This is a genomic window from Streptomyces sp. AK010 (assembly GCF_014207295.1).
GTDB classification, from domain to species: domain Bacteria; phylum Actinomycetota; class Actinomycetes; order Streptomycetales; family Streptomycetaceae; genus Streptomyces; species Streptomyces massasporeus.
Map to the genome: position 1 here is coordinate 9,959 of NZ_JACHCX010000010.1, position 55,925 is coordinate 65,883.

General features: G+C 70.8%; 53 protein-coding genes and 5 pseudogenes (1 of these 58 cut by a window edge). 38 read left to right on the plus strand and 20 right to left on the minus strand.

Translation table 11 applies throughout. The features are described from left to right. Window positions 1-219: 219 nt before the first annotated feature. The 5 genes from HDC93_RS19885 to HDC93_RS19905 all read right to left on the minus strand — a co-directional run bounded on the left by HDC93_RS19885 (window position 220) and on the right by HDC93_RS19905 (window position 6,447). Window positions 220-1,749: a VCBS repeat-containing protein gene (locus tag HDC93_RS19885; protein ID WP_185012239.1), complete on the minus strand. Its 1,530-nt coding sequence runs from the start codon at window positions 1,747-1,749 to the stop codon at window positions 220-222. Between the two features lie 485 nt (window positions 1,750-2,234). Then, on the minus strand, window positions 2,235-2,480 hold the full coding sequence (locus HDC93_RS19890; RefSeq protein ID WP_185012240.1) for a CopG family transcriptional regulator: 246 nt from the start codon (window positions 2,478-2,480) through the stop codon (window positions 2,235-2,237). Window positions 2,481-2,529: 49 nt separating this feature from the next. After that, entirely contained in the window at window positions 2,530-3,312 is a 783-nt protein-coding gene (locus HDC93_RS19895) for a GntR family transcriptional regulator (protein ID WP_185012241.1), read from the minus strand. Beyond that, window positions 3,309-3,851, minus strand: a complete 543-nt coding sequence (locus HDC93_RS19900; RefSeq protein ID WP_185012242.1) for a GntR family transcriptional regulator — start codon at window positions 3,849-3,851, stop codon at window positions 3,309-3,311. Before HDC93_RS19900 ends, HDC93_RS19895 begins: the two co-directional genes overlap by 4 nt. Before the next feature lie 268 nt (window positions 3,852-4,119). Continuing rightward, entirely contained in the window at window positions 4,120-6,447 is a 2,328-nt protein-coding gene (locus HDC93_RS19905) for a (Fe-S)-binding protein (protein ID WP_185012243.1), read from the minus strand. Between the two features lie 304 nt (window positions 6,448-6,751). Between HDC93_RS19905 and HDC93_RS19910 the strand changes: the two genes are divergently transcribed. From HDC93_RS19910 to HDC93_RS19940, 7 genes are all read left to right on the plus strand, one after another. Then, window positions 6,752-7,771 (plus strand): undecaprenyl/decaprenyl-phosphate alpha-N-acetylglucosaminyl 1-phosphate transferase, encoded by a 1,020-nt coding sequence (locus tag HDC93_RS19910; protein WP_185012244.1) that lies wholly within the window; start codon window positions 6,752-6,754, stop codon window positions 7,769-7,771. A gap of 94 nt (window positions 7,772-7,865) precedes the next feature. Beyond that, window positions 7,866-9,722 carry a molecular chaperone DnaK gene (dnaK, locus tag HDC93_RS19915; protein ID WP_185012245.1) on the plus strand — a complete coding sequence of 619 codons (1,857 nt, stop codon included), beginning with the start codon at window positions 7,866-7,868 and terminating at the stop codon, window positions 9,720-9,722. After that, window positions 9,719-10,375 (plus strand): nucleotide exchange factor GrpE, encoded by a 657-nt coding sequence (gene grpE, locus HDC93_RS19920; RefSeq protein WP_185012246.1) that lies wholly within the window; start codon window positions 9,719-9,721, stop codon window positions 10,373-10,375. Before dnaK ends, grpE begins: the two co-directional genes overlap by 4 nt. Before the next feature lie 33 nt (window positions 10,376-10,408). After that, entirely contained in the window at window positions 10,409-11,596 is a 1,188-nt protein-coding gene (gene dnaJ, locus HDC93_RS19925) for a molecular chaperone DnaJ (RefSeq protein ID WP_185012247.1), read from the plus strand. 5 nt (window positions 11,597-11,601) lie between these two features. Then, window positions 11,602-12,054 (plus strand): heat shock protein transcriptional repressor HspR, encoded by a 453-nt coding sequence (locus tag HDC93_RS19930; RefSeq protein ID WP_033310108.1) that lies wholly within the window; start codon window positions 11,602-11,604, stop codon window positions 12,052-12,054. A 281-nt stretch (window positions 12,055-12,335) separates the two neighbouring features. Then, complete coding sequence (locus HDC93_RS19935) at window positions 12,336-13,445, plus strand: substrate-binding domain-containing protein (RefSeq protein ID WP_221516933.1); 1,110 nt, start codon at window positions 12,336-12,338, stop codon at window positions 13,443-13,445. 187 nt (window positions 13,446-13,632) lie between these two features. Beyond that, window positions 13,633-14,670, plus strand: a complete 1,038-nt coding sequence (locus tag HDC93_RS19940; RefSeq protein ID WP_185012249.1) for a helix-turn-helix transcriptional regulator — start codon at window positions 13,633-13,635, stop codon at window positions 14,668-14,670. Here HDC93_RS19940 and HDC93_RS19945 read toward each other — a convergent pair. Then, a complete protein-coding gene (locus HDC93_RS19945) occupies window positions 14,633-15,643 on the minus strand; it encodes a helix-turn-helix transcriptional regulator (RefSeq protein ID WP_185012250.1) in 1,011 nt (336 codons plus the stop codon). The genes HDC93_RS19940 and HDC93_RS19945 overlap by 38 nt on opposite strands. Window positions 15,644-15,947: 304 nt before the next feature. Here HDC93_RS19945 and HDC93_RS19950 point away from each other — a divergent pair, with 304 nt between their 5' ends. Beyond that, on the plus strand, window positions 15,948-16,283 hold the full coding sequence (locus tag HDC93_RS19950; RefSeq protein ID WP_030846386.1) for a hypothetical protein: 336 nt from the start codon (window positions 15,948-15,950) through the stop codon (window positions 16,281-16,283). 168 nt (window positions 16,284-16,451) lie between these two features. Here HDC93_RS19950 and HDC93_RS19955 read toward each other — a convergent pair whose 3' ends face one another. Then, a complete protein-coding gene (locus tag HDC93_RS19955) occupies window positions 16,452-16,868 on the minus strand; it encodes a TIGR03618 family F420-dependent PPOX class oxidoreductase (protein WP_185012251.1) in 417 nt (138 codons plus the stop codon). A 103-nt stretch (window positions 16,869-16,971) separates the two neighbouring features. Here HDC93_RS19955 and clpB point away from each other — a divergent pair, with 103 nt between their 5' ends. Then, window positions 16,972-19,569: an ATP-dependent chaperone ClpB gene (gene clpB, locus HDC93_RS19960; RefSeq protein ID WP_185012252.1), complete on the plus strand. Its 2,598-nt coding sequence runs from the start codon at window positions 16,972-16,974 to the stop codon at window positions 19,567-19,569. Between the two features lie 123 nt (window positions 19,570-19,692). Here clpB and HDC93_RS19965 read toward each other — a convergent pair whose 3' ends face one another. Next, window positions 19,693-20,181: a hypothetical protein gene (locus tag HDC93_RS19965; protein ID WP_185012253.1), complete on the minus strand. Its 489-nt coding sequence runs from the start codon at window positions 20,179-20,181 to the stop codon at window positions 19,693-19,695. Between the two features lie 165 nt (window positions 20,182-20,346). On the opposite strand from HDC93_RS19965, the gene HDC93_RS19970 reads away from it, so the two are divergent. Further along, window positions 20,347-20,874 carry a YbjN domain-containing protein gene (locus HDC93_RS19970; RefSeq protein ID WP_185012254.1) on the plus strand — a complete coding sequence of 176 codons (528 nt, stop codon included), beginning with the start codon at window positions 20,347-20,349 and terminating at the stop codon, window positions 20,872-20,874. A gap of 132 nt (window positions 20,875-21,006) precedes the next feature. On the opposite strand, the gene HDC93_RS19975 is transcribed toward HDC93_RS19970, so the two are convergent. Beyond that, window positions 21,007-21,462 carry an ATP-binding protein gene (locus tag HDC93_RS19975; protein WP_311774584.1) on the minus strand — a complete coding sequence of 152 codons (456 nt, stop codon included), beginning with the start codon at window positions 21,460-21,462 and terminating at the stop codon, window positions 21,007-21,009. Window positions 21,463-21,638: 176 nt separating this feature from the next. Here HDC93_RS19975 and HDC93_RS19980 point away from each other — a divergent pair, with 176 nt between their 5' ends. The 3 genes from HDC93_RS19980 to HDC93_RS19985 all read left to right on the plus strand — a co-directional run bounded on the left by HDC93_RS19980 (window position 21,639) and on the right by HDC93_RS19985 (window position 23,795). Beyond that, window positions 21,639-22,553, plus strand: coding sequence for a helix-turn-helix transcriptional regulator (locus HDC93_RS19980; protein ID WP_185012255.1), 915 nt, complete (start codon window positions 21,639-21,641; stop codon window positions 22,551-22,553). Further along, the gene (locus HDC93_RS38555; RefSeq protein WP_311774590.1) at window positions 22,516-22,647 is read left to right on the plus strand and encodes a DUF397 domain-containing protein; all 132 of its coding nucleotides are present in this window, start codon (window positions 22,516-22,518) and stop codon (window positions 22,645-22,647) included. Before HDC93_RS19980 ends, HDC93_RS38555 begins: the two co-directional genes overlap by 38 nt. Window positions 22,648-22,907: 260 nt before the next feature. After that, a complete protein-coding gene (locus tag HDC93_RS19985) occupies window positions 22,908-23,795 on the plus strand; it encodes a hypothetical protein (RefSeq protein WP_185012256.1) in 888 nt (295 codons plus the stop codon). A gap of 59 nt (window positions 23,796-23,854) precedes the next feature. On the opposite strand, the pseudogene HDC93_RS19990 reads toward HDC93_RS19985, so the two are convergent. From HDC93_RS19990 to HDC93_RS20005, 4 genes and pseudogenes are all read right to left on the minus strand, one after another. Next, window positions 23,855-24,304 (minus strand): annotated as a pseudogene (locus HDC93_RS19990) (aminotransferase class I/II-fold pyridoxal phosphate-dependent enzyme); the annotation flags it as partial. A 140-nt stretch (window positions 24,305-24,444) separates the two neighbouring features. After that, window positions 24,445-24,705, minus strand: coding sequence for a Txe/YoeB family addiction module toxin (locus HDC93_RS19995; protein ID WP_185012257.1), 261 nt, complete (start codon window positions 24,703-24,705; stop codon window positions 24,445-24,447). A gap of 10 nt (window positions 24,706-24,715) precedes the next feature. Further along, window positions 24,716-24,973 (minus strand): type II toxin-antitoxin system Phd/YefM family antitoxin, encoded by a 258-nt coding sequence (locus HDC93_RS20000; protein ID WP_185012258.1) that lies wholly within the window; start codon window positions 24,971-24,973, stop codon window positions 24,716-24,718. Between the two features lie 95 nt (window positions 24,974-25,068). Beyond that, a pseudogene (locus HDC93_RS20005) lies at window positions 25,069-25,509 on the minus strand (aminotransferase class I/II-fold pyridoxal phosphate-dependent enzyme); the annotation flags it as partial. Window positions 25,510-25,682: 173 nt separating this feature from the next. Between HDC93_RS20005 and HDC93_RS20010 the strand changes: the two are divergent. The 3 genes from HDC93_RS20010 (at window position 25,683) to HDC93_RS20020 (ending at window position 29,408) form a co-directional block, all read left to right on the plus strand. After that, window positions 25,683-26,237, plus strand: a complete 555-nt coding sequence (locus tag HDC93_RS20010; RefSeq protein ID WP_185012259.1) for a Uma2 family endonuclease — start codon at window positions 25,683-25,685, stop codon at window positions 26,235-26,237. Window positions 26,238-26,460: 223 nt separating this feature from the next. After that, a complete protein-coding gene (locus tag HDC93_RS20015) occupies window positions 26,461-28,554 on the plus strand; it encodes a hypothetical protein (RefSeq protein WP_260419669.1) in 2,094 nt (697 codons plus the stop codon). Between the two features lie 119 nt (window positions 28,555-28,673). Beyond that, window positions 28,674-29,408: a UPF0158 family protein gene (locus tag HDC93_RS20020; protein WP_311774585.1), complete on the plus strand. Its 735-nt coding sequence runs from the start codon at window positions 28,674-28,676 to the stop codon at window positions 29,406-29,408. A gap of 145 nt (window positions 29,409-29,553) precedes the next feature. Here the strand turns inward: HDC93_RS20020 and HDC93_RS20025 are convergent. Beyond that, a pseudogene (locus HDC93_RS20025) lies at window positions 29,554-29,991 on the minus strand (aminotransferase class I/II-fold pyridoxal phosphate-dependent enzyme); the annotation flags it as partial. 194 nt (window positions 29,992-30,185) lie between these two features. Between HDC93_RS20025 and HDC93_RS20030 the strand changes: the two are divergent. Together HDC93_RS20030 and HDC93_RS20035 are read left to right on the plus strand one after the other, a co-directional pair. Further along, window positions 30,186-30,671 carry a hypothetical protein gene (locus HDC93_RS20030; RefSeq protein WP_061927666.1) on the plus strand — a complete coding sequence of 162 codons (486 nt, stop codon included), beginning with the start codon at window positions 30,186-30,188 and terminating at the stop codon, window positions 30,669-30,671. Next, window positions 30,668-31,018 (plus strand): hypothetical protein, encoded by a 351-nt coding sequence (locus HDC93_RS20035; RefSeq protein ID WP_102913566.1) that lies wholly within the window; start codon window positions 30,668-30,670, stop codon window positions 31,016-31,018. The genes HDC93_RS20030 and HDC93_RS20035 overlap by 4 nt, the downstream gene beginning before the upstream one ends. Before the next feature lie 17 nt (window positions 31,019-31,035). Here the strand turns inward: HDC93_RS20035 and HDC93_RS38560 are convergent. Then, a pseudogene (locus HDC93_RS38560) lies at window positions 31,036-31,172 on the minus strand (aminotransferase); the annotation flags it as partial. A 153-nt stretch (window positions 31,173-31,325) separates the two neighbouring features. On the opposite strand from HDC93_RS38560, the gene HDC93_RS20040 reads away from it, so the two are divergent. Further along, complete coding sequence (locus HDC93_RS20040; protein WP_260419670.1) at window positions 31,326-31,757, plus strand: UPF0158 family protein; 432 nt, start codon at window positions 31,326-31,328, stop codon at window positions 31,755-31,757. A gap of 221 nt (window positions 31,758-31,978) precedes the next feature. Here HDC93_RS20040 and HDC93_RS20045 read toward each other — a convergent pair whose 3' ends face one another. Next, window positions 31,979-33,175: a pyridoxal phosphate-dependent aminotransferase gene (locus HDC93_RS20045; RefSeq protein WP_185012260.1), complete on the minus strand. Its 1,197-nt coding sequence runs from the start codon at window positions 33,173-33,175 to the stop codon at window positions 31,979-31,981. Between the two features lie 128 nt (window positions 33,176-33,303). On the opposite strand from HDC93_RS20045, the gene HDC93_RS20050 reads away from it, so the two are divergent. The 15 genes and pseudogenes from HDC93_RS20050 to HDC93_RS20120 all read left to right on the plus strand — a co-directional run bounded on the left by HDC93_RS20050 (window position 33,304) and on the right by HDC93_RS20120 (window position 47,979). After that, a complete protein-coding gene (locus HDC93_RS20050; RefSeq protein ID WP_185012261.1) occupies window positions 33,304-33,594 on the plus strand; it encodes a hypothetical protein in 291 nt (96 codons plus the stop codon). Window positions 33,595-34,263: 669 nt separating this feature from the next. Next, a complete protein-coding gene (locus tag HDC93_RS20055) occupies window positions 34,264-34,791 on the plus strand; it encodes a DUF2617 family protein (protein ID WP_185012262.1) in 528 nt (175 codons plus the stop codon). Between the two features lie 134 nt (window positions 34,792-34,925). Next, on the plus strand, window positions 34,926-36,581 hold the full coding sequence (locus HDC93_RS20060; RefSeq protein WP_185012263.1) for a polyamine aminopropyltransferase: 1,656 nt from the start codon (window positions 34,926-34,928) through the stop codon (window positions 36,579-36,581). Between the two features lie 169 nt (window positions 36,582-36,750). Beyond that, entirely contained in the window at window positions 36,751-37,572 is an 822-nt protein-coding gene (locus HDC93_RS20065; protein ID WP_185012264.1) for an SRPBCC domain-containing protein, read from the plus strand. Window positions 37,573-37,698: 126 nt separating this feature from the next. Continuing rightward, a complete protein-coding gene (locus HDC93_RS20070) occupies window positions 37,699-38,523 on the plus strand; it encodes an aldose 1-epimerase (RefSeq protein WP_185012265.1) in 825 nt (274 codons plus the stop codon). Window positions 38,524-38,533: 10 nt separating this feature from the next. Next, window positions 38,534-39,082 carry an orotate phosphoribosyltransferase gene (gene pyrE, locus HDC93_RS20075; RefSeq protein WP_185012266.1) on the plus strand — a complete coding sequence of 183 codons (549 nt, stop codon included), beginning with the start codon at window positions 38,534-38,536 and terminating at the stop codon, window positions 39,080-39,082. A 148-nt stretch (window positions 39,083-39,230) separates the two neighbouring features. Then, the gene (gene fbaA / locus HDC93_RS20080; protein WP_185012267.1) at window positions 39,231-40,253 is read left to right on the plus strand and encodes a class II fructose-bisphosphate aldolase; all 1,023 of its coding nucleotides are present in this window, start codon (window positions 39,231-39,233) and stop codon (window positions 40,251-40,253) included. A 147-nt stretch (window positions 40,254-40,400) separates the two neighbouring features. Further along, window positions 40,401-41,903 (plus strand): MFS transporter, encoded by a 1,503-nt coding sequence (locus tag HDC93_RS20085; protein WP_185012268.1) that lies wholly within the window; start codon window positions 40,401-40,403, stop codon window positions 41,901-41,903. Window positions 41,904-42,004: 101 nt separating this feature from the next. Further along, window positions 42,005-42,418, plus strand: a complete 414-nt coding sequence (locus HDC93_RS20090) for a DUF3151 domain-containing protein (protein ID WP_185012269.1) — start codon at window positions 42,005-42,007, stop codon at window positions 42,416-42,418. 150 nt (window positions 42,419-42,568) lie between these two features. Then, a complete protein-coding gene (locus HDC93_RS20095) occupies window positions 42,569-43,399 on the plus strand; it encodes a tryptophan 2,3-dioxygenase family protein (RefSeq protein WP_185012270.1) in 831 nt (276 codons plus the stop codon). Then, window positions 43,392-44,615 (plus strand): kynureninase, encoded by a 1,224-nt coding sequence (gene kynU / locus HDC93_RS20100; RefSeq protein ID WP_185012271.1) that lies wholly within the window; start codon window positions 43,392-43,394, stop codon window positions 44,613-44,615. The genes HDC93_RS20095 and kynU overlap by 8 nt, the downstream gene beginning before the upstream one ends. A 174-nt stretch (window positions 44,616-44,789) precedes the next feature. After that, on the plus strand, window positions 44,790-45,653 hold the full coding sequence (locus tag HDC93_RS20105; protein ID WP_185012272.1) for an alpha/beta hydrolase: 864 nt from the start codon (window positions 44,790-44,792) through the stop codon (window positions 45,651-45,653). After that, a pseudogene (locus tag HDC93_RS38565) lies at window positions 45,654-45,818 on the plus strand (alpha/beta hydrolase); the annotation flags it as partial. It abuts the gene before it with no gap. A gap of 158 nt (window positions 45,819-45,976) precedes the next feature. Then, window positions 45,977-47,317, plus strand: a complete 1,341-nt coding sequence (locus HDC93_RS20115; RefSeq protein ID WP_311774586.1) for a histidine kinase — start codon at window positions 45,977-45,979, stop codon at window positions 47,315-47,317. Next, complete coding sequence (locus HDC93_RS20120) at window positions 47,314-47,979, plus strand: response regulator transcription factor (RefSeq protein ID WP_030846299.1); 666 nt, start codon at window positions 47,314-47,316, stop codon at window positions 47,977-47,979. Before HDC93_RS20115 ends, HDC93_RS20120 begins: the two co-directional genes overlap by 4 nt. Window positions 47,980-48,103: 124 nt before the next feature. Here HDC93_RS20120 and HDC93_RS20125 read toward each other — a convergent pair whose 3' ends face one another. Then, a complete protein-coding gene (locus tag HDC93_RS20125; RefSeq protein ID WP_185012273.1) occupies window positions 48,104-48,481 on the minus strand; it encodes an SH3 domain-containing protein in 378 nt (125 codons plus the stop codon). A gap of 147 nt (window positions 48,482-48,628) precedes the next feature. On the opposite strand from HDC93_RS20125, the gene HDC93_RS20130 reads away from it, so the two are divergent. Further along, window positions 48,629-49,834 (plus strand): cytochrome P450, encoded by a 1,206-nt coding sequence (locus tag HDC93_RS20130; RefSeq protein ID WP_185012274.1) that lies wholly within the window; start codon window positions 48,629-48,631, stop codon window positions 49,832-49,834. Between the two features lie 160 nt (window positions 49,835-49,994). Here HDC93_RS20130 and HDC93_RS20135 read toward each other — a convergent pair whose 3' ends face one another. Together HDC93_RS20135 and HDC93_RS20140 are read right to left on the minus strand one after the other, a co-directional pair. Continuing rightward, window positions 49,995-51,623: an ABC transporter permease gene (locus tag HDC93_RS20135; RefSeq protein WP_185012275.1), complete on the minus strand. Its 1,629-nt coding sequence runs from the start codon at window positions 51,621-51,623 to the stop codon at window positions 49,995-49,997. Beyond that, a complete protein-coding gene (locus HDC93_RS20140; protein WP_185012276.1) occupies window positions 51,620-52,534 on the minus strand; it encodes an ABC transporter ATP-binding protein in 915 nt (304 codons plus the stop codon). The genes HDC93_RS20135 and HDC93_RS20140 overlap by 4 nt, the downstream gene beginning before the upstream one ends. A 73-nt stretch (window positions 52,535-52,607) precedes the next feature. Here HDC93_RS20140 and HDC93_RS20145 point away from each other — a divergent pair, with 73 nt between their 5' ends. Continuing rightward, window positions 52,608-53,111 carry a GbsR/MarR family transcriptional regulator gene (locus HDC93_RS20145; protein WP_185012277.1) on the plus strand — a complete coding sequence of 168 codons (504 nt, stop codon included), beginning with the start codon at window positions 52,608-52,610 and terminating at the stop codon, window positions 53,109-53,111. Between the two features lie 134 nt (window positions 53,112-53,245). Here HDC93_RS20145 and HDC93_RS20150 read toward each other — a convergent pair whose 3' ends face one another. Further along, entirely contained in the window at window positions 53,246-54,127 is an 882-nt protein-coding gene (locus tag HDC93_RS20150; RefSeq protein ID WP_185012278.1) for a diacylglycerol kinase family protein, read from the minus strand. Between the two features lie 185 nt (window positions 54,128-54,312). On the opposite strand from HDC93_RS20150, the gene HDC93_RS20155 reads away from it, so the two are divergent. Together HDC93_RS20155 and HDC93_RS20160 are read left to right on the plus strand one after the other, a co-directional pair. Then, window positions 54,313-55,596, plus strand: a complete 1,284-nt coding sequence (locus HDC93_RS20155) for an adenylosuccinate synthase (RefSeq protein WP_185012279.1) — start codon at window positions 54,313-54,315, stop codon at window positions 55,594-55,596. Between the two features lie 148 nt (window positions 55,597-55,744). Continuing rightward, window positions 55,745-55,925, plus strand: partial view of a hypothetical protein gene (locus tag HDC93_RS20160; protein ID WP_031109636.1) — the 5' portion only. It continues 113 nt past the right edge of the window; only the first 181 of its 294 coding nucleotides appear in the window; it begins with the start codon at window positions 55,745-55,747; its stop codon lies beyond the right edge, outside the window.

Here is a 55,925-nt window from a genome sequence, read left to right on the forward strand (position 1 = left end):
GGACGATCCGCAGGCCCGGGATGGGTGCCGGTCCTGGACGCCCGCCGGTCCGGGCCGGCCTGCCGGTGCAGGACCGCCCCGCCGACGCGGGTCACCCCTGCCCGGGACGATCCGCAGGCCCGGGATGGGTGCCGGTCCTGGACGCCCGCCGGTCCGGGCCGGCCTGCCGGTGCAGGACCGCCCCGCCGACGCGGGTCACCCCCACCCGTTCCGCACGGCTCAGTCGCCGAAGTTCGCGCCGAAGTTCGGGTAGCCCGTCGTCGAGACGCCCGAGTCGCTGGGGGAGACGGTGCGCGAACCCGTGGCGGTGATCTTCGTGCCGTTGGACGGCAGGTAGAGGACCGCGCCGTTGCCGTCGTTCTCGTACGAGCCGGCCACCACGTCGGCGCGGCCGTCGCCGGTGACGTCGTCGAGCTTCACGTCGGTGCCGAGGAAGTCGCCCTTCTCGTCCGAGCCGGGGACGCCCGCGGTGCTCTGCGCGAACGCCTGGGTGCCGGAGGAGGTGTTGATGCCGGAGGCCGAGCCGTACAGCACGACGAGCTGGCCGGCGTCGGTGACGGAGCCGATGTCCTCGCCCGCGACCCCGACCACGAGGTCCTGGTAGCCGTCGCCGTTGACGTCGCCGAGGTCGAGCTCGTAGCCGAAGTAGTCGTTCTTCTCCGAACTGCCCGGGACGTTGCCGGTGTTCTGGGTGATGCCGGTGGTGGAGCCGGCGCCGTCCGCGGTGCCGTAGGTGATCCACACCTTGCCGCCGTCGGAGGCCCCGGGGAAGGTCACGCCGTCGTCGGTCTTGTTCCAGTGCATGCCGGTGACGATGTCGCCGAAACCGTCGCCGTTGACGTCACCGATGCCGGTGATGACACCGGACTTCAGCGGCTGGGCGCCGGCCGCGGACAGGCCGGAACTCGTTCCCGGCAGCAGGTAGTTGGTGTTCCAGTACTGGCCGGTGGCGGTTTCAAAGCCGTCGACGACCAGGTCCGTGCGGTGGTCGCCGTTGACGTCGCCCGCGGTGATGTTGAGCGGGCCCGAGCCGTCGCCCGACGCCTGGACCGGGGCCTTGACGCCGTACCGGCCCTTGACCGCCGTGCCGGAGGCGCTGATGCCGCCCTTGAGCACGTAGACGGTGTTGGAGGTGTTGCCGACGGCCAGGTCCGCCTTGCCGTCGCCGTCGAAGTCGCCGGCAGCGAGGTTCCGGCCCCAGCGGTCGTGCTTGGTGGGGGCCGCGTCGGCGATCGAGACGCCCTTGCCGGTGATGCCCTGGGCCGAGCCCCACAGAACCGCGACGGCGCCGCCGTCCTTGTCGCTGCCGACGTCCTCCATCGGCGCGGAGACGGCGAGGTCGTCGTAGCCGTCGCCGTTGAAGTCGGCGTAGGCGCTGTCGGCGCCGAACACGTCGCCGGTCTCGGCCGTGCCCGGGTTGCCGGTGGTGTTCTGGCTGATCGCGGAGCGCTTCGCGGAGGACACTCCGGTCTTCGTGCCGTACAGCACGACGAGCTGGCCGGCGTCCTTCTTGCCGCTGACGTACGCGCCGGAGGCGGAGAACGCCACGTCGCCGATGCCGTCGCCGTTGAAGTCGGCCCGCGGGGCGTACGTGCCGTCCGCGGCGGTCGCCGGACCGGCCGTGGCCGAGAGCAGCGTGCCGGTCAGCGCGGCCGCGGCGGCGGTCGCCAGGGCGAGTCGCACGCGGGGGCGCCGGGACGGGAGTGCGGGTACGGACCGGCGCCCGGAGGGGCGCTCGTGCTGCTGCATGCGGGGTCTCCTGCTTGCATGCGGGGGATGCCTGGCGGACATCCACAGTCGATGGAGGGCCGGACTGTCCGTGTTCGCCGGGAGTTGTCCGGGCGTTCACGGGCGTTCGGCGATCAAGAGACCTGTGGAGAGACGTAAGGGTTGTACGTGAGTTCGGTTGATTTCCGGGGCTGATCGGAGGGGGCGGCGGCGCGAGCTACGGCCGCCTGCGGACCCGGTGGCGCGGGTGGAACACGCGGTCGCCGTGGATCACGACGCGTAGGTCGGGCCGTGCTCCAGCGCGCACGCGCGGTCTCCCGCCCTGTGGGGCGGGAGGTCATGGGCATGCGACTTGGTGTGGTCGAGATCGACAGAAGCAGACCAAGATCGGGCGGGCTGTGATGGAGGCCATAATTCCGCCCGCGGCTTCCCGTCATCATGGGGAAGCTGCCTGCGGATAGCCCTTTGATCCCAGGCGTGGCGCCAATGGAACCTTCAAAACGAAACTAGTGCTGCGCACACCGGACGGCATCGGCGACCGTGTCACCGACCTCCGGCTTGGACAGCGTGCGCCCCGACCCCTCGAAGGTGCGTGAGAACAGCGGCTCGTCCCAGACCCGGTTCATCGTGGCCACGAGGTGGATGCCCTGGCGGATGATCTCGGCCTCGCCGATCCCTCGACGCTTGGCGGCTTCCTTGATGATCGCCAGGTCCCCGGAGTCGGCGTGGACGTTGGTTCGTTTCATGGACATGTACCAAGAGTGGTCCATGTTGCACCGGATGCATGTGGCGATTGGGGCCTCAGGCCTTCAGGGGGCTGAACTCGTACTGCAACTCATAGAGATGCCCGGCCTTCACCATCGAGGTCGCTTCGATCGGGCGGCCGTCGGCGGCGTAGACGACCCGGAGCGTGCACAGGACCGGCAGGCTGCCGGGAAGACGCAGCGCCTCGAACTGTTCCTGCGAGGGGACCCGGGCCGAGACCCGGTCCACGCAGTGGTGGGGTGTGTGCCCCAGTTCCCTGAGCAGGGTCGTGGTGCCGCCCTTGATCCGGCGCCGCTCCATCAACGGCGTACTCCGGGCGATGTCCAACGGGTAGTAGGACCGCACGAGTTCCGCCGGCTCGTCGTCGATCAGCAGCAACTGGCTGCGCAGTACGACCGTGTCGTCCCTGAGGTCGAGAGCGGCTCTGATGTCCGCGGGCGCGCTCGTCTCCGACACGTCGAGGAGCGTGATGCGGGCGTCCCTGCCGTGCTCGGCCGCCTCGGCCAGCCAGGGGTAGGGCCCGCCGACTGCCGCCGGTGTGAGGGATGTGGCAGGGCGTATCGTCCGCTGCCTGTGCTCGCGTACCGTCACTGCCGCACCAGCCCGTCCCACCACCAGGCGCTCGTCCTTGAGGAGTTGTAGGGCCTTCTGAATCGTGGCGTTGGAGGCGTCGAAACGGCTTCTGAGCTGCGCGGTGGAGGGCAGGTTGGCACCCGGCGGCAGTCCGCCGGTCATGATGTCGTCGCGCAGGTCGGCCGCGATCCGTTCGTGCAGTGAGCGGCGGTCGTGGGCTTCGGGTTCTGCCTTGGGCACGGTCATCCGATTCTGATCTCGTAGCGCAACTGCTGGCGTTGGGCGGGCATCACCATACGGTCCACCTGGATCGGCCGGTCGTCGCGGTTCAGTGTGAGCCTGGTCAGACGCAGGACGGGGTCCGTCTCGGTGAGCCGCAGGGCCTCTTGTTCGTTTTCGTCCGGTAGACCGGCGGTCACGTCCTCCCTGACCAGGACGCCGACATGTCCCAACTCGGCGAGCAGGGTGACAGCTCCGCCCCGGATCTTGGCCGTTCCGGCGAGAGGAGAACCTCGGGCGATGGCGGTGGGGTAGTAGGTGTCGGTGAGTTCGTTCGGCTCGTCTTCGAGGAAGATCAGGCGGCGTCGTACGACGACCGGTTCTCCGTCATGAAGCCCGAGCAGCTGCGCGACTTCGGCCGGAGCGGGCACCTCTCCCGCGTGGGTGATGCGCTGGGAGCCGCGCCTGCCCCGGGCGGCCGTGTCCGCGCTCCAGGCGTCGCCCTGTCCCTGCTCGCGGGGCGTCAGATACGGCATAGACGTACTGATCCACCTGCTCGCGCTCACGATGTCCTCCACAACTGACGCTCGCTTGGACCTTGCCGCTTTACACGGTAAGCGACTTGGTGGCCAGGGGTTCGGAACGTAGCCGTTCGACCTTGCTGCATTTCGTGAATAGCGATACGGTTGTGCCATGACCGAGCTCCTGCGTCGTCTCGTCGCCCACGAACAGCAACAGTGGTGCCAACGGGGCGACACCAGAACGCCGACGCCCCCCGCCCGATGACTCGGGGCAGGGGGCGTCGAAACCGTCGGGACGGCCGGCTGGAACCGCCTACTTCACCGGCTCCGGCTCCGGCGCGGTCGGTGAGTCCGCCGTGCCCGCCGGCGGCTCGCCGCCGTCGTCGTCGCCGTCGTCCGTCTCGGCCTCCGCCGGGACCGGCGTCTTCACCGAGTCCAGCAGCAGCTGGGCGACGTCCACGACCTGGATGGACTCCTTCGCCTTGCCGTCGTTCTTCTTGCCGTTGACGGAGTCCGTGAGCATGACCAGGCAGAACGGGCAGGCCGTCGAGACGATGTCGGGGTTGACCGACAGGGCCTCGTCGACACGCTCGTTGTTGATGCGCTTGCCGATCCGCTCCTCCATCCACATCCGCGCACCACCGGCGCCGCAGCAGAAGCCGCGCTCCTTGTGGCGGTGCATCTCCTCGTTGCGGACACCGGGGACGGCGGCGATGATCTCGCGCGGCGGCGTGTAGATCTTGTTGTGGCGGCCCAGGTAGCACGGGTCGTGGTACGTGATGATGCCCTCGACCGGCGTGATGGGGATCAGCTTGCCCTCGTCGACGAGGTGCTGGAGCAGCTGCGTGTGGTGGATGACCTCGTAGTCGCCGCCGAGCTGCGGGTACTCGTTGCCGAGCGTGTTGAGGCAGTGCGGGCAGGTGGCGACGATCTTCTTGGCCGACTTGGGCTTCGCCGACTCGGCGACGACCTTGCCCTCGTCGTCCATCTCCTCGCCGAACGCCATGTTCAGCGCCATGACGTTCTCCATGCCGAGCTCCTGGAACAGGGGCTCGTTGCCGAGACGCCGGGCGGAGTCACCGGTGCACTTCTCGTCGCCGCCCATGATCGCGAACTTGACGCCCGCGATGTGCAGCAGCTCCGCGAAGGCCTTCGTGGTCTTCTTGGCGCGGTCCTCCAGGGCGCCGGCGCAGCCGACCCAGTACAGGTACTCGACCTCGGACAGGTCCTCGATGTCCTTGCCGACGACCGGGACCTCGAAGTCGACCTCCTTGAGCCACTCCAGGCGCTGCTTCTTCGCCAGGCCCCAGGGGTTGCCCTTCTTCTCCAGGTTCTTGAGCATCGTGCCCGCCTCGGACGGGAACGACGACTCGATCATCACCTGGTAGCGGCGCATGTCGACGATGTGGTCGACGTGCTCGATGTCCACCGGGCACTGCTCGACGCAGGCGCCGCAGGTGGTGCAGGACCACAGGACGTCCGGGTCGATGACGCCGTTCTCCTCCAGCGTGCCGACCAGGGGGCGCTCGGCCTCGGCCAGCGCCGCCGCGGGCACCGAGGCGAGCTGCTCCTCGGACGCCTTCTCCTCGCCCTCCATGGTCTTGCCGCCGCCGGCCAGCAGGTACGGCGCCTTGGCGTGCGCGTGGTCCCGCAGGGACATGATCAGCAGCTTGGGGGAGAGGGGCTTGCCCGTGTTCCAGGCGGGGCACTGCGACTGGCAGCGGCCGCACTCGGTGCAGGTGGAGAAGTCCAGCAGGCCCTTCCAGGAGTACTGCTCGACCTGGGAGACGCCGAAGACGTCGTCGTCACCGGGGTCGGTGAAGTCGATCGGCTTGCCGCCCGAGGTCATCGGCTGGAGCGCGCCGAGGGCCGTGCCGCCGCTCGCCTCGCGCTTGAACCAGATGTTCGGGAAGGCGAGGAAGCGGTGCCAGGCGACACCCATGTTGGTGTTGAGCGACACCACGATCATCCAGATGAACGAGGTGCCGATCTTGATCATCGCGACGAAGTAGACGAGGTTCTGCAGCGCCGTGACGCTCAGCCCCTTGAACGCGAGCACCAGCGGGTACGACGCGAAGTACGACGCCTCGTAGTGGTCGACGTGGTGGAGCGCGCCTTCCAGGCCCCGCAGGACGTAGATCGCGAGGCCGATGGTGAGGATGACGTACTCGACGAAGTACGCCTGGCCGGCCTTGGAGCCGGCGAAGCGGGACTTGCGGCCCGGGCGGCTCGGCAGATTCAGCAGGCGGATCGCGATGAGCACCGCGATGCCCAGGATCGTCATCACGCCGATGAACTCGATGTACAGCTCGAACGGCAGGAACTCACCGACGACCGGCAGCACCCAGTCGGCCTTGAACAGCTGGCCGAAGGCCTGGGCGAGGGTCGGCGGGAGCGTCAGGAAGCCGACGGCGACGAACCAGTGGGCGACACCGACGATGCCCCACCGGTTCATGCGCGTGTGGCCGAGGAACTCCTTCACCAGGGTCACGCTGCGCTGGTAGGGGTTGTCGGTCCGGGTGCCGGCCGGGACCGGCTGGCCCAGCTTGAAGTACCGGACGAACTGGCCGATCGCGCGCGCGAGCAGCGCGACGCCGACCACGGTCAGAACCAGCGACACGATGATCGCGGCGAGTTGCATGGGGGCTCCTCGGGCCTGCGAGGTTTTGTCAGGGGGACCTGTCGTTCTCCAGGCTTCCCCGAGATTACTAAGCGGTAACTTATGCAGTCCGTCTGAGACTACCCTCATCCTCCGCCGCACTGTAGCCGGGTGGGCAGTGATCTGAATCGCTGAGGGTTGCCTCAGAAACGGGCCGGATCCGGTCACCGTCTCGTCGCGATCCCACCGTGTCCCGTCGCGATCCCGCCGTGTCCCGTCGCGATCCCGACGCGATCTCGTCGTGTTATTCATACCGAAATGTCATAATCCCGCCTACCTTATATCCGTGCTCTACGGGATCACCGCCGCCGCCACCGCCCTTCTTCTCACCGCCCTGCTCGCCGCCGCCCTGCGAACCCCCGCGCTACGGCTGCGACTGGTCGAGCGGCGGCGGCAGCGGGACGTACCGCTGTCCGGGGGCGTGGCCGTCGTACTCGTCACCGGTCTGGTCGTCGGGGCCGGGGAGTGGCTGGGGGGCGCACCGCCCGCCGACGGCGCGCGCGGGGTGCTCGTCGCCGCGGGCGCCGTCGCCCTGCTCGGGCTCGCCGGTGACGTGTGGCGGCTGCGCCGACGGGTGCTGGCCGCCGGTACGGGCGTGGCGGCCGCGTGTGTCGTGCCGTACGGGGAGACGGGGGTGGGGACCGGGCTGCTGGCCGTCGCCTGGGTCGTGGCGGTGGTGTTCGGGTTCCGGGGGCTCGATCACGCCGACGGGCTGGCGGGCACGGTCGGGGTCGTCGCGGCCTTCGGGGTGGCGGCCTGTGCGGCCGTCGAGGTGAGGGACGGGATCGCGGGGCTGATGAGCGTGCTGGCCGCCGCGCTGACCGGGTTCCTGCTGCACAACTGGCACCCCGCGCGCGCGGCGCTGGGCAACTGCGGGTCCATGTCCGCGGGGTTCGTTATCGCCGTGGGGGCCGTGCATGTGCGGGCCGGGTGGGGAGTCGTGGAGAGCGCGGGGGTCCTGTTCGCGCTGACCGCGGTGGTGGCCGCCGACGCCGTACTCGTGCTGGGAGTACGGCGGTTGGCCGGGCGGGGCGTGGGGCGCGGCGGGCCCGGCCATCTGGCGCACCGGCTGCGGCGGCTCGGGCTGACCGCGCCGGGGGCGAGTCTGCTGCTGGGAGTCGGGGCGTTGTCCGCGATGCTCGTCGGGGTACTCACGCATGCGGGCCACATCGGGGCCGGCGCCCTGTGGTGGGTGGTGGGAGGGACCCTCGTCGTGGTGTTCACCCTCTCGCGTGTCCCTGTGCACGGCCCAAGACGCAGCGTATCACCGCAGGTCGGAGCCTCATTGCGTGTAAGGAGGGGATAAGAGTTGAGTCTGCCTGACTCAGCTCTGTTGACCGGTTGGGGGCCGTCGTGCACACTTGAGTCCGTTCCACTCAAGTCAGCTGGAGGAATCAACCATGGCACGTGCGGTCGGCATCGACCTGGGCACGACTAACTCCGTCGTCAGCGTTCTGGAGGGCGGCGAGCCCACCGTCATCACCAACGCCGAGGGCGCCAGGACCACGCCGTCCGTCGTCGCCTTCGCCAAGAACGGTGAGGTGCTCGTCGGAGAGGTGGCCAAGCGCCAGGCGGTCACGAACGTGGACCGGACCATCCGCTCCGTGAAGCGTCACATGGGCACGGACTGGAAGATCGAGCTGGACGGGAAGCCTTTCAACCCGCAGCAGATCAGCGCCTTCGTGCTCCAGAAGCTCAAGCGTGACGCCGAGTCCTACCTGGGCGAGAAGGTGACCGACGCGGTCATCACCGTCCCGGCGTACTTCAACGACTCCGAGCGTCAGGCCACGAAGGAGGCCGGCGAGATCGCCGGTCTGAACGTGCTGCGCATCGTCAACGAGCCCACCGCGGCCGCCCTGGCGTACGGCCTCGACAAGGACGACCAGACCATCCTGGTCTTCGACCTCGGTGGCGGTACGTTCGACGTCTCGCTGCTGGAGATCGGCGACGGCGTCGTCGAGGTGAAGGCCACCAACGGTGACAACCACCTCGGTGGTGACGACTGGGACCAGCGCATCGTCGACTACCTGGTCCAGCAGTTCCAGTCCGGCCACGGCGTGGACCTGGGCAAGGACAAGATGGCCCTGCAGCGTCTGCGCGAGGCCGCCGAGAAGGCGAAGATCGAGCTGTCCTCGTCCACCGAGACCTCGATCAATCTGCCCTACATCACCGCCTCCGCCGAGGGCCCCCTGCACCTCGACGAGAAGCTCACCCGCGCCCAGTTCCAGCAGCTGACCGCGGACCTCCTGGAGCGCTGCAAGACGCCGTTCCACAACGTCATCAAGGACGCCGGCATCTCCATCAGCGAGATCGACCACGTCGTCCTGGTCGGCGGCTCCACCCGTATGCCCGCCGTCGCCGAGCTCGTCAAGGAGCTGACCGGCGGCAAGGACGCCAACAAGGGCGTCAACCCGGACGAGGTCGTCGCCATCGGCGCCGCCCTGCAGGCCGGTGTCCTCAAGGGCGAGGTCAAGGACGTCCTGCTCCTCGACGTCACCCCGCTGTCCCTCGGTATCGAGACCAAGGGCGGCATCATGACCAAGCTCATCGAGCGGAACACGACGATCCCGACCAAGCGGTCCGAGATCTTCACCACCGCCGAGGACAACCAGCCCTCCGTGCAGATCCAGGTCTACCAGGGCGAGCGCGAGATCGCGGCGTACAACAAGAAGCTCGGGATGTTCGAGCTGACCGGTCTGCCGCCGGCGCCCCGCGGCGTCCCGCAGATCGAGGTGTCCTTCGACATCGACGCCAACGGCATCATGCACGTCACGGCGAAGGACCTCGGCACCGGCAAGGAGCAGAAGATGACCGTCACCGGCGGCTCCTCGCTGCCGAAGGACGAGGTCGACCGCATGCGCCAGGAGGCCGAGCAGTACGCGGAGGAGGACCACAAGCGCCGCGAGGCCGCCGAGTCCCGCAACCAGGGCGAGCAGCTCGTCTACCAGACCGAGAAGTTCCTCAAGGACAACGAGGACAAGGTCCCGGGCGAGATCAAGACCGAGGTCGAGCAGGCCGTCGCCGAGCTGAAGGAGAAGCTCAAGGGCGAGGACTCCGCCGAGATCCGCACCGCCACCGAGAAGGTCGCGGCCGTCTCGCAGAAGCTCGGCCAGGCCATGTACGCGGACGCGGGTGCGGCCCAGGCCGCCGGTGGTCCCGCCGGTGACGCGGGCGCGGCCGGTGGCGCCAAGGCCGCTGACGACGACGTCGTCGACGCCGAGATCGTCGACGAGGACCGGAAGGACGGTGCCGCGTGACGGAGGAGACCCCGGGCTTCGACGAGCAGCAGCCCGACGTCCCTTCCGGCGCCACCTCCGACGACGCCGAGCCGAAGGCCGCCTCCCCCTCCGCGGAGGAGGGGGAGGCCCCGGCCGGGGACACGGGCCAGGACGTGGCTCTGGTGGCCCAGCTGGACCAGGCCCGCACGGCGCTCGGTGAGCGCACGGCGGACCTCCAGCGCCTCCAGGCCGAGTTCCAGAACTACCGCCGCCGGGTCGAGCGCGACCGGATCGCGGTCAAGGAGATCGCCATCGCGAACCTCCTGACCGAGCTCCTGCCCGTGCTCGACGACATCGGCCGCGCGCGCGAACACGGCGAACTGGTCGGCGGCTTCAAGTCCGTCGCCGAGTCGCTGGAGAGCACCGCGGCGAAGATGGGCCTGCAGCAGTTCGGCAAGGAGGGCGAGCCCTTCGACCCGACGATCCACGAGGCCCTGATGCACAGCTACGCACCGGACGTCACCGAGACGACGTGCGTCGCGATCCTGCAGCCCGGGTACCGGATCGGCGAGCGCACCATCCGCCCCGCGCGCGTGGCGGTGGCCGAACCCCAGCCGGGGGCACAGACGGTCAAGGCGGAGGAGTCCGCCGACGCCGACGACAAGGAGAGCGGTGGCCCGGACGAGGGCTGACGTCATCAACGAAGGGAAGGAGGGGCGTCGAGGATGAGCACCAAGGACTTCATCGAGAAGGACTACTACAAGGTCCTCGGCGTCCCCAAGGACGCCACCGAGGCCGAGATCAAGAAGGCGTACCGGAAGCTCGCCCGCGAGAACCACCCGGACGCCAACAAGGGAAACGTCAAGGCGGAGGAGCGCTTCAAGGAGATCTCCGAGGCCAACGACATCCTCGGCGACCCCAAGAAGCGCAAGGAGTACGACGACGCGCGCGCCCTCTTCGGCAACGGCGGCTTCCGCCCGGGGCCGGGCGGCGCGGGCGGCTCCTTCAACTTCGACCTGGGCGACCTCTTCGGAGGCGGCGCCCAGGGCGGCGGCCAGGGAGCCGGCGGCTTCGGCGGCGGACTCGGTGACGTTTTCGGGGGCCTGTTCAACCGCGGCGGCGCGGGCGGGCCGGGGACGCGTACGCACCCCCGGCGCGGCCAGGACATCGAGTCCGAGGTCACGCTCAGCTTCACCGAGGCGATCGAGGGCGCGACCGTCCCGCTGCGGATGTCGTCGCAGTCTCCCTGCAAGGCCTGTTCGGGCACCGGCGACAAGAACGGCACGCCGCGCGTGTGCCCGACCTGCGTCGGCACCGGGCAGGTCGCCCGGGGCAGCGGCGGCGGCTTCTCCCTGACCGACCCCTGCCCGGACTGCAAGGGCCGCGGCCTGATCGCGGAGAACGCCTGCGAGGTCTGCAGGGGCAGCGGCCGGGCCAAGTCCTCACGCACCATGCAGGTGCGCATCCCCGCGGGCGTCAGCGACGGCCAGCGGATCCGGCTGCGCGGCAAGGGAGCGCCGGGCGAGCGCGGCGGGCCGGCGGGCGACCTCTACGTGGTCGTGCACGTCGACACCCACCCGGTGTTCGGCCGCAAGGAGGACAACCTCACGGTCACCGTCCCGGTGACCTTCACCGAGGCGGCCCTCGGCGGCGAGGTGCGGGTGCCCACCCTGGGCGGCCCGCCCGTCACGCTGAAGCTGCCCCCGGGCACGCCCAACGGGCGCACCATGCGCGCCCGGGGCAAGGGCGCGGTCCGCAAGGACGGCACCCGCGGCGACCTTCTGGTCACCGTGGAGGTGAGTGTTCCGAAGGACCTGACGGGGAAGGCTCGTGACGCACTCGAGGCGTACCGCGAGGCGACCGCGGGTGAGGATCCGCGGGCGGATCTGTTCCAGGCCGCGAAGGGAGCATGAGTCAGATGGACGGTCGTCGGCGCAATCCGTATGAACTGACCGAGGAAACCCCGGTCTACGTCATCTCGGTGGCGGCCCAGCTGTCCGGCCTGCACCCCCAGACCCTGCGCCAGTACGACCGGCTGGGCCTGGTGTCCCCGGACCGCACCGCGGGCCGGGGCCGGCGCTACTCGGCCCGCGACATCGAACTGCTGCGCACCGTCCAGCAGCTGTCGCAGGACGAGGGCATCAACCTGGCCGGTATCAAGCGCATCATCGAACTGGAGAACCAGGTCGCCGCGCTCCAGGCCCGGGTGGCCGAGATGCAGGACGCGCTCGACGGAGCGGCGGCGGCGATGCGCCAGCGCGAGGCCGCGGTGCACGCGTCGTACCGCCGCGATCTGGTGCCGTACCAGGAGGTGCAGCAGACCAGCGCGCTGGTGGTGTGGCGGCCGAAGCGGCAGCAGCAGTCCGACTGATCCATGCGCGTCCGTGACAGTGCATGAAAGGGGCCGGGAGCCAACTCCCGGCCCTTTTGCGTGCCTCGACCCGATTTCTCCAGGTCTCCTGTCAATGACTGACCGGTGCAGAGCACTTGAAGATGATTCCGCACCGTCTTCACAACCAGTGCGGAGCGTGGTGTTGTCATCTCGTTAAGTGGTTCGGCTTGACGCTGGGGGCGCATCCGCGTTGGCTTTTCAGTCACATGGGTCCCAAAAGAGGTGCCCACGTCCGAATCACACGCGAAGTGAGCTCCCGCATGCGTCGTCGCATCTCCATATCCGTGGCTGCCGCCACGATGTCCGTCACGCTCGCCGGCTGCGGCATGCTCAACGCGACGGGGAGCAGTGACGACGCGAGCCCGGCGAAGGGCAACGACATCACGGTGGGCCTCCTCCTGCCGGAGAAGGCGAACACGCGGTACGAGAACTTCGACTACCCGATCATCAAGCAGAAGGTCGAGTCGCTCACCAACGACAAGGGCCGCGTCGAGTACGCCAACGCCGATGCGAGCGCGGACAAGCAGGCGGGCCAGCTGCAGCAGATGATCGACGACCGGGTCGACGTGATCCTGCTGGACGCCGTCGACGCGAAGGCCATCGCGAGCGGCGTGAAGAAGGCCAAGGAGGCCGGCATCCCGGTCATCGCCTACGACCGGCTGGCCGAGGGCCCGATCGACGCGTACATCTCCTTCGACAACGAGCTGGTCGGCGAGGTCCAGGGCCGGACCCTGCTGGAGGCCATCGGCGAGAAGGCGAGCCTCTCCGACAAGATCGTCATGATGAACGGCTCGTCGACGGACCCGAACGCCAAGCAGTTCAAGGCGGGCGCGATGTCCGAGCTGAACGGCAAGGTGACGATCGCCGAGTCCTTCGACACCAAGGACTGGAAGCCGGAGAACGCCGAGGCCAACATGGCCGACGCGATCCGGAAGATCGGCAAGGGCAACATCGCGGCGGTGTACTCCGCCAACGACGGCATGGCCGGCGGCATCGTCAGGGCGCTGGAGGCCGCGGGCGTGTCCGACCTGCCCCCGATCACCGGGCAGGACGCGGAGCTCCCCGCCGTGCAGCGGATCCTCAGCGGCGAGCAGTACATGAGCGTGTACAAGTCCTACCCGCAGGAGGCGGAGAACGCCGCGGAGATGGCCGTCGCCAAGGTCCAGGGCCGCGACATCCAGTTCGCCGCCCTCACCCGCGACAAGGTCGACAGCCCCACGGACAAGGGCATCCCGGCGCAGCTCGTGCCCGTGGTCGCGCTCACCAAGGAGAACATCAAGGACACGGTGGTCGCGGACGACATCTACAAGCTGTCGGACATCTGCACCGCCGAGTACAAGGCGGCGTGCCAGGCCGCCGGTCTGAAGTAGCCGCACCCCGAGCCGGGTTCACCCACCCCGGCCGGCTGCCCACGACGTGACGGGCCGAGGCTCGGAAACACCGGTGTGTACCGGTGGTTTCCGGTGCTCGCCGCGCGGGGAGCCGTGTTGCGGAGCACGTCCCGTCCGCGCATAGTTGCGCTGCGGCAGGACGGCGAAACCGGGGGTGGGATGGGCGATGGCCGGGCACGGGGCGGAGGGGCATCCTCACGGTGCTGACCGACTGTGCGAGGCCGGGGATCGCTTGTATTCCCGGGCCGTACGGCGGGGCCGTGTGCCGCGCCACGACGCCGAGCCGGTGCCCTGCCTGCTGGAACTGGCCCTGCTGCACCCGGACCCCGACGACATGGACTGGCTGGTGCCGACCTCCCCGCAGGAGGTCATGACCCGGCTGCTGCGCGGGATGCACGACGAGGTCAGCGCGAGCCAGCGGCGGGTGGGCTCGGCCGTCGCGGCCGTCGAGTGGTACGCCGGTCTGGGCCGTCAGGTGCGGCCGGCCGCGTCGGGGGCGGAGGGCCCGGCGATCCGGGTCCTGGACGGACTCGCCCGGATCCAGGCCGCGATGGACGAGGCGACCCAGGCGTGCACCACCGAGGTGCTCACGGTCCAGCCCGGCGGCATCCGCCGCGAGGCGGAGCTCTCCGAGGGCTTGCACCGGGCGCTGGCCCTGCGGGGGCGCGGGGTGCGGATGCGGGACCTGTACACCCATGTCGCCCGGCACGGGCAGGGGTTGCTGACCTACCTGGAGCTGATGGGCGACGCGGTGGAGGCGCGCACGCTGGACGAGGTGATCGACCGGCTGATCCTCTTCGACCGCACGGTCGCCTTCATCCCCGCCAACTCCGACCGCACGATGGCCCTGGAGCTACGGCACCCCGCGATCGTCGAGTACCTCGTCACGGTCTTCGAACGCCTGTGGCGCCTCGCCATCCCCCTCACGGCCCCGCTCCCCGACACGGGCATCGAGGGCATCTCCCACCGGGAGCAGTCCATCGCCACGCTGCTGGCGGAGGGGCACCAGGACGCGGCGATCGCGGAGCGGCTGGGCATCAGCGTCCGCACCTGCCGGGCGCACATCGCCCGCCTCTCGGAAACCCTGGGCGCGGCGAGCCGCACACAGCTGGGCGTACGCATCGCCCAGGCGGGCCTGGACGGCGCTCAGCACGCCACGACGTCCCTCAGCGTTCCTGGTCGAGAATCCCGGACTGCGCGATGAGGTAGCCCAGTTGGGCTCGGCTCCCGCTGCCCAGGGCCGATGCCAGTTTGGCGATATGGGCCCGGCAGGTGCGGACGTTCATGCCGAGACGGCGGGCGATGGCCTCGTCGACATGGCCCTCGATCAGGAGCTTGGCGATGGAGTGCTGGATCTCCGTGATGCCGTCGCGAGCGGTCCCGTACGGTGTGCCGGTGCTGAGCGGGACCGACCGGTCCCACAGATACTCGAACAGTTTGATGAGGTAGCGGACCAGGCCGGGGTGACGCAGCTCCAGGGCGACCTGCTGGTCGTCCCGGGCGGGGATGAAGGCGACGGACTCGTCACAGATGATCAGGCGCTCGACCAGCTCGTCGATGGTGCGGTATTCAGCCTTGCCGTCGGAGAGCTGGGCGGCGTACGCCAGTTGCTCGGGGTTGTAATGGGCGGTGTGCTGGTAGAGGGTGCGGATCCTCACACCGCGTTCGATCAAGGGCCGGTCGCGCTCCAGCCCGCGCAGCAGGCTGCGCTCGGACATCCGGTCGCTCGGCTGGACGGTGAGCATCTCCGTCTGGCACTGGACGGTGGCCATGTTGAGCGCGGCGTTGATTCGTTCGCCGCCTTCCAGCACAGTAATGGCGTCACTGGTCGCCGCCAGCTGGGTACCCAGTGCGAGGAACGGCTGAAAGGTCTCCGCGAGTCCCGTCGCCAGGCGCCGGCGATCGGCTATCTCCTGTTCCAGCGGGTTGAGCTGCCGGGACAGGGCGACCGCCGGGGGCACCGGACGGAGCCAGGTGGGGTCGTCCGGATCGGGGTGGAGCAGGGCGAACTCCATCAGGCACGGGGCGGGCTCCGCATCCACGCGGGCGATCCGTCCGGCACGCAGAGCGGTGGCATAAAGACGGCTACCCTCATCGCACCACTCGGTCATCGCGTGGGGATGTGCCGTCTTAGTCCGATTCGATGCCAAATTTCCACCCCCCAGGGTCCTGAACATGCAGGAACATGATGCATCGATTGTGTGGCCATGACGTGCCCGAATGAGCCATCGTCGTACCTGACGGGGGAAAAGGGGACCTTCAAGTGAGGACGAAGCCGACTATGCGTAACAGAATGCTTCGCTCGGTGCTTGTCGCCGCCTTCTCCGCCGTTGTGGCCCTCGGTGTGCTGAGTGGCTTCTCCGATGTGAAGGACGATGTTCGGGCGAACAGCAGCTGGCCGTCCGTTGCCGTGAACAGTGCCGGTGCCGCGGACAACAGCAGTTGGCCGAGCCCTGGGGCAGACGGAGCCGGGAGCTGACCGTGACCACTCCACCCGACGACCGCTCCTTCCGTCGTGAAATGGCCACCGCCTACCGCTCCGGCTGGCACTTCATCGACCTGGTCACCGCCATCCCCCACAGCGGTGACTCGTTGATGGTGACTGTTTTCGGCGAGCCGGTGGTCGTGACGCGGGACGACGACGAGGACGTGCGGGCGTACCGGTGTCTGCGGCGGCCTCGGGGGGCGCCGCAGCCAGTGCGATGTGCCGTACGGTACGGAATGATCTTTGTGAACCTGGACCAACGGGACCATCAGCAGGTGGAGGCCGACTCTCCTGCCCCGAGGACCATCTCTGCCACCCCCCGCAGTGCCTGACGCGATTCCCCCGTCGTAACAGATCGCTCAGGTGCTTCCCCCCCGCAGCGGCGTCACCGTGACCTGAACACGGTGACGCCGCTGCAGTTTTCGGGGACATTTCCGGGTATCGACCCCATCCAGCGGTGGCCGGATCCAGTCGATCACCGGTGTGGATGTTCACTTCGCTCAACCTCGCCCCATCGCCCGCGTCAGCTGGATCTCGATCACCACGCGCGCCGGATTCGGCGAGGGCGTCCTGCCGTAGCGCTCCGCGTAGCGCCGCTCCGCCTCGGCCACCCGGTCCGGTTCGTCGTGGACGAAGGCCCGGCCCTCCAGCGTCGCCCAGCGGCGCCCCTCCAGCTGGCAGACGGCGACGGCCGCCCCCTCCTCGCCGGCGGCCCGCACGTACCGGACCTTCGCGCTCGCCCGATTCGTGATCACCCGAGCCAGACGGGCCTCGGGATCGTATGTGACCCCGACGGGTACCAGATGCGCGGTGCCGTCCGGGCGGGGAGTCGTCAGGGTGCACAGGTGCCGCTCCCGCCAGAAGTCGAGATACGACGGGTCCGGAGCGCCGGGGTCCACGGAGTACTTGGTCGCCATGCCCCGGAACTTAGACCCCCGAGACTCCCGGAACCGTCCTTGAGTGCACTAGACTCAACTTTGTGCAAGCCGTTCGGGTCAGTGCAAGGAGGAGAACGCGAACGTGGACGCCGAGCTGACCAACCGGAGCCGGGACGCGATCAACGCTGCCAGCAACCGGGCCGTGACCGAGGGACACGCCGACCTCACCCCTGCCCATCTGCTGCTCGCGCTGCTCCAGGGACAGGACAACGAGAACATCACCGACCTGCTCGCCGCGGTCGACGCCGACCAGGCCGCCGTACGCTCCGGAGCCGAGCGCGTGCTCGCCGGGCTGCCGAGCGTGACCGGGTCGACCGTCGCGCCGCCCCAGCCCAACCGCGAGATGCTCGCCGTCGTCGCCGACGCGCAGGCCCGCGCCAAGGACCTGGGCGACGAGTACCTCTCCACCGAGCACCTCCTCATCGCCCTCGCCGCGAAGGGCGGCGCGGCGGGCGAGGTGCTGTCCCGCCAGGGCGCCGACGCCAAGAAGCTCCAGGCCGCTTTCCAGAAGACACGAGGGCAACGACGCGTGACCACGGCCGACCCCGAGGGGCAGTACAAGGCACTGGAGAAGTTCGGGACCGACTTCACCGCCGCCGCGCGGGAGGGCAGGCTCGACCCCGTCATCGGGCGGGACCAGGAGATCCGGCGGGTCGTGCAGGTGCTGTCCCGGCGGACCAAGAACAACCCCGTGCTGATCGGCGAGCCCGGCGTCGGCAAGACCGCCGTCGTCGAGGGGCTCGCGCAGCGGATCGTGAAGGGCGACGTGCCCGAGTCGCTGAAGGACAAGCGGCTGGTCGCGCTCGACCTGGGAGCCATGGTCGCGGGCGCCAAGTACCGGGGTGAGTTCGAGGAGCGGCTGAAGACCGTCCTCGCCGAGATCAAGGACTCCGACGGGCGGATCATCACCTTCATCGACGAGCTGCACACCGTCGTCGGGGCCGGCGCGGGCGGCGACTCCGCCATGGACGCCGGGAACATGCTCAAGCCCATGCTCGCCCGCGGCGAGCTGCGCATGGTCGGCGCCACCACCCTCGACGAGTACCGCGAGCGCATCGAGAAGGACCCCGCCCTGGAGCGGCGCTTCCAGCAGGTGCTGGTCGCCGAGCCGACCGTCGAGGACTCGATCGCGATCCTGCGTGGACTCAAGGGCCGCTACGAGGCCCACCACAAGGTCCAGATCGCCGACAGCGCGCTCGTCGCCGCCGCGTCGCTCTCCGACCGGTACATCACCTCCCGCTTCCTGCCCGACAAGGCCATCGACCTCGTCGACGAGGCGGCCTCCCGCCTCCGCATGGAGATCGACTCCTCGCCCGTCGAGATCGACGAACTCCAGCGCGCCGTCGACCGGCTGAAGATGGAGGAGCTGGCGATCGGCAAGGAGACCGACGCCGCCTCCCGCGAGCGCCTGGAGAAGCTGCGCCGCGACCTCGCCGACAAGGAGGAGGAGCTGCGCGGCCTCACCGCCCGCTGGGAGAAGGAGAAGCAGTCCCTCAACCGCCTCGGTGAACTGAAGGAACGCCTCGACGAGGTCCGCGGCCAGGCCGAACGAGCCCAGCGCGACGGCGACTTCGACACCGCCTCCAAGCTCCTCTACGGCGAGATCCCCGCCCTGGAGAAGGAGTTGGAGGCCGCCTCCGAGGCCGAGGAAGAGGTCGCCAGGGACACCATGGTCAAGGAGGAGGTCGGCTCCGACGACATCGCCGACGTCGTCGCCTCCTGGACCGGCATCCCGGCCGGCCGCCTGCTGGAGGGCGAGACGCAGAAGCTGCTGCGCATGGAGGACGAGCTCGGCAAGCGGCTCATCGGCCAGACCGAGGCCGTACGCGCCGTCTCCGACGCCGTACGACGGTCCCGCGCCGGCATCGCGGACCCCGACCGCCCCACCGGCTCCTTCCTCTTCCTGGGCCCGACGGGCGTGGGCAAGACCGAGCTGGCCAAGGCCCTCGCCGACTTCCTCTTCGACGACGAGCGGGCGATGGTCCGCATCGACATGTCGGAGTACAGCGAGAAGCACAGCGTGGCCCGGCTGGTCGGCGCTCCGCCCGGATACGTCGGCTACGAGGAGGGCGGCCAGCTCACGGAGGCCGTGCGCCGCCGCCCGTACTCCGTCGTCCTGCTGGACGAGGTGGAGAAGGCCCACCCCGAGGTCTTCGACATCCTGCTGCAGGTGCTGGACGACGGCCGGCTCACCGACGGGCAGGGCCGCACGGTCGACTTCCGCAACACGATCCTCGTGCTGACGTCGAACCTGGGCAGCCAGTACCTGGTCGACCCGGTCACCAGCGAGCAGGAGAAGAAGGAGCAGGTCCTGGAGGTGGTGCGGACCTCCTTCAAGCCGGAGTTCCTCAACCGCCTGGACGACCTGGTCGTCTTCGCCGCGCTGACCAAGCCCGAGCTGGAGCGCATCGCGAAGCTCCAGCTGGACCGCCTGGCCAAGCGGCTCGCCGAGCGGCGCCTCACCCTGGACATCACGCCCGAGGCCCTGGCCTGGCTCGCGGAGGAGGGCATGGACCCGGCGTACGGCGCCCGGCCGCTGCGGCGGCTCGTCCAGTCCGCCATCGGCGACCGGCTCGCCAAGGAGATCCTGTCCGGCGAGATCAAGGACGGCGACACGGTCCGGGTGGACCGCTTCGAGGAGGGGCTGCTGGTCGGGCCCGCGACGGGCAAGACGCTGTAGGTCCGTCCCCGGTCACGGGACGGGCAAGATGCTGTAGGTCCGTCCCCGGTCACGGGACGGGCAAGATGCTGTAGGACCGTCCCCGGTCACGGGACGGGCAAGATGCTGTAGGTCCGTCCCCGGTCACATCGTGAACGCCGAGAAGCGCACCAGCGCCGTCTCGGCGTTCACGTACTCCACCCTCACCTGGACGACATGCGCCTCCGCCGTGCCGGGCAGGCCGTTCTCGTGGGTCACGTCGAGGCAGAGCGCTCCGCAGGCGCCACCGCCCGTGCGCGGCTCGGGGCCGTTCGGGTACGTTTCGCGCAGCCAGTCGCGGACGTCCCCGCGCCGCATCCGCAGTACCGCCGCGTACGACGTGTCGATGCCCCGCTGCACGGTGCAGTCGTGGGCGCGGGCGTTCGCGGGGCGCTCGGCGGCGCCGAAGACCAGGGCCTCGGTGCAGGGGATGGTCGCCGCCGCGCCCGTACGTTTGCCGCCGCGGGCCGCGTCGTCGTCCGACCAGGCCCACAGGAACAGGCCGGTGATCAGGACACCGAGCACCACCACCGGCAGTGCCAGAAACGGCAGGACGATCCCCCACCGGGTATGGCCCCTGTCCGCTGCCCGCATGTGCACCGCCCCCTCCGTCGGCTGCTCAGGAGGACGGTTGTGGGTACCCGGAGGTTGCAGTTGACCGGATCGTGTCAGCCCAGGGCTGACAGGGTCTGTCGGGGCTTGCCACCCCCCTCCCCGCATGGGGGAGGATGGCGGAATCCGTACGAAGGGAAATTCACGGTGACCATCGACCCGTCCTCGATTCCGAACTTCGGGGGCCAGCCCGAGCCGCAGCCCGGCGGCCCGGCCGGCCCCGTCGTCCCGGATCAGGACCTCGTGAAGCAGCTCCTCGACCAGATGGAGCTCAAGTACGTCGTCGACGACGAGGGAGACCTCGCGGCGCCGTGGGAGCAGTTCCGCACCTACTTCATGTTCCGGGGTGAGGGAGACCAGCAGGTCTTCTCCGTGCGGACGTTCTACGACCGGCCCCACGAGATCGAGGCCAAGCCGCAGATCCTGGAGTCGATCGACGACTGGAACCGCCGGACCCTGTGGCCCAAGGTCTACAGCCACACCCACGACGACGGCACGGTCCGCCTGATCGGCGAGGCCCAGATGCTGATCGGCATGGGCGTCAGCCTGGAGCACTTCGTCTCCTCGACGGTCAGCTGGGTGCGCGCGGCGATCGAGTTCGACAAGTGGCTCCTCGAGCAGCTCGGTATTGAAGAGGAGATCAACGAGGCGGAGAAGCCCGAGGACGAGGAGTAGATCCTCAGCCGGCCCCGCAGCGGCGCGTCGGCGCGTACGAGCAGGTACGCGCTGTACGCGCCGTACGCCTTTTCGGGCGCCGCTGCCTCCCCTTGGGCGCCGCTGCCTCCCCCTCGCCAAGGGGGCGGCTGATCAGATCTCAAGACGCAGCTCCGCCCATACCGTCTTGCCCACCGGGCTGCGAGGCGTCGACCCCCAGCGCTCGGCCAGGACGTCCACCAGGAGCAGCCCCCGCCCCGACTCGCCATCGGGAGACGACGAGGGCGCGGCCGTAGGGAGCCGCTTCGCCGAGGCGGCGTCCGCGACCTCGACACGCAGCACGCCCGCGGCCCGGTCCAGGGCGAGCCGGAGACCGCATTCCCGGCCGGGAACCCGGCCGTGCTGGACGGCGTTCGCCGCGAGTTCGCCGACGACGAGGGCGACCGCGCAGGAGACGTCCGACGCCGGCGGACAGCCGCGTTCCCCCATCCACCGGACGGCGTGATGCCGGGCGAGCTGCGCACCGCGCGGGGTGGAGGGGAACTGCACCGTGAACGACTGGAGTTCACGCTGCGGCATGTCTCCCGGGGTGGCGCTTTCTGTCAGCACGGCCTGTCCGTCCTTTTCCGTCTGGTCGAGGCGTTCCGTAACGCACACGAGTCATCACGTTCCGTGCTCAAGAGTCGGCCGATCGTCCTACGCTCGACAGGGGGCGCAGCCTTACTTGTGCAGCCGTAAGGAACGGAAGTGATGCCTTGGCCAACGGAATTGACCCCAGTGCGTCGATGGCCGCGCTGTTCGGTGCGCGGGTGCGCAGGCTCCGGACGGCGGCGGGGCTGACACAGGCCGAGCTGGGCGACCGGACGCATGTCGTGAGCACGCGGATCACGCAGATCGAGCGGGCGTCCGGAGCGAAGCCGACGCTGGAGCTGGCGCGTGCGCTGGACGCGGCACTCGGTGCGGAGGATCTGCTGGTGGAGCTGTGGCCGTATGTGTACCGGGAGGCGTTTCCGGACTGGTCGCGGAAGTTCATGGAGCACGCGGAGCGGGCGGTGACGGTCCGGCAGTATGCGGCTCATGTGGTGCCGGGCTTGTTGCAGACGGAGGACTACGCGCGTGCGGTGCTGAGAGTCGGTCGGACGCTCGGCAGCGAAGAGCAGTTGGAAGAACGGGTCACCTTTCGACTGGGACGACAGGAGCGGCTTGGCATGCCCGATCGGCCCGAGCTGTGGGTCGTTCTCGACGAGGCGGTGCTCCGGCGTCCCGTCGGTGGCCAGGGGGTGATGCATGAGCAGTTGGAGCGACTGCTCAGGACCAGGGCGGAACCTCACATCACCGTGCAGGTACTGCCGTTCGACCAGGGCGAGCACGAGGTCATGGGCGGTTCGCTCACGGTGCTCACCATGCCGGACGGCTCGGAGGTCGCCTACACGGAAGGCGCGCATTACGGCCAACTCATCGAGGATCCGGTCGAGGTCAGGAGTTTCGCGCTGACTTACGATCGGCTGCGGGCGGCAGCTCTGCCCCCGCTCATGTCCCTGGACATGATCCGATCCGTGAGGGAGGACAACCACCGTGGAGCGAAACTCCCGTCCCGATCTGAACGGCGCCGCCTGGCGCAGGAGCAGCTACAGCAATCAGGAGGGGGGCGACTGCGTGGAGGTGGCCGACGGGTTCCGGGCCGTCGTCCCGGTCCGTGACAGCAAGGCCCCGCAGAGCCCCGCGCTGTGCTTCGAAGCCGCCTCCTGGGCCGCCTTCATAGGCGAGTTGAAAGCCGGGCACCACCGTCCCTGAAGTGGCTTCCGGACGCACCGGGCCCTTGTCCGCGAGGGTCCGGCAGGCCACTGACCTCCTGAAAAGAACCGGGGAAAGAACTACCCGCCCACCCACCCTCCCCGCGCCGGAAGGCGGGCGTCACCCGTCCGAGTGACCGGCTTGCGGGGGCGGGTAACGGGCCGTTACGTTCGCCGCGACAACCGCAAACAGATACGGCCCCCGGCCGGGACGGCAATCCCGATCGAGGGCCTGACCGATCTGGAAGAGACGACTTCCCGATGGCTGACCCGCAGTCTAACGCGCGCCTGCGCGCCGACGCCGGAGCTCCGACTACCGGCGTGATCCACGTACGCACCCGCCTCACCGCCGACTTCACGGTGATCTCCAACGCCCTCGCCCAGCGACGGGGCAGCGCGGTCACGGTCGGCGTCGCGGCGTACATCGCCTCGATGCCCGACGGCTCCCCCGTGACCATCACCGCTCTGTGCGAGCACTTCAGCGAGGGCGAGATCCTCATCTCGCGGGCGCTCAGAGAACTCGAATCGGCCGGATACCTGGAACGCCGCCGCGAACGAACGCCCACCGGGCAGGTACGCACCCGGACGTACTTCTACGACGTACCGCGCGGCGAAGTCCCCGACGATCCGCCCGAGCCGCCGAAACCCCGGCCAAGGAAGCGGCCCGCCATCCCGGAAACCCGACGGGAGACGGCGCCCGCTCCCGTTCCTGCCCCCGCTCCCGAGGAGCCCGGCAGCCCGGCACCCGCCCTCGCCGACGCCGCCCCCGGGGCGGTCGCCGTACTGACCGCCCTGCGCCGGGTCGACCCCCGCCTGGTCCTGTCCGCGCAGGAGGCCGCCCGCCTGGCACCGGCCGTCGCCGAGGGGCTGGCAGCCGGAGTCGGGCAGCGGGAGATCACGGAGCTGCTGACCGTACGGCTCCCCGACCGTTTCCGGGCCCGCCCGGCAAGCGTCCTGGCCTTCCGCCTCCGGGAAACCCCGCTGCCGTTGCCCTCCCCCGCACCGCTCCCGCCGAGCATCGGGCGCCCGGCCGTACTGCCCTTCCAGACCTGCGACGGCTGCGAGCGCGCCTTCCGCGCCCCGGAGCCCGGACACTGCCGGACCTGCCGGAACCGACTCGCCGGGGAATGTCTGCGTGCGGCGGGCTGAGCCGGTGGGGCTCATGGATGAGTACTCGAGTGACCCCCGAGACCTGAACCCCGGCGTGCCTAGAGCGCCGCGCTGAGTCGCTTCGCCGTCTCCTCCAGCACCCCCGTCCGCTTGCAGAACGCGAACCGTACGAAGGGGGCGCCCTCCTCGCGGTGGTCGTAGAAGACCGCGTTGGGGATGGCGACGACCCCGGCGCGTTCCGGCAGGCCGCGGCAGAAGGCGAAGCCGTCGCCCTCTTGAGACAGCACAGCGCCGAGGGGGCGGATGTCGGTGGTGATGAAGTAGGTGCCCGAGGGACGGAAGACGCGGAAGCCCGCCTCCGCCAGGCCCGCCGCCAGCAGGTCCCGCTTGGCCAGCATGTCGGCGCGGAAGTCCGCGAAGTACGACTCGGGCAGTGAGAGGGCCTCGGCGACGGCGTACTGGAACGGGCCCGCCGAGACGTACGTCAGGTACTGCTTCGCCGAGCGCACCGCCGTGACCAGCTCCGCGGCCCCCGTCACCCAGCCGACTCCTCGTTGGTACACCCATTCACGCATGGCGCACGGGCTCACCAGGGTCAGCTGTCCCTGGACGAGAAGTCGGCCTCTCTGCGCCGCACGACCGAACACCGGGCGGCCGGGATGGGGCCGGTGGATCGCCGGGGCGCCGGTCAGTTCTCGTAGTGGTAGCGGCACTGCGCGATCAGGACGGCGTCCTCGGTGGCCTTGTAGATCAGCCGGTGCTCGTCGTTGATACGGCGCGACCAGTAGGCCTGGAATCCGTGCTTGAGCGGTTCCGGTTTGCCGATCCCCTCGTTGCCGTTCCGGGCGATGTCCGCGATGAGCGTGTTGATGCGCTTCAGGATCTTCCGGTCCTGAAGCTGCCACCACAGGTAGTCCTCCCAGGCACGGGAGGAGAAGGTGATCTTCAACTTGCGGCCCTTATTCGTCGGTCGCCAGCTCGCGTACGGTGCCGCCGCCGCTTTCCAACTCGTCGATGGACGCGAGCAGGCGCCGCGCGTTGGCCGGGCTCCGCAGCAGGTACGCCGTCTCCTTCAGGGACTCGTAGTCCTCAAGGGAGACGATGACGACCGGCTCGTGTCCGGCCCGGGTGATGACGACCTCTTCGCGGTCATCGGTGACTGCGTTGAGCACTTCGGCGTACCGTGCGCGCGACTCGGAATATGTCATGGTCTTCACGATTGACCCCCTTTCCACGTACAGGAAATTGTACGTGGGCTCTCTGTGGTGCGGCAAGCGTCGTAATGGCGGCGGTGGGCCCCACAGGGCAGCGGTCAGTGCGCGAACGCTTTGCGGAGCCGTTCCGCCGCGTCCGTCAGGACTTCCGTGCGCTTGCAGAACGCGAACCGTACGAACGGCGCCCCCTCCTCGCGGTGGTCGTAGAAGACCGCGTTCGGGATGGCGACGACGCCGGCGCGTTCGGGCAGGGCGCGGCAGAAGGCGAAGCCGTCGCTCTCGCCGAGGGGGCGGATGTCGGTGGTGATGAAGTAGGTGCCGGCCGGCTTGAAGACCGTGAAGCCCGCCTCCGCCAGCCCGCTCGCCAGCAGGTCCCGCTTGGCCAGCATGTTCGCGCGGAACGCGGTGAAGTAGCTCTCCGGCAGGGCGAGCGCCTCGGCGACCGCGTACTGGAACGGCCCCGAGGAGACGTACGTCAGGAACTGCTTCGCCGAGCGGACCGCGGAGACCAGGGCGGCCGTGGACGTGATCCAGCCGACACCTCGTTGGCCTACCTATTCCCCTGTCGTGCGACAGGCCCCGCTGCGGATCTCCGGAACCGGCGGTGAGCGGGCCGCACAACCTGTCCGGACCGGTCTGCCTGCCGTACCGACGGGCTCGGTGACGCGGCACTGTCCGTCGTATCCTGACCACACACGGGAAGGAGCCGTCCATGAGCGTCGACGCGATCGTGCACACCGAGTTCCCCAAGGGATACACGGTCCTGTTCGGGGCCGACGGAAAGGTGATCATGACGCCGCAGAGCTTCGAGCGCTCCAGCACGATCAAGTCGATGCAGTACGACACGATCGTGTCGCTCGGACGCCACGCGAAGACCGCCTCCGACGTCTACATCGACTTCCCCGCCGATGAGAATTCCGCCCCGGATCTGGCGATCCTCCGTGAGGACTCCCGCCGGGAGGGCAAGCGCTACAGCTTCGAGGACGTCCTGCTGATCTCCGAGGTCGTCTCGACCTCCTCAGCGCGCAAGGACTACGACGACTGCACCGCGAAGTACGGCCGCTACGGGATCCCGATCTACCTGGTCGTGGATCCCTACGCCCAGGAAGTCGTCCTTCACACCCAGCCGACCGCCACCGGTTACATCGCCGCACACACTCACAAGTACGGCACGGGCAAGCTCCCCATTCCCCTGGCCGATGGCCGCACCTTCACCCTCGACCTCGACGAACTCCCGCGCCCGGAACCCGAGGCAGACGCCCGCTGACGAGGACCTCCCCGTTGACAGGCCCGTGCCGTTCTGGGGCGTGAGTCCGTGCGACGAAGTCCGGTTCGCCGCGGCGAGGTTCGAAGCCGCGGTTGCCGCGGGAGACAACCACCACGCACTGCCCTGAGGCAGCGGGCCCGCTCCTCCTCGGCCGAGTCGCCGGCCTCCGTTCGGCGATAGCGTGGCACGGCAACGACTGCTGCAGACAGATGGGGCGGATTTCATGCGGATGCGGTTCGAACCCGAGGCCGAGGAGGAGTTCGAGGCGGCGCGTGGGCTGGTGGTCGACCGCCTGGTTCGGTGGGCCGGGGAGCAGGGGCTGCCGGTGGACGGGTTCCTGGCCGAGGCGGCGCTGGACTACCGGCACCTGGCGACGGCCGACGGTCGACTGGGGCTGTGGGAGCCGCGCCACGTAGAGGAGCTACTGCTCTCCTGGCTTCCCCAGCAGGTCACCGAGCTTCCGGGGGAGGAACGCGCCGACGCCCCGGGCACCCTGCGCACGCTGCTGCGCTATCTGCACGCCGCGCAGTTGGCGGACCCGCGCGGCTCCTCGCTCCAGGATTCCCTTGCCGCGGTCGACAGGTTCGCGGAACAGTATCTGGCGGCGATGACGGACCGCACTCGCTGGGGACTGGCGAAGTTCTGGGCGGTGACGGCCGCGGAGCAGGGCGTGGACGTCCAGGACGAGGCGGCGTTTCAGCGCTTCGCGGACCGGGCGCAGCGCGGGAAGGTCGCCTACGATCAGCGGGCTCTCGCCGCGATCATGGAACGGCGGCTGACCGGCCGCGTGCTGTCCGACGGGGCCCGGGCCGAGCCGCAACTGCCCGTGATGCTTCCCCCGGACGACGTACTGCGTCGACGGGCCGAGGCGTCGGCGACCGTGGCGCAGTTGCGGGGACTGGCCGAATGGGCGGGGCCGGGCGGCCGCCCGGTGACGGCGACGGGACGGCTGCGGCTGGCGGAGGCCCGCGAGCTGGTGGACGTACTCGGCACCGGCGACAGGATCGAGGGTGTGCGCTCTTCGGCGGACCTGCCGCGGCTGGGCCTGCTGGTGGAGTGGGCGAAGAAGGCACGGCTGGTCCGGGTGGTCAAGGGGCGGTTGTACGCGGTGGCCAAGGCCCGGTCGGTGCTGGCCGACCCGCTCCAGCTGTGGCTGCGCGCCTTCGACGCGTGCTTCGAGCTGCGGCAGGCCCTGATCGGGGCACGCAGCGGCTGGCACATCGCGTCGATGCTCTTCGACGTCTACGAGGACGTCCTGGACGATGTGCTGAACACGCTCTACAGCCTGCCGTACCCGATGCCCTGGCCGCGGCTGCGCGACACCGTACACCTGGCCTATCGGAGTTCCTTCCAGCTCGACGCCGGGTCGGGCCTTCAGCATCGGATGTGGTTCGAGCACGCCGACCGGGACCTGCACACGGTGCTCGACCTGCTGGACGACCTGGGCGCGATCGAGCGTGACCGTGGGATGGCCGATCCGGTGTTCCTCGACATCGACCTCTCCGATGCCGGTCCCGAGCTGCTCGCGGACATGCCGCCGGAGCTCGCGGAGCTGCTGGGCGTCGCGGGGGCGGCGACGGACCCGGTGGCGCGGGAGCGTGCCGATGCCCGGCGAGACGAGCTGACCGCCGGGCCGGTCGAGCTCATCCGTCTCACCGAGCTCGGTACCCGGGCCGTACGACAGCGGTTGCTGGCGGCCGGCAGGGACGCACCGTTGGTCGGTGAACTGGCCCAGGCGCCGGCGGCCGGCCTGCTGGGGGTGCTGGCCGAGGACTACGATCCGGACGCCGCCCGCACGGAGCTGGCCGGCTGGATCACGTCCTGCGGCGAGCGGGAAGGTGCCCTGCGGCAACTGACCGACGCCGTCGGGACCATGACCTTCCGCACGCGAGCGCAGGCGATGCTCGACGTGCTGCTGACGGCGTTGCCGGACGGTGAGGGCGAGCGGCTGCTGGGCACGCTGCGACGGGACACACAGCTGGCGCCGTTGGCGCTGAACGCGCTGGCGCACCGTGAGTTGCTGTCCCCAGAGGACATGACCGACGCGGAGTCTCTGCTGGTGCTCGCCGAGAGCCTGCTTCAGCTCGTGGAGTTGGCGGGCGGCGGGGACGGCGCCGAGGAGACGCTGCGCGCCCAGGGCTCCCAGGTCAGGGATGCGGTTTTCGCCGCGTTGGACTCCGCGCACCCGGACCGGGCCGGACTCGACGAGCTCAGGCAGCTGGCGGCTCGGGCACTGGGTACCCCCGGCGCCCACCTCGGCCGCGCCCGGAAGGCTCGACGCTCCTCAGGCAAGAGCGCCCGCAGGCGGCGCCGCTGACCTGGTAACACCGCCTGCCCCCAGGCGCCGGGTGCGCTGGCAGTGGCACGGAGCCGGGCGGAGGGAAACCGATGAGTCCCGGGGGCGTACGTCCTCGGTGGCGCGCTACCGTCGGGGGCGTGGTTGAGGGATGGGGCGAGGACGGGCTGCGGGCCCTGCGTGGCGCGCTCCACACGCAGGACGGAGTGGCGTTGCTTGCGGCGTTGCGTCGTGGACCCGTGCGTGAGGTGCTGCAGCTGGCCGGCGATGGTGTGGCCGGGGCTGCGGCGCAGGGCCTGCCGGGGGCTGCGGAGATGGCGGCCTTGTTTCTCGGCGCGCTCCAGGAGCGCGGCTTCCGGGGCGATGAGGAGCTGGCGGACCGGTTCCGCGCGGCCACGGGAGACGCGGCGATTCCCCTCCTGCGCCCGCTCGCGGTCGACCTGGAGACTCTCGCCATGCTGCTGGAGGGCGACCCGGCCGAGTCCGGTGGCCGGATCGATCTGTCCACCGGGGAGTGCTGGCCTGCGTTCACCGATGAGCTGGGGCCTGGGTCCGAGGCCGAGGAGGACGACGATCCCGAGCGATGGCTGTACGTGCCGGCTCTGGGGTCCCGGGCCGGTTACCGGGACATGGAGCTGTTCATCGACGAGGTCGGGGACGCCGCCCTTGCCGGCAGGCTGCGGATCGCCATCGGTGGGCGGGGCGCCTTCCGGCGCTTCAAGGACGTCCTCGCAGGTGACGAGCGCTCCTGGAGCCGGTACCACCGGTTCAGCGATGAGCGACAGCGCGGCCGGGCCCGCGCCTGGCTGGCCGAGGAGGGCTACTGCCCGCACATCACCTTCTTCGTAGAGCCCAGTCCGGGTTCGTTTCTTTAGGGGCCGGTATGGCTCTTTACCTGCCCTTGTCCTGCATGGTCCGGGGGCGCTGCCGACGGGCCTGGCGGCAGTCGAGTGCGGGTGCGCGGGGGCTCGTGGCAACCAGGCCGTGTGGCCGGTACAGATGCTGGTACGTCTGTGGTGGTCAGAAGGCCAGCGTCTTGAGTCGGGAGGCCGCCTCCTCCAGCACGCCTGTCCGCTTGCAGAACGTGAAGCGGACAAAGGGTGTGCCCTGCTCACGGTGGTCGTAGAAGACCGCGTTGGGGATCGCGACCACCCCGCAGCGCTCCGGCAGTGAACGGCAGAAGGCGAAGCCGTCGCTCTCGCCGAGGGGGCGGATGTCGGTGGTGATGAAGTACGTGCCGGCCGGGCGGAAGACCGTGAAACCCGCCTGCTCCAGGCCGCCCGCGAGCAGGTCCCGCTCGGTCAGCATGTCCGCGCGGAACTCCTCGAAGTACGAGTCGGGCAGGCGCAGGGCCTCGGCCACGGCGTACTGGAAGGGCCCGGAGGCCACGTACGTCAGGTACTGCTTCGCCGACCGGACGGCGGCGACGAGATCGGGGGTGCCGGTGACCCAGCCCACTCCGTGTTCATGCACCTGTTTGTTTTCTGGCTTCGCGTCGGGCCAGGTCGCCCCCCACGTGAGCTCGTTGCCGGCGCAGCAGCAGCAGCAGCAGCAGCAGCTTCGGCGGGGGCGGGTCCTGGCGCAGGAGTAGGACCTTCAGCTGCTACCCGCCTGCGATAGAAATCAGAGCGTAATCAGAGTACAGTCTGAGTATGAGCATCGCACCCTTGGCATTCGAATCGGAGTCTGTCTCGTTCACCGATCTGTCACGGAACCCGAAAGCTGTCGCGGCCAGGGCCGCCGCCCTGGGATGCCTGCGTGTCACGCACCGAGACGCGCCCGACATGGTGTTGACCACGGCTATATATGCAGAGCGCGCCGAGGAGAACCTGACCACGGCGTCCCGGCTGTTCCTTGCACTGTTGAAGCAGGACGACGGTGCCAAGTCGCTTTTGCTCGCGCTGCCCGAGGTGTTCCCGTGGGTGCGCCACCTGGACGCTGAGGAAGTCCGGGAATTCACTGTCGAGCTCCTGGAAGCGCTGTCCGACGCCGCTGAACTGGGCGCCAGGGAGGCTGTGCACCGAGCGATCGTCTCGTGGCGGGCAACCGCCCGCATCAACGCCGACCCTGACCAGCTCAGGGAAGCGCTCCGTCCGCTTGGTGACGTCGACCTCGGCCCGGTCGAGGTGCACGAGTGAGCCCGAAGAAGGGCGATCGGGTCAGCGTCCCCCCGCTGAGCGGCTGGAACGTCGTCCATGGGACGACGGAGGCCGCGACCGGTTGGGAGGAGTTGTGTCGGGTGGCGCTGCCGAACGCGCATCGCTGCCTGGAAGCCCTTCGCACAGACCCGCTGTCGCGGGCGAACTGGAACCGTCAGCACCAGCTCCGCGGCAGGCATGCCACCAGGGAATGGAAGGGCTCCGAGCTGGAGCAGTGGGAGTACGAGATCACCAGCGGCGGCCGCGTTCGCTACCTGGTCAGCCCGGATACCTCGACCGTAATCCTGGTGTACGCCTCCCCGCGGCACCCGAAGGACACTGAGTAGCTCGACGGCCCGGGGCCCTATGCGCCCAGTGCCTTGAGACGGCGCGCGGCCTCCTCCAGTACGCCTGTCCTCTTGCGAACGCGAAGCGAACAAAGGGTGCGCCTCCCTGCTCACGGTGGTCGTAGAAGACCGCGTTGGGGATGGCGATCACGCCAACGACTCCGGCGGCGCGAGGGCCTCCGCGACCGCGTACTGGAACAGGCCGCTCCTCGTTCGCATACCTCATGGTGGAGGGTGTGGGACAGGCTTGAGAGGGTGCTGTGCTCGACCGCGAGTCCTGTCAGCTTTCGTAGTGGTAGCGGCTGGCATGCTGCTGGAGGGCGACCCGGCCGAGTCCGGTGGCCGGATCGATCTGTCCACCGGGGAGTGCTGGCCTGCGTTCACCGATGAGCTGGGGCCTGGGTCCGAGGCCGAGGAGGACGACGATCCCGAGCGATGGCTGTACGTGCCGGCTCTGGGGTCCCGGGCCGGTCACCGGGACATGGAGCTGTTCATCGACGAGGTCGGGGACGCCGCCCTTGCCGGCAGGCTGCGGATCGCCATCGGTGGGCGGGGCGCCTTCCGGCGCTTCAAGGACGTCCTCGCAGGTGACGAGCGCTCCTGGAGCCGGCACCACCGGTTCAGCGATGAGCGACAGCGCGGCCGGGCCCGCGCCTGGCTGGCCGAGGAGGGCTACTGCCCGCACATCACCTTCTTCGTAGAGCCCAGCTCGGGTTCGTATCCTTCGGGGCCGGTATGACTCTTTGCTGCCCCTGTCCCGCATGATCCGGGGCGCTGTCACCGGGCCCGGCGGCGCCGGTTGATCGCTGGTGGAAGCGTGTCCGCCGACAGGCGGGCTGCGTGATACGACTGCCGATCACCGGTGTCCCGGTCTACCGGGCGGCAGTCGAGTGCGGGTGCGCGGCGGCTCGGAGCAACCAGGTCGTGCGGCCGGTACATCTGCTGGTACGTCTGCGGCTGTTAGGCAGCCAGCGTCTTGAGTCGGGAGGCCGCCTCCTCCAGCACGCCTGTCCGCTTGCAGAACGCGAAGCGGACAAAGGGCGCGCCCTGCTCGCGGTGGTCGTAGAAGACCGCGTTCGGGATGGCGACCACCCCGCAGCGTTCGGGCAGGGCCCGGCAGAAGGCGAAGCCGTCGCTCTCGCCGAGGGGGCGGATGTCGGTGGTGATGAAGTACGTGCCGGCCGGGCGGAACACCTCGAAGCCCGCCTCCGTGAGCCCGGTGGCCAGCAGGTCCCGCTTGGTCAGCATGTCCGCGCGGAACCCCTCGAAGTAGCTGTCCGGCAGCGCGAGGGCCTCGGCCACGGCGTACTGGAACGGTCCGGACGCCACATACGTCAGGTACTGCTTCGCCGAGCGCACGGCGGTCACGAGCGCGGGCGCGGCCGTCACCCAGCCGACCTTCCAGCCGGTGAACGAGAACGTCTTGCCGCTGCTGGAGATGGTCACCGTACGCTCGCGCATCCCCGGGAACGTCGCCAGCGGCACGTGCTCGGCGTCGTCGAAGACCAGATGCTCGTACACCTCGTCCGTCACCACCAGCAGGCCCCGCTCCACGGCCAGCTCGGCGATCGCCGCCAGCTCCTCGCGCGTGAGGACCGTGCCGGTCGGGTTGTGCGGGGTGTTGATCAGCAGCAGCCGGGTGCGGTCGGTGACGGCGTCGCGCAGCTCGTCGAGGTCGAGCCGGAAACGGCCCTCGTCCTCGTGCGCCCGCAGGGTGACCGGCACCCGGCGCCCGCCGGCCATCGCGATGCACGCCGCGTAGGAGTCGTAGTACGGCTCGAAGGCGATCACCTCGTCGCCGGGCTCCACCAGGGCCAGCAGGGCGGCGGCGATGGCCTCCGTGGCACCGGCGGTGACCAGGACCTCCGTGTCGGGGTCGTAGGCCAGGCCGTAGCGGCGCCGCTGGTGGGCGGTGATCGCGGTGCGCAGCTCGGGCACGCCGGGGCCGGGCGGGTACTGGTTGCCCCGGCCGTCCCGCAGAGCCCGTACGGCGGCCTCCCTGATCTCCTCGGGGCCGTCGGTGTCGGGGAAGCCCTGCCCGAGGTTGATGGCGCCGGTACTCAGAGCCAGGGCGGACATCTCGGCGAAGATCGTCGTCCCGAACTCGGCGAGCCGGCGGTTCAGGAGGGGGCGCGCGCTGGAGGTCATGCCGGTCATCCTGCGCCGAAGCTCTGGAGTTCCTCAACTCTGTGTTGGGTCGTTCCGCGGCCGGGCATCACCGCCTCACGCAAGAGCGAGGCGCCCACGGGGGGCCGCTTCGGGGGAAACGAAAGGAGGGTGACGCCATGATCGTCGGCATCATCCTGGCGGTGGTCGGAGTCGTCCTGGTCGGGGCGCTGGTCTCCACGGCTCGCAGGGGCGGGTCCCCTTCCCGGCGGACGGCGCGGCGCGGGGCGTGGGCGTCCTCCGGTTCGGGCAGCAGCCACAACAGCTGGTGGGCCGGCGGGGGAGACTCAGGCTCCTCCGGCGACGGCGGACATCACGGGGGACACTCCTGCGGCGGCGGATCGTCCTGCGGAGGCGGGTCCTCCTGCGGTGGTGGTGGCGGCGGTGGCTGCGGCGGCGGAGGCAGCTGACTGACGTCGGCGTCCTCACGGCGACGGGCTGTCGTCCTCACGGCGACCGTCTGTCGCCCTTACGGCGACGGGCTGTCGTCCTCACGGCCGGGGGCTCACCCTCACGGCCGGGACGTCGGCCGTCCTCACGACGGCAAAGCCGTATCCACCGAACGCGGGGTCCGCACCTGGCGCGGGCCCCGCGTTGTCATGTCCGGAGCTTCCCGGACGGATCACCGGTCGAACGCCCGTCAGGTGACCTCGGGGGAATCCTGGCAGCGTTTCCTGCCTGTAGGACAACTCCCGTCCGCCCCGGTGCGGCTCCGGCAACTGCGTGCGGTGAAGCGTTCTTTCGGGGGTCAGGCGGAATTCCGCGCTCCCGTTCGTCCCGGCTCCGGTCGTGAGCCACGGCGCACCGGCGCACGCCTCCCCGGTGCCGGCGCACGCCGTAGTTGAACAGTTGAGCTGTGGAGCCCTCTGAGGGATGGAAACCTTGCGAACTTGGGTAAAAACGCTGTGGTGGCGCCACCGTTCATGGTTCCCTCTAAGCCACCGACGCAGCCCTTCCCGGACATCCCGCGGACACCTTCCTGAAACCGGCCGACCGGGTTGCCTCGGGCCGACATCCCCCGGTTTGACCGGGGCGCAGCGGACCCATCTCTCTTTTTTGTGTGCTTGCGGAGCCGATCCATGCTCACGACCCTGAACACCCCCTACACCGACACCCGCGCGGCCGATCTCGCATGGGCCCTGGGGCGCGAGCCGCTTCCCGCACTGGCCGCACTCGACCTCGAACTGGCGGACGCCAAACTGCAGTTGCGACTCCTCGGCGCGTCCCACCAGGTCCTGCTGGAGGAGGAGCGGGGCGTCTGCTCGGAGACGGTGGCGTGCATCGCGGGCAGCAGCACCCCGCTTCCGCTCGGCGTCGCCAAGCGGGTGGACGACTGGGAGTACGAGTTCGCGGCCCGGGTCGAGGTCCTCTCGCCCGGCTCCTTCGCAGGCCGCGCCCAGGAGTTGCTGGCCCTCGTCTCCGACCATCCGCACGGCCTCGCCGGTGTCTTCCCCGGCAGCCCGTACGCCTTCACGGCGCTGCTCGCCCAGCATCACGAGGGGCAGGTGCACTGGCGGACCTGGCACGCCTACCCGCAGGACGGGCAGTTGGTGGCGACCCGTACGAAGGTGGGAGTGCGCGTGCCGGCGGCGGTCTACGTCAACTGACCCTTGCCCGCTGATGTCCGGCCCGCAGAACCGTATGTGGTCAACCCAATCTCGTACCAGTGCCCGGCCCCGGTAAACCAGCACCACACGTGTGGGTGACGAACCGCAGTCGAGGCGTGACGTAACGTCGCAGCGTGATCGAGCCGCACGCGCCCGCCCCGCCCCGTTCGCAGGAGCCATGGAGCGCCCCGGGCGGCCCCGACGGCCCGGCGCGACTGCCCGTCCGGCCCGGCACCGGACGGTTCCTCGTCCTTGCCGGCGTGTTCGTCTGCGCGGCCTGCGGACTCGTGTACGAACTGGAACTCGTCGCGCTCGCCTCGTACTTGATGGGCGACTCCGTCACGCAGGCGTCCGTCGTGCTGTCCGTGATGGTCTTCGCGATGGGCATCGGCTCCCTTGCCGCGAAGCGGCTGCGCCGGCTCGCCGCGGCCGGGTTCGGCGCCGTCGAGGCCACCCTCGCGCTCGTCGGCGGATGCAGCGCGATGGCCCTGTACGCCGTGTTCGCCTGGACGGGCGACTGGGGCGGGATGTGGGCCAACGGGTCGCGCTGCCTGCTGGTCGCCTTCTCCCTCGCCATCGGACTGCTCATCGGCGCCGAGGTCCCGCTGCTGATGGAGCTGATCCAGCGCATCCGCCGCCAGGACGCGGGCGGCGCGGTGGCCGACCTGTTCGCCGCCGACTACGTAGGAGCCCTAGTCGGCGGCCTCGCCTTCCCCTTCCTGCTGCTGCCGTTCCTCGGGCAGTTGACCGGCACGCTGCTCACCGGCGCGGTCAACACGGTCGTCGGCGGGGCGCTGGTGCTCGGCCTGTTCCGGCGGGACCTCACCCGCCGGGCCCGCTGGCTGCTGCTGATCGGCAACGGCCTCGTCCTCGCCGTCCTCGCCTCCGCCGCGGTCCTCGTCGACGACTTCGAACGGGCCGCGCGGCAGGCGATGTACGGCGACGACGTCCGCGTGGCGCTCCAGACCGGTGTGAAGGAGGTGGTCCTCTCCGGCGGTACGGAAGGACGGCCCCTCGACATCTACTTCGACGGCCGGCTGCGGGTCAGCGGGCGCGACGAACTGCGCTTCCACGAGGCCCTCGTCCACCCGGCCATGACCGGGCCGCACACGCGCGTGCTGATCCTCGGCGGCGGCGACGGCCTCGCGGTGCGCGAGGTGCTGCGGCACTCCGGAGTGGACCGGGTCGACGTCGTCGAACTCGACGCGGAGGTGGTCCGGCTGGCCCGCACCGACCCGGCCCTGTCCGCGCTCAACGAGCACGCCTTCGGCGACCCGCGCGTGCGGGTCACCACCGCGGACGCCTTCGGCTGGCTGCGCGGAGCGACCCCGGCGGCGTACGACGTGGTCGTCTCGGACCTGCCGGACCCGGGCATCACGGCGAGCACGAAGCTGTACTCGCAGGAGTTCTACGGCCTCGCGCGGCGCGTGCTGGCCCCCGGCGGGCGGCTCGTGGTGCACGCCGGGCCGGTCGCGTCCGGCCCCCGGGTGTACTGGACGGTCGAGGCGACCGTGCGCGCGGCCGGTCTGCGCACCGCCCCGTACGGCACGGCAGGCCGACGCGCCGGTGGCGCCGCCGGGCCCGACCGCACGCCCGCCGAACGCGCCCGGGCGCCCCGGGACTGGGGTTTCGTGCTGGCCGCCCGCACGGGCCCGCGCCCTCGGCTCGACCCGGACGGTCCGCGGCCCGGCGTCCTCACGGAGGCGTCCCTGGCCGCGGGGGAACGGGCGGCGCGCAGGACGCGGATCGCGGGGCTGCCCGCGTCGACGCTGGTGCATCCGCGGTACTGACGGTGCGTCCGCGGTACTGACGGTGCGTCCGCGGTACCGGCGCATCCGCGGTACTGAGGGGCGGGGGCCTGTCGGGCGGGTCCGGAGGATACGCCTGGTGGGGGTGGAACGGGGGTGAATCCCCCGGGCGGGGGTGCGTTTCGGGCTGTGCTGGGTAGAGTCCGTCGACATGGAGCACGAGGTGTTCGTTCCGGTTCCGGCCGAGCGGCTCAGGGAGGTGCTGGACGACCCCGCGCGGGTCGCCCGGGCCGTCCCCGGGCTCCAGCAGGACGCCGGCGCCGAACCGGTCGCCGGGCGGCTGAAGATCCGGGTCGGCAGCCACTCCGTCACCTACCGGGGTGCCGTACGGGTCTCCCGGCGGGGCGACGACGCGTACGCCGTCGAGGGTGAGGCGGAGGAGTCGCGGGGCAGCGGCTCGGTCAAGCTCAGTCTGCGGATCGCCCTGCGCGCGGCGGAGGACGGCTGCACCGTCGTGTACGACGGCACGGCCTCCGCGGACGGACGGATCAAGGACCTCCCGGCGGACGCGGTGGAAAGTGCCGTCACCCGGCTGCTGAACCGTTTCGCGGAGCACCTCGCCGCGGCGGCCACGGGCGCGGACGACGGGGTGCCACCGCCACCGCCCCCGTCCGGCCAGGGCACGGGCACGGTGGCCGAGGGCGCCGATCCCGGTCTCACCGAGGAACCCCCGGCCTCCCCCGAGCGCCCCTCCGTCTTCGGTGCCGACGTCCCGCCCTCCTCCCTCGGACCCGAGGCCCGGGAGGACCAGGAGGACCAGGAGGACATCGCCGAGGCGGCGCACGCGCGGCGGACCATGATCGGGCGCAGCGCCGAGGAGGTCGACCACGCGCCGCCGCGCGGCCGGTACGCCCCCGTGCCCGCGCCGCAGACCGTGACGCCCCCGGCCCCGCTGCGCTGGGCGGCCCCCGCGGCGGCGCTCGTGGTGGCCTCGGCCATCGTGGCGGTCCGGGCCCTGCGCCGACGCCGCTGAGCCGCAGACGGCGTGTGGGCGGGGCGGCGACGCCGCTGAGCCGCAGACCGCGTGTGGGCCGGGCGGACATGGCCGAACACCCCGCAACCGGTGAGGCTCTCTTGATCACCGCAGTAGGGTCGATCCGTGAGTGACGAAGACATCACGCTGACCGCGGGTGACGCGGAGGTGACCGTGCAGCCGGGCAACGGCGGCCGGGTCGGAGGGCTGCGGATCGGCGGCGTCGAACTGCTCCGCCAGGGCGTGGGGGTCCCCCCGGGCGAGCGAAGCCGAGCCTGGGGGAGGTTCGGGTGCTTCCCGATGGTGCCCTGGTGCGGCCGGATCCGGGACGGACGGTTCCTGGACGGCGCCGAAGTGCGGCAGATGCCGCTGAACGCCCCGCCCCACGCCATCCACGGCACCGTCCGCGACCACGCATGGCGCACCGCCCGCACGAGCACGGACGAGGCCGTCCTCACGTGCGAGCTCGTCGACCCCTGGCCCCACCCGGGCGTCGTCACCCAGATCGTCGCCCTCACCCAGGACGCACTGACGCTGACCATGTCCGTCGAGACGTACGAGTCGTCCTTCCCGGCGCAGATCGGCTGGCACCCCTGGTTCAACCGGAACCTCGGCGGCGAGGACGTCACCCTCGACTTCGACCCCGCCTGGCAGGAGGAGCGCGGCGACGACCACCTGCCCACCGGCAACCGCCTCGACCCGAAGCCCGGCCCCTGGGACGACTGCTTCGGCATGCCCGGCGGCGTCGAGGCCACCCTGACCTGGCCCGGCCAACTGGAGCTGAAGGTCACCAGCCGCGAGGAGTGGGTCGTCGTCTACGACGAGCAGCGGGAGGCCGTGTGCGTGGAACCGCAGACCGGCCCGCCCAACGGGCTCAACACCCAGCCGCGCCTGGTCACACCCCTGGAGCCGCTGGAGGCCACCACGACCTGGAGCTGGCGCCGCCTCTAAGCTGGGCGGCATGACGGACACTCGCGGCGCGCTGCTGCAGCAGATCAAGGACAAGGCCGTGGTGCACGGCAAGGTGACCCTGTCGTCGGGTCTCGAGGCCGACTACTACGTCGACCTGCGGCGGATCACGCTCGACGGTGAGGCCGCCCCGCTGGTCGGCCAGGTGCTGCTGGACCTGACGGCCGAGCTGGACTTCGACGCCGTCGGCGGCCTGACCATGGGCGCCGACCCGGTCGCCGCCGCCATGCTGCACGCGGCCGCCGCGCGCGGGAAGCGCCTGGACGCCTTCGTCGTGCGCAAGGCCGCCAAGGCGCACGGCCTGCAGCGGCGCGTCGAGGGTCCGGACATCGCGGGCCGCCGCGTGCTGGTCGTCGAGGACACCTCCACCACCGGCGGCTCCCCGCTCACCGCCGTCGAGGCCGTGCGCGAGGCCGGGGGCGAGGTCGTCGCCGTCGCGACCATCGTCGACCGGGCGACCGGCGCCGCGGAGAAGATCCAGGAGGGCGCCGGGGTGCCGTACCTCTTCGCCTTCTCCAAGGACGAGCTGGGCCTCGACTGACCGGGGACCGACCAGGGCGTGGACGGTGGCCTGGACCTTCCGGCCAAGTCTGGAAAGATGGGGCCGACGATGACGTCGTACCCCAAGGTCTAGGTCAGGGCCGTTAGACACAGCAGTACGTCAACCCGCAGATACAAGGAGCGGACGCATGCCCATCGCAACTCCCGAGGTCTACAACGAGATGCTGGACCGGGCGAAGGCAGGAAAGTTCGCCTACCCGGCCATCAACGTGACCTCCACCCAGACCCTGCACGCGGCCCTGCGCGGTTTCGCTGAGGCGGAGAGCGACGGCATCGTCCAGATCTCCACGGGTGGCGCCGAGTTCCTGGGCGGTCAGTACAGCAAGGACATGGTGACCGGCGCGGTCGCCCTGGCCGAGTTCGCGCACATCGTCGCCGAGAAGTACCCGGTGAACATCGCGCTGCACACCGACCACTGCCCCAAGGACAAGCTCGACGGGTACGTACGCCCGCTCCTGGCGCTCTCCCAGAAGCGCGTCGAGGCCGGTCTGAACCCGCTGTTCCAGTCGCACATGTGGGACGGCTCGGCCGAGACCCTCGCCGACAACCTCTCCATCGCGCAGGAGCTGCTGGAGCAGGCCCGCGCCGCGAAGATCATCCTCGAGGTGGAGATCACCCCGACCGGTGGCGAGGAGGACGGCGTCTCCCACGAGATCAACGACTCCCTCTACACCACGGTCGACGACGCGATCCGCACCGCGGAGGCCCTCGGCCTCGGTGAGAAGGGCCGCTACCTGCTCGCCGCGTCCTTCGGCAACGTGCACGGCGTGTACAAGCCGGGCAACGTCGTCCTGCGTCCCGAGCTGCTGAAGGAGCTGAACGAGGGCGTCGCCGCCAAGTTCGGCAAGGGCTCCCCGTTCGACTTCGTCTTCCACGGCGGCTCGGGCTCCACGGAGGAGGAGATCCGCACCGCGCTGGAGAACGGCGTCGTGAAGATGAACATCGACACCGACACCCAGTACGCGTTCACGCGCCCCGTCGCGGACCACATGTTCCGCAACTACGACGGTGTCCTGAAGGTCGACGGCGAGGTCGGCAACAAGAAGACCTACGACCCGCGCACCTGGGGCAAGCTGGCCGAGGCCTCCATGTCCGCGCGCGTCGTCGAGGCCTGCGGCAACCTGCGCTCGAACGGCACGAAGATCAAGTAAGTCCGGTCCGCGCCGGTTCCAGCCGGTTCGCATCGGTTCCAGCCGGTTCGCATCGGTTCCAGCCGGTTCGCGCCGGGTCGCACCCGGGTTCGTTCGCGTGGAGCCCGGCACCTCCTGAGGTGCCGGGCTCTTCCGTATGCTCCCTGCATGCCCGATGTCCGGTTGGCCTCCCCGCAGGGCAAGTGGATCCTGCTCACCACCGTCCTCGGCTCCAGCATGGCGATGCTGGACTCGACCGTCGTCAACGTCGCCCTGCCGCGCATCGGCCGCGACCTCGACGCGAACCTGTCCGCCCTGCAGTGGACGGTCAACGCCTACATGGTCACGCTGGCCGGGCTGATCCTGCTGGGCGGGGCGCTCGGGGACCGGTTCGGGCGGCGCAAGGTGTTCGTCGTCGGCGTGGTGTGGTTCGCGGTGGCATCGCTGCTGTGCGGCCTCGCGCCGAACGCGGGGGTGCTGATCGCCGCGCGGGCCCTGCAGGGGGTCGGCGGCGCGCTCCTGACCCCCGGGTCACTGGCGCTGATCCAGGCGTCCTTCCACGCCGACGACCGGGGGCGGGCCGTGGGCCTGTGGTCCGGGTTCGGCGGGATCGGGGCGGCGGTCGGGCCGTTCGTCGGCGGCTGGCTGGTGGACGGGCCGGGCTGGCGGTGGGTGTTCCTGCTGAACGTGCCGCTGGCGCTGGTGTGCGTGCCGGTGGCGCTGCGGCACGTCCCCGAGTCGGGCGGGGGCACCGCCCGCTCGAGCGAAGCCGAGAGTGGGGGACAGCAGGCGCACGGGCGCTTCGACGTGCTCGGGGCCGTGCTGGGGGCGCTGGCCCTCGCGCTGGTGACGTACGCGCTGATCGAGGCCGGTGAGGGCGGAGCGGTGGTGGTGGTCTCGGCGGTGGCCGGTCTGGCCGCGGCCGTCGCGTTCGTGGTGGTCGAGCGGCGCCGGCCCGACCCGATGATGCCGCTGGACATCTTCGCGTCCCGGCAGTTCACGGCCGTCAACCTCGTCACGCTGTGCGTGTACGCGGCCCTCGGCGGGTTCTTCTTCCTCGCCGCGCTCCAGCTCCAGGTGGTCGTGGGCTACTCGGCCCTGGCCGCCGGTACGGCCCTGCTGCCGACGACCGTGCTGATGCTGCTGCTGTCGGCGCGCTCCGGGGAGCTGGCCGACCGGATCGGGCCGAGGATCCCGCTGACGGTGGGGCCGCTGCTGTGTGCGGCCGGGATGCTGATGATGCTGCGGGTCGGACCGGGCGCGTCCTACGCCGCCGATGTGCTGCCGGCGCTGGTGGTGCTCGGGCTGGGCCTGGTCACGCTGGTGGCGCCGCTGACGGCGACGGTGCTGGGCTCGGTGAGCGTGGTGCGGGCGGGGCTGGCCAGCGGCATCAACAACGCGGCGGCCCGGGCGGCTGGCCTGATCGCGGTGGCGGCGCTGCCGCTGCTGGCGGGGATGGGGGAGGAGGCGTACCGGGAGCCGGCCGCCTTCGACACGGCGTTCGACAAGGCGATGGGCTGGTGCGCGGGGGCGCTGGTGGTGGGGTCGGTGATCGCGGCCGCGGTGGTGCGCAGGCCGCCGCCGGACTGCAAGCGGCCGGAGTGCCTGCGGCACGGCGGTGTGACGGCGCCGCCGCTGGAGGGGGAGCCGGTGCGGAAGCGGTTGGGGTAGAGGGGCGGGGAGCTGCTGCCCGGCAGCCGGGTGCCGGGGTTCAGGCCGAGGCCGGGCGGGACCGGTGCCCGCGGCCGCGTGGGATGGCGCAGACTTGGGGCATGTCCATTCACGAGAACCTTCTCGGGGGCCCGCCCCCGACCCACCTCCCCGACGACCCCGGGCCGCGGGACATGCTCGCCTCGGGTGCTGCGCCCGCCGAGGTCGCCGCTGCGCACCCCACCTCCTCGCTCGCCTGGGCCCAGCTCGCCGACGAGGCGTTCGAGCGGGGCGCCACCGTGGAGTCGTACGCGTACGCGCGCACCGGCTACCACCGCGGTCTGGACGCGCTGCGCCGCAGCGGCTGGAAGGGCCACGGTCCGGTGCCGTGGGAGCACGAGCAGAACCGCGGCTTCCTGCGGGCCCTGCACGCCCTCGCCCGCGCCGCGCAGGCGATCGGCGAGCAGGAGGAGTACGAGCGCTGCTCCCAGTTCCTGAAGGACTCCTCGCCGACGGCGGCGCAGGTCCTGGGCTGACCCACGGTCCGTGCACGCGAGGCCCGCCCCCGAAAGGCGGGCCTTGCGGTTTCGGGGGACGATTGCGCAAGATGCCCTCGGGGACCGGGGCCCCCGTGTCGGATTCGGCAGGGGCGGACCGCTACCCGGAGTTATACGCAGGAGACAGCGATGTCCCACGAGGCTCACGAGCCCGAGACCCCGCATCTCGACTTCCACGGCACGACGCCGTACGAGGACTACGTCAAGGCAGACGTACTCACCCACCTCCAGCACACCCTCTCCGACGATCCCGGAGAGATGGTCTTCCTGGTGACGACCCAGGTGATGGAGCTGTGGTTCACCGTCATCGTCCACGAGTGGGAGACGGCCGCGGGCGCGCTCCGGGGTGACGACATCCCGACCGCCGTCCACGCGCTCAAGAGGTCCGTCCGCGAACTGGAGGCGCTCAACCACTCCTGGAAGCCGCTCGCCCAGCTCACGCCGGCCCAGTTCAACTCGTACCGCAGCGCCCTCGGCGAGGGATCCGGCTTCCAGTCGGCGATGTACCGGCGCATGGAGTTCCTGCTCGGCGACAAGTCCGCGTCCATGCTCGTCCCGCACCGGGGCGCACCGCGGGTGCACGCCGAGCTGGAGAAGGCGCTGCACGAGCCGAGCCTGTACGACGAGGTCGTGCGGCTGCTGGCGCGGCGCGGGCACGACATCCCGGAGGCGGTGCTGCGGCGCGACGTCTCGCGGCGCTACGAGCCGTCGCCGCAGGTCGAGGCGGCCTGGACGGCCGTCTACTCGGGCGACGAGAGCGACGAGGTCGCCCGGCTGGGCGAGGCGCTGAGCGACGTCGCCGAGCTGGTGTGGCGCTGGCGCAACGACCACCTGGTCGCCACCCGCCGTGCGATGGGCGCCAAGACCGGCACGGGCGGCTCCGCCGGGGTGGCCTGGCTGGAGAAGCGCGCGCAGAAGAACGTGTTCCCCGAGCTGTGGACGGCGCGGTCCTATGTCTGACCTGGCCATCGTGGCGGAGAAGCTGGACGCCGTCGATGAACTGGGCGGCAAGCGCGAGGAGTTCGTCCTCGATGACGTCGTCTACCTCGACGGCAACTCGCTGGGCGCGCTGCCCGCCGTGGTGCCCGGCCGGGTGGAGGACGTCGTACGCCGCCAGTGGGGCGAGCTGCGCATCCGGTCCTGGGAGGAGAGCGGCTGGTGGACGGCGCCCGAGCGGATCGGCGACCGGATCGCCCCGCTGGTCGGGGCGGCGCCCGGGCAGATCGTCGTGGGCGACTCCACCAGCGTCAACGTCTTCAAGGCGCTGGTGGGCGCGGTGCGGATGGCCGGGGAGGGCCGTGACGAGCTCCTCGTCGACGCGACGACCTTCCCCACCGACGGGTACATCGCCGAGTCCGCCGCCCGCATGACCGGCCGCACCCTGCGGCCCGTGGCACCGGCGGACGTGCCGGGCGCGCTGGGCGAGCGCACCGCCGCCGTCCTGCTCAACCACGTCGACTACCGCACCGGCCGGCTGCACGACCTGCCCGGTCTGACGGCCGCCGTGCGCGAGGCGGGCGCGGTCGCCGTCTGGGACCTGTGCCACAGCGCGGGCGCGCTGCCGGTAGGGCTGGACGAGCACGGCGTGGATCTCGCGGTCGGCTGCACCTACAAGTACCTGAACGGCGGGCCCGGTTCACCCGCGTACCTGTATGTGCGGCGGGAGCTCCAGGACCGTTTCGACTCGCCGCTGCCCGGGTGGAACTCGCACGCCGAGCCCTTCGGCATGCGTACCGGCTACGAACCGGCCCCCGGTGCCCTGCGCGGCCGGGTCGGCACGCCCGACATCCTCTCCATGCTCGCCCTGGAGGCGGCCCTGGAGGTCTGGGACGGGGTGTCGGTCGAGGCGGTGCGGGCCAAGTCCCTCGCGCTGACGGACTTCTTCCTTCAGTGCGTGGCGGCGTATGTGCCCGAGGGCCGGGTGGAGTGTGTGACGCCGCTGCCGCATGAGGAGCGGGGCAGCCAGATCGCCCTGCGCTGCTCCCCCGAGCTCTCGACTTCGTTCGAGCAGGGAGGTGCCCCCATCGCCGGTGACGTGATGAAACGGCTGATCGAGCGCGGAGTGGTCGGCGACTTCCGGGCGCCGGACGTGCTGCGCTTCGGTTTCACGCCGCTGTACGTCGCCTTCGCCGACGTGGAGCGGGCGGCGCGGGTGCTGGCGCAGACGCTGGCCTGAGCGGCGGCGGGGCCGGGACGCCCGGTGGTGTCCCGGCCCCGCGGTGCCCGTCCGGTCTTCACCGAGCGTGACATCCGCATGTCCGCGCATGTCACGCGCCTGGTACCGTCCCGGCCAACGGCTGGCCCCCTCAACTGGCCCGCCGCGTACGGTTCATCGCTGGAAGGTTGGAGCATGACGGACGACGTCGCAGCAGCACGGGCCGCTGCCGAGGAGAAGTCGGCTTTCTCCCACGCGCCCGTCGACCCCGACGCCACCGCGGCCTACGGCGACCACCCCGACCAGGTGATCGACTTCTTCGCCCCGCGCCGGGCCGGCGGCCCCGGGCCCGCCCCGGTCGTCTTCGTCCTGCACGGCGGTGCCTGGCGGGCCCCCTACGACCGGCGCCACATCAGCCCCTTCGCGGACTTCCTCGCCCGCCGCGGGTTCGCCGTGGCCAGTGCCGAGTACCGGCGCGGCGGCGCCGACGACTCCGTCGCCGGCCGCTGGCCCGACACCTTCGACGACGTCGCCGCGGCGCTGGACGCCCTCCCGGCGCTGGTACGGGAGTTGCTGCCGCAGGCCGACCCGCGCCGTACGGTCCTCACCGGCCACTCGGCGGGCGGGCATCTCGCGCTGTGGGGTGCCGCCCGGCACGTCCTGCCGGCCGACTCGCCCTGGCGGGGCGGCAGCCCGGCGACGCTGCGCGGCGTCGTCGCCCTCGCCCCGATCGCCGACCTCGCGATCGCCGACAAGCTGGACGTGTGCGGGGGCGCCGCGCGTCAACTCCTGGGCGGGGACGAGAACTTCGCGGAGCGCCGACCGTACGCGGACCCGGCGCTGCTGCTGCCCACCGGCATCGCCACCACCCTCGTCCAGGGCCGCACGGACCTCGATGTGCCGCAGGCCGTCGCCGATTCGTACGCGGAGGCGGCGGCGAAGGCCGGAGAGATGGTGGGGGTGACGCTGCTGGAGGACGTGGGGCACTTCCCGCTCATCGACCCGGCGGCGGACGCGTGCGCGGTGGTCGTGGAGGAGATCGCGCAGCTGGCCTGGTGAGCACCGCCGCGCGGCCTTGGCCGGCTGCACTTCGACGGCCGCGGCTCCGGCCGGGTGACAGAGGTCCTCGGCGACCTCGACCGGGCCGACCGCGTCGCCGTCCTCGTCCCCGGCTCCGACACGGGCCTCGACACCTACGGCCCCCTCAGGGACCGGACCCAGGCGGCGGTGTTCGCCTACGAGTCGGGGCTGGTGCGGCCGTCGGGCTACTGAGGGGCGGCGCCGATCGCGCCTGGTCGGCCCCGTAGTACCTGAGAGGGACGGGCAGGAACCCCTCTCACTGGGGACGACCCGGACCCGGGGGTGCGCCTACCGTTCTGTACGTGACCGAGACGACTCACATGCAGACCACGCCGCCGGGGGACCGGGCCAAGCCCCGCAGTCCGGAGTACCGGGTGGCGGTGGACTTTCTGCGGGGCCTGAGGCAGGACCTCTTCCAGGACGCGTTCGCCTACCGGCCGCTGCCGGCCCGGCGCACGGACGGGTGGGTCGTCCGGCGGCTGCCGGGCCGGCTGCGGGAGTACGCGGCGTGGCTCCCGCACGCCGTGATCACCGCTGCGGCCCTGATCACCTTCGCGCTCGCCGCGGTCGACTCGGGCGGTCCGCCTCTCCTGCTGGGTCCGCTCTGCGCGATTCCCGTGCTGCTGACCATGGTGCGGCCCGTCGGCGCGTTCTGGGCGTCCATGGTCTCCACCCCGCTGGCTGCCGTGCTCGGCAGCCACTGGGGCGAATGGCCCTGGGCGGCCGGCAGCTTCGCCTGCCATCTGACCGTGCTGACGGTCGTGGCGATGCGCACCCGGCCGCGCACGGCCGCGTGGATGTGGGCACTGACGCTGGTGTACGCGCTCATCGCGGACTCCGGCGTCGGCCCGACCTACATGTACGGCAGCAACTCCGGCCCCATGCTCGTCATATCGGCCCTGGTCCTGCTCTGCGTCACCGTCTGGCACATCCGGCGCCACGCCGAGCAGGAGGTCACCGCCCAGCAGACGGTCACCGCGCACGAGCGCTCCCGCCGCACCCTGCTGGAGGAGCGCACCACCATCGCCCGCGAGCTGCACGACGTCGTCGCCCACCACATGTCGGTCGTCGCCATCCAGGCGGAGGCCGCGCCGTACCGGGTGGAGAACCCGCCGCCGGAGCTGGAGAAGGCGTTCGCCACGATCCGGGAGAACGCGGTGGCGGCCCTGACCGAACTGCGCCGGGTGCTCGGCGTCGTCCGCGCCGAGGACTACCAGGTCCCGGACGCCCCGCAGCCCACGCTCGCCGACCTCGACGGCCTGCTGGCCAATGTCCGGGAGGCCGGGCTGACCGTGGAGAAGACGGTGACGGGCGCGGTGCGGGAGCTGCCGCAGGGCGTGGAGCTGTCGGCGTACCGCATCGTGCAGGAGGCCCTGAGCAACACCCTGCGGCACGCGCCGGGGGCCACCGCCCGGGTCGAGATCGGGTACGTGCTCGGCGGCCTGGGGCTGCGCGTGGTCAACGACCCGCCGCCCGATCCGAGCCTCGTCAAGCCCTCGCCCGGCGCCGGGCACGGCATCACGGGCATGCGGGAGCGGGTGACGATGCTGACCGGCGAGATGACGGCCGGCGGCACGGACGACGGGGGATACGAGGTGACGGTGTTCCTGCCGGTCGCCCTGCCGGGCGAGGACGACGCATGACCATCCGGGTCCTGATCGCGGACGACCAGATGATGGTGCGTGAGGGCTTCTCGGTTCTTCTGAACGCGATGCCGGACATCGAGGTCGTCGGCGAGGCGGTGAACGGCCGCGAGGCCGTCGCCAAGGTGCGCGAGCTCGCCCCGGACGTGGTGCTGATGGACATCCGCATGCCCGAGCTGAACGGCATCGAGGCGACCCGCGAGATCGTCGCCGCCGACGGCGCGGCGAAGGTGCTGGTGCTCACCACGTTCGACCTCGACGAGTACGTGTACCAGGCGCTGCGCGCGGGCGCCTCGGGCTTCCTCCTCAAGGACGCCTCGGCCCGCCAGCTCGCCGACGGGGTGCGGGTGGTGGCGTCGGGGGAGGCGCTCCTGGCCCCCTCGGTGACCAGGCGCCTGATCACCGAGTTCTCCAAGCTCTCCGAGAAGCCGCGCCTGATGCCCTCCGCGCAGGCCGCCTACGGGGATCTCACCGAGCGGGAGACGGAGGTGCTGGTCCTCATCGCGCAGGGCCTGTCGAACTCGGAGATCGCGGAGCGGCTGGTGGTCGCCGAGTCCACGATCAAGACGCACGTCAGCCGGATCCTGGTGAAGCTGGGCCTGCGGGACCGCACCCAGGCGGCGGTGTTCGCCTACGAGGCGCGGTTGGTGACGCCCGGATAGCCCCGGCCTCGGTCGGGCCGTGCGGGACGGCTCGGCTCGGACAGCCGCCGTCCGGGCGGCCGTCGTCCGGGCGGCCGGGGGACGTCGCCCCGCGGGCTCTCGGCCCCGGGGTGACGCGGACGGGTCAGTCCAGTTGCATCGGCGTGCAGTCGCTGACGTAGGACTTGGAGACCCAGCCGGTGCTGCCCTTGGCCAGTCCGCTCTTGGACTTCCGGCCGAGCTGCAGCTTGATCCAGGAGCCCTTGGTGGCGAGCTTCCCGCCCCGGTCGTTCTTGTGCGGGATGCCCTTGGACGCGTAGCCGGTGCCGGCGCCCGTGCGGAAGTTCACGCCGCTGCTCTTGGAGACGTAGTAGGAGACGTTCGGCTCGCACGGCATCTCGGCGGCGGTGGCGGCCGGGGCAACGGCCGCGACCACGCCGGCGGACAGCGACAGGGCCGGCATGGCCGAGGCGGCCAGACAGGCGGGGACGCGGGCGCGGAGCTTGGCTCGCTGCGGTGTCATGAAGTTCTTTTCTTGCGAAGACTCGTGCCGTTCACACGGCCGGGCCAGCTCAACGATCTTGATGTCGCAGGATCGTCTCCGTCGTGTCCCTGCCATGTGAAGGAACACCCCTGGTCAGAGAGGGGGTTCGGGAGCTAGCGTCCCGGCATGGCTGCATTCGACCCGTGGGACCCGGCGTTCCTCGCCGACCCGTACCCCGCCTACGCCGAACTGCGTGCCCAGGGCCGTGTGCACTGGTTCGAGCCCACCGGGCAGTGGCTCGTCCCGCACCACGCGGACGTCTCGGCACTGCTGCGCGAGAGGCGCCTGGGCCGGACGTACCAGCACCGGTTCACGCACGAGGAGTTCGGCCGCTCGGCGCCCCCGCCGGAGCACGAGCCGTTCCACACGCTCAACGACCACGGGATGCTCGACCTGGAGCCGCCGGACCACACCCGGATCCGCCGCCTGGTGTCGAAGGCGTTCACGCCGCGCACGGTGGAGCGGCTGAAGCCGTATGTGCGGGGCCTGGCCGACGACCTGGTGTCCGCGCTGGTCGAGGCGGGTGGCGGCGACCTGTTGAAGGACGTCGCCGAGCCCCTGCCCGTCGCGGTGATCGCCGAGATGCTCGGCATCCCTGAGTTCGACCGGGCCCCGCTGCGCCCCTGGTCGGCGGACATCTGCGGGATGTACGAGCTGAGCCCGTCCGAGGACACGGCTGCCAGGGCCGTCCGGGCGTCGGTCGAGTTCTCCGACTATCTGCGCGACCTGATCGCGGCCCGCCGCAAGGAGCCGGGTGAGGACCTCATCTCCGGGCTCATCGAGGCCCACGACGAGGGCGACCGGCTCACCGAGCAGGAGATGATCTCCACCTGCGTGCTGCTGCTCAACGCCGGCCACGAGGCCACGGTGAACGCCACGGTCAACGGCTGGTACGCCCTGTTCCGCAACCCGTCCCAGCTGGAGCTGCTGCGCGCGGACCACACGCTCATCCCCTCCGCGATCGAGGAGCTGATGCGCTACGACACCCCGCTCCAGCTGTTCGAACGCTGGGTCCTGGACGAGATCGAGATCGCCGGCACGACGATCCCGCGGGGCTCGGAGATCGCCATGCTCTTCGGCTCCGCCAACCACGACCCGGCGGTGTTCCGGAACCCGTCCGCCCTCGACCTCACCCGCGCGGACAACCCCCACATCTCCTTCAGCGCCGGCATCCACTACTGCATCGGCGCACCACTGGCCCGTATCGAACTGGCCGCCTCGATGGGGGCGCTGCTGGAGAGGGCCCCGACGCTGCGACTGGCCGCAGAGCCCGAGAGGAAGCCGAACTTCGTGATCAGGGGGTTGGAGGGGCTGGCCGTGGAGGTGGGGTGACCCGCGCCCGCGCCGATGCCGGCAGCGGCAGCGGCAGCCGTGCCCGTGCCCGCAGCGGCAGCCGTGCCCGTGCCCGCAGCGGCAGCCGTGCCCGTGCCCGCAGCGGCAGCCGCGCCCGTGCCCGCAGCCGCGCCCGCAGTCACACCGGCACCCGTACTGCTCACATCGTCATGTCCCGCCGCCGCAACCCCGCCAGCCCCCCGGCCACCAGCAGTACCGCGAGCCCGGTCAGCACCAGCACCGGCCCCCACTGCATGGAGCCGCCCGGCAGCTTCGGCAGGTGCCCGAACGGTGAGACGTCCAGCACGGCCTGCGGCGCGTCCAGCGCGGGCCCGACCCAGCCGATCAGGAGCACGGCCCCGGCGACGCCCCACGCCGCCAGGGCCGCCCGGGGCAGGACCCCGTGCAGCAGCACCGCCAGCCCGCCGATCACCCACACCGCCGGGAGCTGCACCAGGCACGCCGCCAGGATCGGGCCGGTCTCCTTGCCGTAGCCGACGGCGAAGCCGAACCCGGCCAGCAGCATGATCAGGGCTGCGCCGCCGAAGGCGATCACCAGATGACCGGCGGTCCACCGCACCCGCCCCACCGCGTTCGCCAGCACCGGTTCCGCCCGGCCCGAGGTCTCCTCGCCGTGCAGGCGCAGCACCGACGCCACGATGTACAGCGCCGCGATCAGGCCCAGCATCCCGACCATCGACGCCAGGAACGCGTCCGTCAGGCCGGACTGACCGCCCATGCGTTCGATGATGCGCCGGGCGTTGTCGTTGTCGCCCACCAGGCCGGCCGCGCCGTCGGTCATGCCGCCGTAGACGACCCCGGCCAGGAAGAAGCCGATGCTCCAGCCCAGCACGCCGCCCCGCTGCAACCGCCAGGCCAGGGCGCCCGCGCTGCCCAGGCGGCCGGACGCCGGGCCCGGCCGGGTCGGCAGGAAGCTCATGCCGAGGTCCCGGCGGCCGGCCAGGCCGTAGGCCGCCGCGCCCTGGAGGGCCACCGCCCCGGCGAGCAGGGCCAGCACCCACCAGCGCTCGGACGCGTAGGGCCGCAGGTTCTCCAGCCAGCCCAGCGGTGACAGCCAGGTCAGGACCGACGAGCCTCCCCCAGTGCCGAAAGCCTGGGAGGTGCCCCCATCCGTCGCCGAGTCGCCCGCCGCGCGCAGGACGAACGCGGCTCCGAGCACCGCCGCCGTCAGGCCGCGTGCCAGCCGTGCGCTCTCCGTCAGCTGCGCGACGATCGCGGCCGTCGTGGCGAAGACCATCCCGACGGCGGCGATCCCGAGCCCGAGGGCCAGGGCGCCGGTCGTGCCCTGCCCGGCCAGCCCGGCCTTCACCAGCAGCGCCAGGACCCCGTTCGCGACCGCCGCCGCGAGCAGGGCCGCCGTCAGGGAGGCCCGGCGGCCCACCATCCCGGACGCCACCAGCTCCTGACGGCCGCTCTCCTCCTCGTCCCGGGTGTGCCGTACGACGATCAGCAGGCTCATCACGGCCGCCAGGGCTCCGGCGTAGATGCCGACGCGCCAGGCCGTCAGGGCGCCCAGCGAGTCGCCGAAGACCGGGCCGACCATCGCGCGCAGCGAGGCGTTGGTCTCCATCTGCCGGACCAGGTCGGCGCGTTCGGCCGGGGTGCTGTACAGGCCCTCCAGGGTGCCCGGCATGGACAGGACCATCAGCGCGTTCACCGCGATCCATACGAGGATCAGCAGCCGGTCGCGGCGCAGGGCGAACCGCAGCAGGATGCCCGTGCCGGCCAGTTGGCGTGAACTGCCGGGCCGTAGCGCGAACGTGGTCACCGGGCCACCGCCGCGTCCGGCTCGGCCGTCTCCTCCTGGTAGTGCCGCAGGAACAGCTCCTCCAGCGTGGGCGGTGTCGACGTCAGCGACCGTACGCCCGAGTCGCTCAGCGACCGCAGGACGGCGTTCAGCCGGTCGGTGTCGACCTGGAGCCGGACGCGGTGCCCCCGCACGTCGAGATCGTGCACGCCGGGCAGTTCCGCCAGGCCGTCGGGCGGGCCCGCGAGCTCGGCGACGACGCTGGTGCGGGTCAGGTGGCGCAGGTCGGCGAGGGAACCGCTCTCGACCGTGCGGCCACCCCGGATGATGCTCACCCGGTCGCACAGCTCCTCGACCTCGCTGAGGATGTGGGAGGAGAGCAGGACCGTGCGGCCCCGGTCGCGCTCCTCCTCGACGCAGGCCTGGAAGACCTCCTCCATCAGCGGGTCCAGACCCGAGGTCGGCTCGTCCAGGATCAGCAGGTCGACGTCCGAGGCGAACGCGGCGACCAGGGCGACCTTCTGCCGGTTGCCCTTGGAGTAGGTGCGGCCCTTCTTGGTGGGGTCGAGTTCGAAGCGCTCGGTCAGCTCCCTGCGGCGCCGCGCGTCGAGCCCTCCGCGCAGCCGGCCGTAGAGGTCGATGACCTCGCCGCCGGAGAGGTTGCGCCACAGCGTGACGTCCCCGGGGACGTAGGCGATGCGGCGGTGCACCTCCACCGCGTCCGTCCACGGGTCGCGGCCGAGGACCTGCGCGGCGCCCGAGTCGGCGCGCAGCAGGCCGAGCAGGACCCGGATGGTGGTGGACTTCCCGGCGCCGTTGGGGCCGAGGAAGCCGTGGACCTCGCCGGCGGCGACCTCCAGGTCGAGCCCGTCGAGAGCATGCGTCCGCCCGAAGGACTTGTGCAGTCCGGAGACGGTGATGGCCTTCGTCATGTTTCAGAACGTACGCTTCTTTCAGAAATTTGTGAAGTTAAGGAAGCGTCTGAATCTCGGATAGGATGAGGTCATGACGGAATCAGCCGGGACCGGCCGGGACGCGGAGGTCGTGTCGAGGTTCGTGGAGTCCTTCGCGGCGCAGCTCGTCGAGGCGGGGATGACGCGCATGCCCGCCCGGGTCTTCGCCGCGCTCCTGTCCTCCGACGCGGGCTCGATGACCTCCGCCGAGCTGGGGGAGCAGCTGCGGATCAGCCCCGCGGCGGTGTCCGGGGCGGTGCGCTACCTGTCCCAGGCGCACATGGTCTCCCGCGAACGGGAGCCGGGCTCGCGCCGGGAGCGCTACCGGGTGCACGGCGACCAGTGGTACGAGGCCCTGACCAACCGCGACGCCGTCCTCAAGCGGTGGGAGGGCGCCCTGCGCGAGGGCGTCACCAGTCTCGGCGCCGGCACCCCGGCCGGCCGCCGCCTGTCCGAGACGCTGGCGTTCTTCGAGTTCCTCGACGGTGAACTCCTCGCGATGATGGAGCGCTGGCGGGTGCACCGCGACAAGACGTTCGGGCCGGAGGGCCCCTAAGGCACCCCTAGGAGTGTCCTGAAGATCTTGGAATTGCGCCCGGCTTGCACCGGTTCGTGGCGATTGACATCTACCGGCGATCCGGGGCGATCCCGGCGGCCGGAGCAAGACCTTCATCGGTCTTCCAGGCCCACTCACCGCCCCGACGGCACCGTCAGCCCCCACGCACCCTCCCGCACCACCCACGTCCGGGTCCGCACCGGTCCCGACACCACCGTGTCCGCGCGGTAGCGGAAGTGCGCCCCGGACACCGTCACCGTCCGGCCCTGCGCCAGCAGAGGCGCGGCCTCCGCGCCCACCGACACCGGTCTGACCTCCACCGACGCGATCCCCGCGGCGACCGGAGCCACCGACACGCCCTCCACCGGCTGGTCCAGGTCGACGAGCGTCTGCCCGTCCACCTCGACCCGCAGCCGGGACGGCCCCGGCTCGGGCGCGGCGGCGACCCGCAACGGGCGGCCCGCCGGGACCAGCGTCCGGACCAGGGACTGGCAGGTCCGCAGCCACGGGTGGCCCGGCACCGCGTCCGGGTCCGGCGTGCCCTCCAGGACCGTCCCGGCCGGCGCGGGCCGCAGTGGGGGTATCCGCAGCGCGCCGAGCACCACCCCGTCGCTGTCGTCGACCATCAGGTCCATGCGCCGCTCGACCCCGTCGAGCACCGCCCGTGCCGCCGCAACCGTCCCCGTCGGCACCCCCAGCGACCGGGCCAGGGACAGCGCGCCCCCGACCGGCACCACCGACAGCGCACATCCGGCCAGCTCCCGGTGCCGGTGCAGCAGGGCCACCGCGCGGATCAGGGCCCGGTCGTCGCCCACCACCACCGGTCGCCGCGAGCCCCGCCGGGCCAGCGCCCGGGCGAACTCCTCCGGCCCGTCCGGCAGGCACAGCTTCATGCCGGCACCCGCTCCGAGCACGTCTTTCGCGATCCGGACGGACTCTCCGTCCGACCTACGGGCGACCGGATCGACCACCACCAGCAACTGCTCGGACGTCGCGGAAGTCGCCACCTCGGCCATGCCTCGCTTCCTCGGGTAGCATCTTTGTGCAAGAGCCCCTTGCGCTATTGCGCCAGGGGCTTCGTCTATTCCGGGGCATCCGGTCCGACGGTTGGCGGCCAACGGTGGTCGCGGTGCACGCGGTGGTACACCGCCGCGTTCGCCCTCGACCATGGACATGCCCCGCCCGGAAGGGGTGTACGCGCGTGCCCGCACTTGTGCTGCTCGGTGCTCAGTGGGGTGACGAAGGCAAGGGAAAGGCCACCGACCTTCTCGGTGGCTCCGTGGATTATGTAGTGCGCTACCAGGGCGGCAACAACGCCGGCCACACGGTGGTCGTGGGTGACCAGAAGTATGCACTGCACCTCCTCCCTTCCGGAATCCTGTCTCCCGGCTGTACGCCGGTCATCGGAAACGGCGTCGTCGTCGACCCGTCGGTCCTGCTCTCCGAGCTGAGCGGTCTGAACGAGCGTGGCGTCGACACGTCCAAGCTCCTCCTCAGCGGAAACGCGCACATCATCACCCCGTACAACGTGACGGTGGACAAGGTGACCGAGCGCTTCCTCGGCAAGCGGAAGATCGGCACGACCGGCCGCGGCATCGGCCCGACCTACGCCGACAAGATCAACCGGGTCGGTATCCGCGTGCAGGACCTGTACGACGAGTCGATCCTCACGCAGAAGGTCGAGGCGGCCCTCGACGTCAAGAACCAGGTCCTCACCAAGCTCTACAACCGGCGCGCGATCGCCGTGGAGCAGGTGGTCGAGGAGCTGCTGGGCTACGCCGACAAGCTCGCGCCGTACGTCTCCGACACCGTCCTGGTCCTCAACCAGGCGCTGGAGGAGGACAGGGTCGTCCTGTTCGAGGGCGGCCAGGGCACGCTCCTCGACATCGACCACGGCACGTACCCCTTCGTCACCTCGTCGAACCCGACCGCGGGCGGTGCCTGCACCGGCGCCGGTGTCGGCCCGACGAAGATCAGCCGGGTCATCGGCATCCTCAAGGCGTACACCACCCGCGTCGGGGCGGGCCCGTTCCCGACCGAGCTGTTCGACGAGGACGGCGAGGCGCTGCGCCGTATCGGCGGGGAGCGCGGTGTCACCACCGGCCGTGACCGCCGCTGCGGCTGGTTCGACGCGGTCATCGCCCGCTACGCGACCCGCGTGAACGGATTGACCGACTTCTTCCTCACCAAGCTCGACGTCCTCACCGGCTGGGAGCAGATCCCGGTCTGCGTGGCGTACGAGATCGACGGCAAGCGGGTCGAGGAGCTCCCGTACTCCCAGACCGACTTCCACCACGCCAAGCCGGTCTACGAGATGCTCCCCGGCTGGAACGAGGACATCTCCAAGGCGAAGACCTTCGGTGACCTGCCGAAGAACGCCCAGGCGTACGTGAAGGCGCTTCAGGAGATGTCCGGCGCCCCGATCTCCGCGATCGGCGTCGGCCCGGGCCGGGACGAGACGATCGAGATCAACTCGTTCATCTGACCCGCCCCCGCCCCCGCCCCCGCGTCCGCAGGCCGTCCTCCGTGCACACGGGGGGGCGGCCTGCGTTCCGTCGCAGGGAGAGTTGCCGGGAACCGGCATACGCTGAATTCATAGCCCCACGTGCGTCGACCAGAAGAAGGTGACCACGATGCGCGTACTGCTCAAGATGAGCATGGACACGGAGAAGTCCAACGAGCTCATCCGCAACGGAACCCTGGGGAAGCTGATCCAGGAGTCGATGGAACAGATCAAGCCCGAAGCGGCCTATTTCACCACCGACCACGGCAAGCGCACCGCCTACGTGTTCTTCGACATGCAGGACAGCTGGC

Coding starts and splice junctions, on each gene's coding strand:
- HDC93_RS20045 (WP_185012260.1), bottom strand. CDS start 33,175: ATGACCGGCATGACCTCCAGCGCGCGCCCCCTCCTGAACCGCCGGCTC.
- HDC93_RS19885 (WP_185012239.1), bottom strand. CDS start 1,749: ATGCAGCAGCACGAGCGCCCCTCCGGGCGCCGGTCCGTACCCGCACTC.
- HDC93_RS19945 (WP_185012250.1), bottom strand. CDS start 15,643: ATGTTCAGGACCCTGGGGGGTGGAAATTTGGCATCGAATCGGACTAAG.
- HDC93_RS20065 (WP_185012264.1), top strand. CDS start 36,751: ATGGAGCACGAGGTGTTCGTTCCGGTTCCGGCCGAGCGGCTCAGGGAG.
- HDC93_RS20090 (WP_185012269.1), top strand. CDS start 42,005: ATGTCCATTCACGAGAACCTTCTCGGGGGCCCGCCCCCGACCCACCTC.
- HDC93_RS19935 (WP_221516933.1), top strand. CDS start 12,336: ATGCGTCGTCGCATCTCCATATCCGTGGCTGCCGCCACGATGTCCGTC.
- HDC93_RS20125 (WP_185012273.1), bottom strand. CDS start 48,481: ATGACACCGCAGCGAGCCAAGCTCCGCGCCCGCGTCCCCGCCTGTCTG.
- HDC93_RS19905 (WP_185012243.1), bottom strand. CDS start 6,447: ATGCAACTCGCCGCGATCATCGTGTCGCTGGTTCTGACCGTGGTCGGC.
- pyrE (WP_185012266.1), top strand. CDS start 38,534: ATGACGGACACTCGCGGCGCGCTGCTGCAGCAGATCAAGGACAAGGCC.
- HDC93_RS20145 (WP_185012277.1), top strand. CDS start 52,608: ATGACGGAATCAGCCGGGACCGGCCGGGACGCGGAGGTCGTGTCGAGG.
- fbaA (WP_185012267.1), top strand. CDS start 39,231: ATGCCCATCGCAACTCCCGAGGTCTACAACGAGATGCTGGACCGGGCG.
- HDC93_RS20130 (WP_185012274.1), top strand. CDS start 48,629: ATGGCTGCATTCGACCCGTGGGACCCGGCGTTCCTCGCCGACCCGTAC.
- HDC93_RS20105 (WP_185012272.1), top strand. CDS start 44,790: ATGACGGACGACGTCGCAGCAGCACGGGCCGCTGCCGAGGAGAAGTCG.
- HDC93_RS19930 (WP_033310108.1), top strand. CDS start 11,602: ATGGACGGTCGTCGGCGCAATCCGTATGAACTGACCGAGGAAACCCCG.
- HDC93_RS20010 (WP_185012259.1), top strand. CDS start 25,683: ATGAGCGTCGACGCGATCGTGCACACCGAGTTCCCCAAGGGATACACG.
- dnaJ (WP_185012247.1), top strand. CDS start 10,409: ATGAGCACCAAGGACTTCATCGAGAAGGACTACTACAAGGTCCTCGGC.
- HDC93_RS20015 (WP_260419669.1), top strand. CDS start 26,461: ATGCGGATGCGGTTCGAACCCGAGGCCGAGGAGGAGTTCGAGGCGGCG.
- HDC93_RS19955 (WP_185012251.1), bottom strand. CDS start 16,868: ATGGCGACCAAGTACTCCGTGGACCCCGGCGCTCCGGACCCGTCGTAT.
- HDC93_RS20055 (WP_185012262.1), top strand. CDS start 34,264: ATGCTCACGACCCTGAACACCCCCTACACCGACACCCGCGCGGCCGAT.
- HDC93_RS20120 (WP_030846299.1), top strand. CDS start 47,314: ATGACCATCCGGGTCCTGATCGCGGACGACCAGATGATGGTGCGTGAG.
- HDC93_RS20050 (WP_185012261.1), top strand. CDS start 33,304: ATGATCGTCGGCATCATCCTGGCGGTGGTCGGAGTCGTCCTGGTCGGG.
- HDC93_RS19965 (WP_185012253.1), bottom strand. CDS start 20,181: ATGCGGGCAGCGGACAGGGGCCATACCCGGTGGGGGATCGTCCTGCCG.
- HDC93_RS19895 (WP_185012241.1), bottom strand. CDS start 3,312: ATGACCGTGCCCAAGGCAGAACCCGAAGCCCACGACCGCCGCTCACTG.
- HDC93_RS20040 (WP_260419670.1), top strand. CDS start 31,326: ATGCTGCTGGAGGGCGACCCGGCCGAGTCCGGTGGCCGGATCGATCTG.
- HDC93_RS19980 (WP_185012255.1), top strand. CDS start 21,639: ATGGCCGCGCTGTTCGGTGCGCGGGTGCGCAGGCTCCGGACGGCGGCG.
- HDC93_RS19890 (WP_185012240.1), bottom strand. CDS start 2,480: ATGTCCATGAAACGAACCAACGTCCACGCCGACTCCGGGGACCTGGCG.
- HDC93_RS19985 (WP_185012256.1), top strand. CDS start 22,908: ATGGCTGACCCGCAGTCTAACGCGCGCCTGCGCGCCGACGCCGGAGCT.
- HDC93_RS20030 (WP_061927666.1), top strand. CDS start 30,186: ATGAGCATCGCACCCTTGGCATTCGAATCGGAGTCTGTCTCGTTCACC.
- HDC93_RS20150 (WP_185012278.1), bottom strand. CDS start 54,127: ATGGCCGAGGTGGCGACTTCCGCGACGTCCGAGCAGTTGCTGGTGGTG.
- kynU (WP_185012271.1), top strand. CDS start 43,392: ATGTCTGACCTGGCCATCGTGGCGGAGAAGCTGGACGCCGTCGATGAA.
- HDC93_RS19940 (WP_185012249.1), top strand. CDS start 13,633: ATGGCCGGGCACGGGGCGGAGGGGCATCCTCACGGTGCTGACCGACTG.
- HDC93_RS20085 (WP_185012268.1), top strand. CDS start 40,401: ATGCCCGATGTCCGGTTGGCCTCCCCGCAGGGCAAGTGGATCCTGCTC.
- HDC93_RS20140 (WP_185012276.1), bottom strand. CDS start 52,534: ATGACGAAGGCCATCACCGTCTCCGGACTGCACAAGTCCTTCGGGCGG.
- HDC93_RS20095 (WP_185012270.1), top strand. CDS start 42,569: ATGTCCCACGAGGCTCACGAGCCCGAGACCCCGCATCTCGACTTCCAC.
- dnaK (WP_185012245.1), top strand. CDS start 7,866: ATGGCACGTGCGGTCGGCATCGACCTGGGCACGACTAACTCCGTCGTC.